Below are 55,330 nucleotides of genomic sequence, written 5' to 3' on the forward strand. Positions count from 1 at the left end.
CTGCGGGCTCGTGACTTGCGGGTTCGCGGCAGCCATTGATCGTCTTACTGACTACCAACGGTCTTGGAGATAGGCGCGCCGATTAGCTGGAAGACCTTTCTCTGGGTTTCGGTGGCGTTCGTGAGTAGCTGAAGGCTGCCGCCGCCGCTGATGCGGATCTCGTCGCGGGTCAGGGTGGCCAGGTGCGCGAGGAGGCCCTGGAAGCTGTAAAGAGGCGTTCCGTCGGGCTGTTCCTTGCGTGTGGATTTCCGGTTGGCGGCCTCGGAACGGAGAGCGGGCGCGACCGGGTCGGTGCGGCCTGGCGGCTCCTCGTCCGTGAAGGTGAGGGGGGCGAGCCGTTTCCTCAGGTGCCAGGTGATGTAGGCAGCGAGGGAGCAGATCAAGAGATGTGCGCGGACCCGGTTTTCCAGGTAGTGGTAGATCGGTCGCACCTGAAGGTCGGTCGTCTTGATCGTACGGAAGACTCGTTCGACCTGGGAGAGGTTCTTGTACGCGGTGACGATCTCGTCTCCGCGCATTCCGCTCGCGTGTTTCTCCTCGGCGCGGACGACGTAGATGCCGTCGAGCGCCGCCTCGGCGGCGATGCTCTCCTCCCGCCGGGCGATGGTGACATCGGCGTCCGTGATCGTGATCTCGAGGTGCTTCGCCATCTTCCGCCTGTGGACAATCTTCCCGATCTTCATGCCGATGTCCGCGGCGCCGACGATCCGGCCTTCCGTGACGGCGGCGACGACTGGGGCGAGCGCCTTTTCGGTGGCATCGAGCAGTTCGTCACGCTTGCGGGCACGCTCGGCTGCCAGGAAAGGGTTCCGGCAGGCGATCAGCCGCTCTCCGGGAAATTTCGGGTGGCGGATCTCGGCGAGGTTGGTCTCGTCGAACAGGGTCGGCTGCAGCGGGCCGTCCACGGCCGCGAGCTGGGCGATCTGGGGCGCGCGCAGGGCGGTGATCCATCCCAGGTCGTCGGACTCGCGGAGCGCCCTGATACGCGCCGACGTGATCATCCCTCGATCGCCGACCATGATCACACTCTTCAGGTGGAACGTTTTCTGGACGGCGTGCACGGCTTCGATGAACGCGGACGGGTCGCCGGTGTTACCGGGGAAGACGCGTATCGCGACAGGCCGGCCGTCGGCGTCCGTGAGGACTCCGTACTCGATCTGCTCGAGCCCGCGACGGCCGTCACGGGAATAGCCATGGGACGCCAGCGGGCAGCAGTGCCCTTCCATCCAGGACGACGACAGGTCGAAAAGAACCTGGCCGCCGTCGACGAGATGCCGGCCCACGAGTTGCCTTTCGATGTCGTCCTGCCGGTGTAGCAGCCAGTCCATGGCGGCATAGATCTCGTCGGTCGACGCCGTGTCTATCCCCAGGTCCGCGCCGAGCGTGTTGTCGGACCACCAGGATCTGGTGGCGAGCTTCGAACCGGGCTGGATAATCCGGGCGACAATCAGCGCTAGGGCGATATCCCGCTGTCGCCCAGCCGGCCCCAGCAGTGCCGGCAGGCCGAGCTGCCGGGCGACCGTCATGACCGCGGCGACATTGCCGTGCTGAAGAGACCGAGCGATCTCGACATCTTTCTCGACATCGACCAGCGTCCGGCCCGCGAGCGCTTTCCTGAGCACGTCGATGGCCGCCGGCGGAAGGTGCGAGACGTTCGCAATGGTCTCGTTCTTGACCTTTCCGTCTTCCCGGAAGGTACGCCGCACCAGATGCGACACGTACTCCCGCGGCTCGCCGGCCGCGTTCGTCTGCCGACTGACAATCCGGTCCACGTGCATAGCACCCGTTTGCCTCGCCACGAGTCGATGATCCCATCCAGCAAGATCCCGATCAAGCAACCTACTGACTACACTTCGGACAACACAGGCCAAAGTGCCAGGCTGTGCGCGTAGCGATCTTCGAGCACTCGCAAGTTCGGGCTAAACGCCGCGCCAGGGCAGCCCGCCGGGTCAATGGAGCTGTGCGGGCCGCCACGCGAGATGTTCACGCCGACGTTCGCCGCCGCGCGGGCCGTCGGCTGGAGCGCGAACATCCTCGAACAGGCGATGGACGGCAAGATAATCCGCCCCGCGGCGCGCTACGTGGGGCCGCCACCACCGCGGCCCGTGCCCGCCGGCTGACGCTTGTGGGCCGGTGCTGAGGTGGAAGCCGGCGTGGACGCCGATGGTCGCCGGGTTCTCGTGCCCGGGTCGCCCACGTCGGCGGGCGGCATGGCGCCAGGTATCTGGTCCATGGGGCAGGGTGAGCCGTAGAGGGAGCCGCTGCCGAGCTGGCAGCCGGCGGCGGCCAGTTCACGTGCCTGGGCCGGGTTGTCGAGGCTGGTGGCGATCACGGTGAGGTCGAGCCGGGCCGCGGCGGCGAGGACGGCGTCGCGGACCAGGTCGGCCCGCTCGTGACCGACCCGCTCACGGCCAGACGCGTCGCCGACGCGGGTGAGACAGCGGTCGAGCCTGATGATCTGGACGGGCAGGACGTGCCAGGCGGCGAGCGTGCTCGTGTCACCGCCGACTCCGTCGAGAGCCAGCCGGACGCCGCGGGCGGCGAGGTGCCGCAGGACGGGGGCCGCGCCGGCCGGGTCCGGGAAGCCGCAGGTGCCGGTGAGCGTCAGGATGATCGCCCGCGGGGGCAGGTCGAGGTCGACGAGAAGGTCCGCGATGCCGGCGACGGATGTCTGTTCCAGGTCGCGGTTCATCGGGATGGTGACGAAGGTCGGCGCCCAGTAACGTCGCGGTCCCCGCGCCGCCAGGTCCTGGCAGGCCTGTCGCAGGACGAGGTCGAGCAGGGGCATGGTCAGCCCGGCCTCGTCCGCGAGCCGGTGCACCTGCTCGGACACGAGCTCCCCCGTCCGCGGGCGGCTCCAGCACGGCGTGGCCTCGAGGGCGGCCGTCCGCCAGGTACGGAGATCGACCACCGGCCGGTAGCGGACATCGAGGACGCTGTCGGGATCGTCGCCGCGCAGCGCCTGGTCCAGGTGGGCGCGGATCTGCGGGGCCGATTCGGGCGTGGACAGGTCCGGGTGGTAGACGACCAGACCACCCTTGCCCTGGCGCTTCGCCGCGTACATGGCCAGGTCCGCGTCCCGAAGCAGGGAGTCGGCCACCGGATGACGAGCCGGGTCGGCCAGGACGAGGCCGAGGCTGGCACCGACCGGCCGGGAACGGCCCGCCAGCAGGCAGGGAGCCCGGATCGTCGCGGCCAGCCGGCGGCACACCGTCTCCGGGTCGTCGTGGCCGCCCTCGAGGAGCAGGGCGAACTCGTCACCGCCAAGTCGGGCGACCGTGTCGCTGGACCGGACAGTGTCGCGAAGCCGTCCAGCGGTGATCCGGAGCAGTTCGTCGCCGACGGCGTGGCCGAGTGTGTCGTTGACCCGTTTGAAGTCGTCCAGATCGCAGAACACGAGCGCGAACGGCCGGCCGTCCCGGAACGCGAGCGCGTGCGCCAGCTCGTCGGCGAACAGCGCCCGGTTGGCCAGCCCGGTGAGAGGATCGTGGAAAGCCTGGTGGTGCAGCTCCTGCCGGCTCGCCCGAACCGACACCAGCAGCCGGGTGTTCTCGCCCAGCATCATCATCTGCCGGACCAGGACCACCAACAACAGGCCGAGCAGGCCAAATGTCTCGACATGGCCGACGGCGCCGCCGGCGATCAGCTGGCTGACCGAGAGCCCGCCGACCACGCCGAGCGCCAGATAGGGCAACGCGGCCTGCACCCACAGGGTCCGCGGACCCCGGCGCCGGGTGGGCGCCGCGGAACTCGGCATCGGGACCAGGCAGGCCAGGAGGATCGACAACCAGCCCGCGACAGCGAGGACCTCCAGGATCGGCGAGATGCCGCGGACACGCTCGACGATCGCGATCAGATAGACCGCCGTATACGACAGCATCGCGCTCAGACCGGCGCCCAGCAGCGCGAGCGCGAGCCCCGACCGAGGCCGCCGGAACGTCGCCAGGAGCAGGATGCCAGCCACCAGGATCAAGAAACTCGCGGCCGACCCGACGGCGGACAGCAACCAAACGGTATCGACGTGTCGCGCCCGGACCATTGGCTCCAACAAGATCGACCACACGAGCAGGACGACGGAGCCGACGACCACCACGCAGTCCAGCGTGGTGATCGCATACCAGCGATGTCCGGCTCGGCCGGCGCCGACGCGACGATCCGCGGCGTCGAGCGGGTCGGTGGGAAAGGTCAGCACACCCGCCAAGGCCAGCGCGACGATCAGCAGGAAAGCCTGAGCCGACCCGGACATGCGCGTCGCGAGCGCCGATCCGTGCCCAAAGGCCCAGCCGACGTGCCAGACCAGCGCGACGGCCAACGGGACCATCGCCAGTTCGATGAGCAGCCGCCAGCGCCGGTCAGGCCCGCGGGCACGCCGCGCGGTCCACGCCAGGCAGACCACCGTCGCCAGGCTTACGGCGGCGGTCGCACAGCTGCCGACCGCCGCTCCTGGACGCGACGGAAGAACTATCGTGCATACAGCCACGACAACCAGGTAGGCCAAACCCACCGACGCCACGTAGCGTGGCGCCGAGCGACTGCCGGTCGTCATGGCGTGCTTCGCCTGCACATGTAGCACCCCCCAGCCGACCGCGTCAGAGTGCTCACGTTCCGATACAGCCGGCTCACGCGGAGTCTGCCCATGCGGAGTCCGCTGAAATCGGCTCAACCGCGTGACCAGCGCGGACGCCCAGCCGGCGGGGTTCCGGCCGGCCGCCCGGCCGGCGCGCCGTCAGTCCCCTCGGCGGCGCGCGATGTCCACCGGCTCCTTCCCGGCGACCAGCCACCCGCCGACCGCGGCCGCCAAAGGCACCCCGATCAGGAACAGCAGCGGGTAGATCGTCGGTATGCGGCCGAACACCGCGAGGTCGTGCCGGTACACCGCCAGCAGGCCGAGCCCGGCGCCGGCCGTTCCCAGCAGCACCCCGAGCAGGGCGAGGCCGCCGGCCGTCGCCGCCGTCAGGGTGCGCCGGATCCCGGCGGTCGCGCCGGTGGCCGTCAGGGTCCGCAGGTCGGCGGCGCCCTCGCCCCGGATGAGGCCGACAGCCATCGCCAGCACGGTGAGCGCGACGAGCAGCCCGCCGGCCGTGGAACCGGCCCGGACCGTCCCGACAGCCCCCTGCCCGTCCCGGGCCTCGATGGTCAGCCCGGCCTCGGCGGCGATGCGACGGGCCGCGGCGAGCTGGTCCGCTGCGAAAGGCTGGGCGGACTCGACCAGCCAGCCGGCGCGCACGGGCGTGAGTCCCCACCGGCGCACCGCGCCGGCGGTGAGCAGCGTGTCCGGGAGCGAGGTGTAGCCGCTGCCACGGATCCGCGTGATGGACGGATCTGTCTGGGTGCGGTCGGCCGCCTTGAACAGGACCAGGTGGCCGGCGCGGCTGGTGACCACCTCGGTGGACGCCGGGATCCTTGCCGGGTCGGCGCCGAGCAGCCGCAGCAGCTCCGGCGTGGCGACATAGACCACCACTGCCTCGGAGACGTTCTCGCTCCTCGGGATGCCGAACTCCTGGGCGTGCCGGACGGGCTCGCCGCTCGCCACCCCGGCCTCGGCCGGCGCGGCGGGGTCGTACGCCATGTCCAGCGGGAGGACGGTCGGGCCTGGCAGCCCGGTCGTCATCCGGCCGACCGCCGTCGACAGGTCCCGCAGTTGTTGCTCGGTCCGGATGGGGATGAGCGAGGGCGGGTCACCGGGCCGGGCGATACGGACGATCAGCTGACGGTCACTCAGGTTGCCGGTCGTCGGGGTCGCCTGGATGTCCGTCGCCACGATGACGATGGCCACGGGGACGCCGAGCGCCAGGCTGATCGCGGCCAGGGCCGCCCCGGCGCGCGCCTGGTGGCGTGCCAGGTCGCGCAGGGCCAGCCGGACCGCGATAGGGGCGCGGGCGCCGAGCCACCCGAGCAGCCTGATCGCGAACGGCGCCGCGAACGGAATCGCCAGCGCCGTGGCCAGCGTGCCCCCGACCGTCAGCGCCGGGCTGTCCTTCTCCCCCGCGGCGAGGCAGCCGAGCCCCACGGCGAGGAGGACCGCGGCGAGCGCCGCCGGTCGCCGGGTGGACCGCGGCGCGGGCGGGCGGCCCGCGAGCGCGAGCGTGACCGGGAGCCGGGACACCGTCCGGGCCGGCCACCACGCCGCCGCGGCCGACATCGCCACCGCCAGCACCGCGACGGCACCGACCAGGAACCACGGGATGTTGAGCCGGTCCACCCGGTGTCCTGTGGCCGACGTCAGCCAGCCCGTCGCCAGCGGCCAGAGAGCGAGCCCGGCGACGGTGCCGGCGACCGCTCCGACCAGGCCGATCAGCAGACCGGTGGCGATCATCACCAGTCGGATGTGCCGGGCCGTCGCGCCGACGGCGGCGAGCATGCCGAGCTGGCGCAGCCGGCGGTGGGCAAGGGCGCCGAACCCGGCGGCGGCAACGAACGCGACCAGGAGCAGCAGGATCGTCGCCCCGGCGAGGATCAGCGTGACGATCACGAGACGCTGGTTGTCGGGCCCCTGGCCGAGGCGCTGCGTCGACGTCGAGAGGCGCTGGTCGTCGGTGTGGCGCACATCGGCCCCGACGAACACCGACGCCGTGCTCGGCGGCGGGCCGGTCGAGGGTGCCACCAGAACGAAGGCGTCCTTCAGGTCGCTGGGGTTCTCGACGATGCCGACGATCGTCCGCGGGTGCCCGTCCAGCCCGACGCTGCCACCGAGCCGCAGGTCGAGCAGTTCGGCCATCCCCGCGGTGATGGCCGCCTCGCCGGGCCCGGACGGGTAGCGGCCACGGACGAGGCCGAGGAGCTGAGCGGTATACGTGCCGCGCGGCACCTGCGCGCGGTAGTCGACCGGGAGCGCGAGTCCCGGAGCGGTCCGTGCGGTGTGACCGACGACGTCGACCACCCCGAACCGGGCACGCAGGGTGGCGATGTCCGCGGCGACCGCCTGGGGATTGTTCCGCGCGCTCAGGACGTACACGCTGTCGGCCGTGCCCAGGACCGGGTCGGACGACGGCGGGGCGTTGTAGAGGGCGGTGCCTCCGAACACGGCGACGGACACCGTGAGCAGGAGCAGGAGCGTCACCAGCACCTGGGAGCGCCACTCGCGGCGCAGCATCCGCCACGCCCACCGCACCATCGCCCGCCGGGCCGGGAACCCTCCTCCGGCCGGGCCACGCCTGGCCGGGCCGTCCGGTGCTGGACCGGGGCCGGGAGCAGGGGCCGGGGCGGGCGGGCGCGGTGGCGCCTGCACGCTCATCGGGGTGCGTCCGCGGTGAGCAGCGACTCCGGGCCGGCCGCCGGCCCGGACTCGTCCACCATCACGCCGTCGCGGACGAACACGACCCGGTCGGCCCACGCGGCGAGCTGGGCGTCGTGGGTGGCCAGCACCGCGGCCACTCCCGCCTTGCACGCCCTGCGCAGCAGCCGCATGACGGCCTCGCCGGTCTGGGTGTCCAGCGCGCCGCTGGGCTCGTCCGCCAGCAGCAGCCGGCGCTCGCCGACGAGCGCGCGGGCGATCGCGACCCGCTGGCGCTGCCCGCCCGACAGCTCGTCGGGGAAGCTGCCGGCCCGGTCGGCGAGATCCAGGTCGGTCAGGACCCGCCGCGCGGCCGCGGACGCCTTCCTGGCCCGCACCCCGTCCAGCTCCAGCGGCAGCGCGATGTTCTCCGTGGCGGTGAGCCCGGGGAGCAGGTTGTAGTCCTGGAAGACGTAGCCGATGTGGCGGCGTCGCATCCGGGCCCGGTCGCCCGCCGGCATGCCGGCAATCGAGGTGCCCTCGACCAGGACCTCGCCGCTGGTCGGCTGCTCCAGGCTTCCCGCGATGGTGAGCAGGGTGGACTTGCCGGAACCGCTCGGCCCCATCACGGCGACCATCTCGCCGGCCCGGACGGTCAGGTCGATGTCGGTCAGCGCGTGCACCTCGGTCGCGCCCGAGCCGTACACCTTCGTCACGCCGCGCAGCTCGAGGATGGTGGTCGTCATCGGGCCGCCCTCGCGCCCGTGCCGCGCCGCGCCGGCGCGGCCGACGCGGCGGTGTGGTTCGCGGCCGTCGAAGGGACGGCCGGGGGAACGGCCACCGGTGTGTGGTGGCGCAGGCGCGCGTCCGCGGAGTCCAGCCACCGGACGAAGGCCTCCAGCCGGAAGATCTCGGCGTCCGCGACGAGGAGCAGGCCGAGGTCGTCCTCGGCGGCGTCCTGCTTCAACCGGGTGAACCGGCTCATCGTCTCGACCAGGTGGCGCCGGTGCGCCTGGATGATCTGGGCGACGTCGACGCCGGGCAGCCGCGCCGCCACTAGGATCTTGATGACCAGCTCGTCGCGGGGCGGAGCCTCGGCGGCGGGCGGTGTCCGCAGCCAGGCGGCCAGCTCCTCGCCGCCCTCCGGCGTGATCCGGTAGGCCTTCTGCGGCCCCGGCTCCTCGCCGTCGTCGGACGCGACCAGGCCGTCCCGATCGAGGCGTGCCACGGTCGTATAGACCTGGCCGACGTTGAGCGGCCAGATCTCACCGGTGCGCGCCTCGAACTCCTGGCGCAGCTGGAGCCCGTACTTCGGCCCCTCGCTCAGCAGGGCCAGCAGGGCATGTCGCACGCTCATGGGCACCATCCCTTCGGGGTATACCCGGTATCATACCCGGTATATGGCGACCGTCCGCAACCCCCGACCAGTGCCGTGACCGATGAGCGCGGGGCGGCGGCCAGGCATCGAGATCGCCGCACCCGCCCGCGCACCAGCCCGCGCACCAGCCAGCCAGCTGGCATCGGATGGCCGACACCGAGGGCGTGGCCCGGTCGGCGTCCGGCGCGTCGCGGAACTGCCCACGAAACTGGGGCCGACAAGGCTGGCCGCGGAAAACGAGGGCGGAACGCGAGGGCCGAAAAATGCTGGTAAGTAATGCCCAGGTATTGAGTTACGATGATATTCGGCCATATAAGTACGACACGAAGAACAAGGGATTCCCCGTATATCGGGGTCTGGAACGGCGCCTGGCCGGGCTCACGTGCGACGACCAGCCGGACGACGTGGTCCGCCATGTTCTGGCGGTCTGTTCCGGGTACGCGTACGGGGAGGTCGAGTCCACCCAGCGCGACCCCGACGAGCTGCGGGGCATCAACGCGCTGTCCGCCATGCTGGTGCGGATGGGCCTGCCCCGCAACAGGTGCCGCATCATCACCGAGCGAAACGACGCCATGCTCATCCGCTCGACGGTCTTCGTCGTGCAGAGCGAGAAAAGGGACGTCGTCATCCTCGTGTACCGCGGCACCGACCCGTCGAGCCTGATGAACTGGCTCACCGACATGGAGATCCACTCGCGCGAGCCCAGCCTGGTCGATCTCGGTGGTCACCGCGCCTACCCCGTGCACGGCGGCTTCTACCGGAACCTGCGGTCGACCAGGTCCGAGGTCCTGCGGACACTTCAGTTCGCGATGGCGAGGCGGCCCCTGGAAGACGCAGGCAAGGCTTCACCCCGGCCGGCGCGGCTCCCCGCCCGCGAAAGGCCGGCGCTCTACGTCACGGGCCACAGCCTCGGCGGGGCCATGGCCGCGATCATGGGCCTGATGCTCATGACCGACCCCGCGTACCAGGACGAGCTCGGCACGGCGCTGCGGGCCGTCTACACCTTCGGCCAGCCCATGATCGGCCCGGCCGGGATCGACGAGGGCTACGAAGCCGTGCCGCCCCAGTACCGGGCGCCGGTGCTCCGCTACATCTACCGGCAGGATCCGGTACCCCGGGTGCCGGCCGCCGATCTCGGCCCCTTCGCCCATTTCGGCGCCGAGTACCGCTACAACGGCAAGTGGACGGAAAGCGCCCGGCCAATCCGCCCGATGGCCAGCATTCTTGGCCTCGGCGGGGCCTTCCTCGCGTTCCCCATGGAACAGATCCCCATTTTCAACGGGCTGCTGCCCTATACGATCTCCGATCACTTCCCGCAGAACTACATCGAAGCCTGCGCCAACCATCGCAGCGAGTATGGCGACGACCGGATGGAAAACATCTCCGATCTTTCTCGAGGACACCTTCCGACAGTTGTCCCGCTGCCGTCGATGAGGCACCTGCCGCTGTCGAGGGCCTGGCCGCTCGCCGCCCGTCTCCCGATCCCCGTCCTCGGTTCCCTGCGGCTCCTGCGGGACCTCACCCGACGATGACGAGCCCGCAAGCCCCATCCGTCACGCCGAGGCCGAGGCCGGGGCGGCAGCTGCCGACGCGTCTGCCGCCCCGGCCGCGGCCGGATGCTCATCCGCCGACGAGGGGGGTCAGGGGCCGGCGATGTCGAACAGGTTGCCCTCCGGGTCGGCCAGGGTCGTCCAGCCGTCGTGGTCGGCGACCCGCTTCGCGCCGAGGCCGACCGCCCGGTCGACCTCGACGGCCGGGTCGGTGGCCGCCAGGTCGACGTGCAGCACGTTCTTACCGGGGTTCTTGTCCGGGACGAGCGCGAAGGATAGCGGGGGCGTGCTCGTGACGGTCGCCCAGTCGGCGGTGGCGCCGTCGGCGATCGGCGCGCCGAGCAGGTCGGACCAGAACCGCGCGAGCGCGAGCGTGTCGGTGCTGTCGACGACCACGCTGGCCATGGCGAGAGACATCGGAGGTTCCTTTCGGTTGGGTCGGTCAGATCGGTGGGTCGGTCAGGCGGGCGCCTCGGCCTTGTTCCAGAGGGGCGCGACCAGGCGAAGCCGTTCTCAGGCGGTGGCCCGGACGGGCCAGTAGACGTCGGTACGAGCGACGGAAGGGTCGTCGCCGTCCGGCCCGACGCGGTAGACCTCGCGGATCGCGTCCGGGAGGCCGGCCGCGTGGCGGACGACATGGCTGCCGAGCGCGCCGTACGTGCGGTCGAAGTCGTCGAACCCGCCGAGGTGCTCGGCGACAGCGAACCGTCCGCCGGCCAGTTCGATGCTCTCGACGCCCGCGGCGACATCCCGCGCGCGAGGCGCCGCACCGCGCGGGACCGGCACGAACGCGACGACCTCGCCGCGCTCGTCCTCGAAGTACTCGTGGGCCCAGGTCGCCCCATGTGGCCCGGCCGCGCGCGCGTCGACGTGGGCGAGCGCGGAGTCCAGCAGCAGCCGCGCGTCCGCGTACCAGCCACCAGCGTCGAGGGCCGCCACGGTCGCACGCACGGCGAAGACCGGCTGGACCGGCACGTCCAGGAACGTCACAGCCAGCGGCGCGGACGGCGCGGACGAGAGCAGCTCGCGCAGCGAGGCGACGACGCCCCGTGTTCTGGCGAGCTCCGCCTCCATCCGCTCCAGGTGGGACCGGATGGTCGCGTCGCGCGCAACGTCGTCGGGCGCCCGCAGAACCGCGCGCACCTCCGGCACCGGCATGTCCAGATCCCGCAGCCGGCGGATCAGATGCGCCCGCGGGACCTGGTCCAGCGAGTAGCGCCGGTAGCCGGTCGACGGGTCGATCGCGGCTGGCTCCAGCAGGCCGACGTCGTGATAATGCCGCAGCGTCTTGACGCTCAGGTAGGTGAGCCGGGAGAACTCACCGATCGACACGACGGGGTCCGGTTCGAACATGGGTCGAGCTTCGACCCTCCGGCAACGGGAGAGTCAACACCACCCGGGCGGACGGCAGGGAACGCCGGTGTTCGCCGACCTCTCCGGGCTGCCGCCCCTGCTGGTGCAGGTGGGGGCACATGAGATCCTGCTCGACGACGCGGTGCGCCTCGCCGGTCAGGCCGGCGCCCACGACGTCGACGTCACGCTGGAGATCTGGCCGGGCGTACCGCACGTGTTCCAGAACTTCGCGGGGGCGCTGGAGGAGGCCGACGAGGCACTCGACCGGGCCGGCCAGTTCCTGTCACGGTGCCTCGCGGCATCACCAGCGTCCTGACGATCACCAGCGTCCCGACGCCGCGGCCCGGCTGCCGCCGAGGGCATCGCCCGGCATCGAGGACAGCCGCGGCTACGGCTTGCGGCCGATTCCGCCAGCCATGAGACGCTGCCCCACTGTCAGCGGGGGGCTCACCGGCTCGTCCGGCCGCCATTCGGGCAGGTAGACGACGCCTGGATCCAGCAGTTCCAGCCCGCTGAAGTACCCAGCTATTTCATCCAGGGTGCGGAACCGCCCGGTGCCGAGATCCCGGAGCATGGCGTCCTCAAGCGCCACGGCGTCCGGGCTCGACGCGCAGAAATGGGTCAGGAAGAGATAGCTGCCCGACGGAATGGCGTCCAGGTAGGCGGCCACGATCCCGTTGGGGTCCTCGTCGTCGCCAAGATGGTGGATGACGCCGATGAGGAGCACACCCACCGGCTGGGACAGGTCGATGTGCTTGGAAATCTCGGGGCGGGCGAGAACGTCGGCCGGATCGCGCAGGTCGGCGGTGACCACGCTCGTGTTGTCGTTCTCGGCCAGCAGAGCACGCCCGTGCGCGAGCACGATCGGGTCGTTGTCGACGTACACGACCTGGGCGCCCGGTGTCTGGCGCTGGGCCACCTGATGCGTGTTCTCGACGGTCGGCAGGCCCGAGCCGAGGTCGATGAACTGGCGGATCCCGGCTTCCCTGGTCAGGAAGGTGACGCCCCGGCGGAGGACCGCCCGGTTGTACCGGCCGACGTCACCGATCTCCGGCACGATCCGCAGCGCCTCGTCGGCGATGGCCCGGTCGACCTCGAAGTTGTCCTTGCCGCCGAGGACGGCGTCATACACCCGGGCGATGCTCGGCCTGGTCACGTCGATCTCGGCTGGCTCCGCCTGCGTAGCGGCGGCCCCGGGCTCCTGCTGCTGGTTGGACATCCACGTCCCTCCTCGTCGAGTCCCGGCCGCCGAGCGACCCACAGTGTGATCAAGCACCCATGGTCAATGGATCAGCACAATTCCTACACCATCGGCATTTCGCCCTGACACGGACCCACCCCGTTGAGCGACCATCGGAGCCAGGGACGCCCTCGCATCCCGGGTATGCCGCCGGGTCATGGTTACTACCAGTAATCGAGCGCCCGAGGCCCTCAGCCTCCCGCCGCAAGGCCTCCGATCGGTGCTGGACACCACCCGAACCCGCGACGGCGGCAGGTCTCGCGGCACCCGCTTCCGTAGCGGCGAGGTGCTCTGTCGACATCAGTGTTTCCGGCAACATGGAAACGCGCGGGCACCGGATCCGTGGACAGAATCGGGCTGATGGCGGTGTTGAGCGTCGCGGGCACAACGAGTGCCGATATTCATGGGTCCGCCCGGATGAGTAGGCGGCACGAGCATGGGTAACGCCGCGAATCCGGTCCTGCTCACCGCGACGCGGTCGGGGACCGTCGAGTCCTGGCATCGGGGCTCGCTGGTCCTCCTCGACGCCGGCGGCGCGGTCGAGGTCTCCTTCGGCATGCCAGACCGCCCCATCTTCGCCCGCTCGTGTCTCAAGCCTCTGCAGGCGGCCGCCATGGTCGACGTCGGATTTCCGGGACGGCGCGAACAGTTGGCCCTCGCCGCCGCCAGCCATGACGGCGAGCCCGTGCACCGTCAGACGGTCCGAGCGATCCTGGCGTCCGCGGGCCTCGACGAGGAGGCGCTGCGCTGCCCGCCGGCATGGCCCGGCAGTGAGGAGGCACGCCTCCAGTGGATCAGGGAGCGCGGCGAGCCGGCGCGGATCTGCCACAACTGCTCGGGCAAGCACGCGGCGATGCTCGCGACGTGTCGCGCGGCCGGATGGGACACGAGCACCTACCGGCTGCCGACGCATCCCCTGCAGGTTCTCATCCGAGAGGCGGTCGCGCGGTACGCCGGTCAGCCGGTCGCCGCGACCGCGGTCGACGGATGTGGCGCGCCCGCGCACGCGATCAGTCTCATCGGGCTGGCAAGCTCCTTCGCTGGCCTGAGTCGGGCCGTGGACGGATCCGCCGCGCTCGTGTCCTCGGCGATGAAGGAACACCCCACACACATCGGGGGAACTCGCCGGCCCATCACGCACCTCGTCGCCGACGTGCCGGGTCTGCTCGCCAAGGACGGTGCTGAGGCAGTAATCGCCGCTTCGCTGCCTGACGGTCGGTCGTTCGCCGCCAAGCTCGACGACGGCGCGGCACGCGGGCTGGGGCCACTGCTCAGCGCCGCGCTGAGTTACTGGCGTAGCCAAGGCCAGGCCGTCGCGCGATGGCGCGCGGTCCCGGTCACCGGCGGCGGCGAACAGGTCGGCGAGCTCGGCTGGTCGGCGGACCTCCGCGCCGCGGTCGATGCACCCATCTCCCGTCGGTAGACCACAGACCGTTGGTGAACAGGGTTGGCCTCGGCCGGCCCCGCGAGACGACAGAAGAACGCGCGCCACGGGACGGGTTGGTGTCAGCGCGTGATCTGGTGGAGTTGTGGACGACAGAACCCCGGACATCCCACCAGATCATGGGGAGACCCGTGACCTGGCGGAATCTTCGGCGCCTACGCGACGGTCATCGGGTTCGCCCTCGAGGTTTTTCATTTGGCCAGCAGCAAGAAACGCCAGCAGTGCATCCACTGTCGTTGGACCGGCCCAGTCAGGCGCCGGCGACGTTGTTCACGAGGCGGTCGAGCTGCCGCTCGAGGTCGACGATCTCCTGGTCGGCGAAGCCGTCGCGGAGACGGCGGTCGAAGTCGACGACGATCTTGCGTAGCCGCAGAAATGCCTCCTCCCCCGCCGCGGTGAGCTCGACATTCTGAATCCGCCGATTCGCCGGGTCGCGCCGCCGGACGATCAGGCCCTGACCCTCGATGGCATTGAGGTGGTGGGTGAGCGTCGCCTCCCGGATGCCCACGGCCCGGGCCAGCTCGCGCTGGTTGGCCAGGGCGCCGCCCGTCTTGAGGTTGAGCAGCACCAGCCAGACTGGCATGGACCCGCCGCCAGCCGCCAGCGCCTCGTCGAACGCGCGGCTGACCACCCGTGCCGTCCGTGCCAGGTGGAGGCCGATCGGAGAGCGGGTGGGAGGCACGCGGACAGCATACTCATACTTCGATGCCTAATGCTTTGACATCGAAACATTCGATGTCTACGGTTGTCGTCATGAGCACACACCCCGCCGACACGTCCCGCCGCTACCTGAAGCCGCCGTGGTTCGCCCGCGTCGTGGGCAACCGGATGGCGGCCCGTTTCCGCCCCGACGTCGTCTGGCAGCTTTCGGTGGTCGGCCGGCAGAGCGGCCGCACGCGACGGGTCCCCGTCGCCGTCCTGCACCACGACGGCGAGCGCTACCTCATCGCCGCCCGCGGTCAGACCGACTGGTCGCTGAACCTGGCTGCCACTGGTCACGGCCGGCTCGACCACGAGGGCCGAACCGAGGACATCGAGGTCACCGACGTCCCCGTGTCGGCCCGGCCGCCACTGATCGACGCCTACCTCGCGAGCTACGGCCGGATGCCCACCGTTGGCGCTTCGTTCCGTGCCCTGCCCGATCCGGCGGACCACCCGACCTTCCGTATCACCCGCTCCACACCCCGAGCCTGACCGCGGGGAAGCCAAGGCCGGTCCAGCCGCACCACCGCGTCACCGCGCTACGAGCTTGACCGGCGGATCTGTACCCATGTCACACATGGTGCAGTCTTCCGGTCGGTCCAGGTCGGGCCGTAGGTTTGATCCCATGGCGCACCGCCGGTCACGGTATGTCGCCTACCTGCGTCGGTCGATCGACCAGACCGGGGAGGCCCTAGGCGTCGAGGCCCAGCGGGAACTGATCTTACTGTGGGCGGCGACCCACGGCGTGACGATCGCGGAGTGGTATTGCGACAACGGGATCACGGCGAGCCGTGACGATGTGGTCCGCCCGGACTATGAGCGGATGATCGCCGACATCCGCGACAGCGCGGACGTGCCGATGGTGCTGGTGGTGGAAGCGTCCCGGTTGAACCGGGAGGAGACCGCCGTGGCCGCGTTCTCGAAGTTGATGCGGCAGGCGGGCGGGTCGGTGGTGGCGATCGACGTGTCGGGCGGGTCCACCGCCTACGACCTGTCGACCACGGCGGGGCGGGTGGCCTACCGCGACAAGGCCACCGACGCCGTCAACGAGTCCGAGCAGATCAGTGACCGGATGTACCGGTGGCACGCCCGCAAGCGCGGCGCGCACGAGTGGTCGGGCGGGGGGCCGCCGTATGGGTGGCGCCGGACGGTGGACCTGTCCCCGAACGGCCGCAAGATCGTGGTCACGTGGGTGGTCGACGACGACCGGGCCAGGATCGTGCGCGAGATCGCGCGCCGCCTGGCCGCTGGCGAGGCCACCGGGAAGATCTGCGCCGATCTCAACAGCCGTGGGATTCCCGGCCCCGGTAAGACGCATCACGACCATGCGCCGTCGCTGTGGTCGATGACGTCGGTTCGGATGATGTTGCGGAATCCGCGGCTGGCTGGCTGGTACGCCGAGCAGGGCCCGGATGGGGCGAGGGACCTTCGGTGCTCACCGTCTCGGCGGCCACCTGCCCCGCCAGGTCCGCGCCGCCGGCCGCGTCGTCGTGGTCGTCGAAGGGCAGCGCGATCTCCCCGGTCAACGGCCCCGACCCGCGCCGCCGCGTCACGGCCCCGCCCCCGACGAGTCCGCCACCGCAGCCGGATCACGACCCCGACCGACATAGCGCCACTGCCCGACGACCACCGTGTCCGGGTCCCCGTCCGGACGGCCGAACTCATCGAGCACGACCGGGCCGCCGTCGCCGTCCAGGCCCAGGGGGCGGCCGGACAGGGCCGCCGCCAGCAGCCGGGACCAGCGCCGCCGCACCCCGCGCAACTCCCGAAACGTCGTGCTGTACCGGCGCGATTTCGTCAGCCAGTGGCCTGCAAAGCCATAGGCGTGGGACCAGCGGATAAGCCCGACCGTCCGCCCCGGGACACGGCCCGCCGCCACATCGAGCGCTTCCGCGAAGGCTCGGTCGTTGCCGAGGCGCCAGCAGGTCTGCTCCATCGCCGTCATGCGCTCCGCCGTCGTTATCTTGAGCTTTCTTTGGGCCCGTCAGCCCGCCACGCCACGGGGGCCCCGCCTCGCTTCGCTCGGCACCCCCGGACGTGTCGGGCTGCCACCCGCCCGCGCGCGTCGGAGCGGCGGCCCGTCGCCAAGGCGAAATGAGCCGCCACGCTGGCCGTACGGCGTTGCGTGCTTCGGCGGGGCGCGCGGTCGGGTTCTCTGGCCGGCAGCGGCGAGAGCTCGTCGCCGAGTTCCTCTTCGAACGGCTCGCCGAGCAAGCCGCCTGTTCGCGCTGCTCTGCCTGCGCGAACCAGTGGCCCGCCTGGGTACTGGGCGCTGTCGGCTCGGTCTCGCCGGCGCGCGCCGGGTCGGCTTAGCTGCGGCTCGGGTAGCCCTTGCCCTCGACACTGATCGTGGCCCGCCGTCCCCGGACGTGGACGAACGCCGGGCCGCCTCCGAAGCGGAGACGAGCAGCCTCGGATGGGATGCTGCCATCGACCTCGTCACAACGCTGGACCGGTCTTGTCTCGATCTGTAAGATAATCTCCCTCTTAGTATCTGGGAGTTGCTTCGGATGTATCAGCTGATGACGACTGTCAGCATCCTGATCGACGACATTCACGCTGGCGTCGAGACATTGCGCCGCGCGATCGGCATCCCCGAGCCGCGCCCGAGGTCGTATCGCAGCGGCCCTGGCATCGACGCTGTGTTCTGCCGCGTCCACCCGAAGTACGCCGTTGCCCCGACCTTCCTGGAATTGGTAGCGCCCGGCACCATTGAGGGTCTTCCGGGCGGCGCCCCCGTCTTTCCCGCCCGCGAGGTCTCAGAACACCAAGGCGACCGGGCAATCAAGTGGCACGCCACCGAACTCGCCATGACCGACGAGCAGATGGCCGAACTCGCCGACCATCTTGAGGGCATCGGCGTCGCCGTCGGGTACCACCCACCCGACGCCCGCGACCGGTTCTACCTTGGCGGCCACCCCGCCTCGCGGACCTACGATCCAACCGCGGACGCCGGCCTGTTCATAGAGGCAACCAAGAGCGGCCACCTCGGCCTCCCCGACGACACCTTCCAGGCGCCGGCCGACATCCCACCGGGCGTCCAGCCCGAAACCATGGTGCGGATGGTGGCTCGGGAGTACCTGGTGAAGAACCTGGACACGACCCTCGCCGCGCTCGATCGCAACCTACGCTGGACACCCAGCTCAGTCGCCAATGAGGACGGTCACCGTCGCGCCGTAATGCCGTTCAGTACTCCGCGCAGCACCCGCCTCGAACTCGTCGAACCGACCGGACCGGGCCGGGTCGGCGACGCCTACGAGCAGCTCGGCCCCGGTGCCTGGACCATCCGCATCGCTGTGGTCGACGTCGACGCGAAGGCCAAGGACCTCAACGAACGCGGCACGCCCCACACCCTCGACCACGGGGTCCTGCGCCCCGACCCGGCATCCACCTTGCAGGTGCCCTTCGAGTTCATCACCGCCTGACACGCCTCGCCGAAACGGAAGGAGTGTCCGACCGCCCCATTCGGCGCGTTCCACTACGGCCGACCCGTCGATGGCCTCTACGAATGGAGCAACGTACTCGTCGCGTTGCCGCTCGCCATCGCCGCTGCAGCTACTCCAGCGGGCGAGGCTCCGCTGATATTCAGCGACACTCCGGTGAGTACTACTACGGCGGGCACGACACGGGCGGGGGCGTCCATCCCTCCGCCCCCGCCCAAACTTCCGCCCCCGGCGACGCGGCTCACCCGGCACACGGACCCTGACGTCACGGGTTGACGGCCTGGCCCCCGTCGTCCGAGACCGCACCGCGGACTCCGTCAGCACCAACGCGACCGGCCACGGCCAGCGGGAGTGCCGTCGCGTCGCGCGGCGGGTGGCAGTGGGTTGCCCATTCCCCGGCTGTGCCGATGATCTAACGGCCTGGTGACGGCATCAAGGGCGGGCTACGCCCGTCGGCTTCGCCGACCACCCTTCGGGCGACCCTTGACACCGCCACCATGCCGCTACGTGCGGCACCTGCGGGGGATGGGGGAGGAAAAATGGGAGGGCCGAAGACAACGCCCCCAGACATTTACACGGGCGACGCCGGAAATACGCGGGCCGCTATTAGCGCGTGAAGAAAGAAACACCGCGCGGCCAGGTAACCCTATGTCGCACGGCACGGAAAGCGTCGCCAGAGAACGGGGGAAATGTTTCATGTGAAACCAGGAGAGCGCATGCATGCCGATATTCGCCCGGCCGGTAAATGCTCGCTTCTTGGCCGCTCGAATTCGCCGAATTGGCCGCGCCGCGCGGTCTGGTGAAGTATTATGAGAGGTGAAAGATAAATCAATAAAGCGGCCCGGGAAGGTGCTGGTAACACCAATCCCGGGCCTTGATCCCAATCCTTTCACAGAAGGAGCGGAACCCAATGGCGAGTATGTCAGATGGGGTACGGGCAGTGTGCTTCGCCCGTCGCGGCGTCGGAGCGGCTTCGCTGACGGACCAGCGGCAGGCGTTCGAGAACGAGTGCGCGGCGCGCGGCTGGACAGCGGGCCCAGTGGTCTGCCAGCTCGGCCGAGGCGGTGGCGACGGCCGGGCATGGGCCGCAGTGCGCCGGCTGGTCAGGGCACGCCGGGCGGACGTGGTCGTCGTCGACACGTTGGAGACGATCGGCGCGACCGAGCGGGACATCGCCCGGGAACTGGTGTTGCTGCGGCATGCCGGCGTACGGCTGCTGATCACCGAGTTCGGCCGGGACACCGCCGACGTCGCGTCGTTCGGCCCCCTGGTCGCCGAATTCGGCACAAGCGTCGCCCTGGCCGGGACGGGGGTCGCGGCATGAGTGGCTGGCCGCTGGCCCGCGTCGTGGCCCTGCCAGGCAACGGCTACGGCCTGGAGATCCTCGCGGGAGCGACCCCAGCCGAGATCGCCACCGTAGTAGCGGGACTACCCCCGGCGGCGTTCGTCGATCACACGTCCCTGGACGGCGGGACAACGCTACTGTTCCGCCGATTTCCGCGCGGCGTGCCAGACCCCTCCGCACCGGACACCGGGCACGACGGCGACCCGGACGCGGCGACCGTGGCCGACGGCTGGATACCCGACGTGACCGGCATGCCCGACCGGGGCCTGACCCCGTTCCAGGTCGCGGTAGGAACACTGCTGACCGCCACCGACGACCCGGCAACCGGCGCCCGGATCTTCGGCCTGATACAACGCGAAGACCCCGCCGCCGTCGTCGCGCTAGCCAGCGTCGTGCGCCCCCGAGGCTGCAACTGCCAACCCCAGTAGACCGATCATCACACCAGGTCAGTTGTCCTACATGAAAGATGGGTACTCGAATCCGAACCGGCAGGGGCTCGGAGTTCGGATCCGGATACAGTCCCGGCGACCTTCGATATCCGGACCGGGCGGACGTTGCCGCGGACGGCATGTGGACCGCGTCGGTCCCGGTCCCGGTCCGGGACTGATGGTGGGCCGTCGCGTAGGGTCGCAGCGCGGCACCGGCGCTCGACACCGCGGGGCATGACATCGCGCGGCAGGGCAGGGCCGGCCGGGCACGGTCAGCACGCGCGGTCAGGTCGACAGTCGACAAAGGAGTCTGATGATCTTCATCACCGTCAAGTTCCGCGTCCGACCCGAGGACGCGGAACAGTGGCCGGCCATTGTCGAGGAATTCACCCGGGCGACCCGGAATGAACCAGGCTGCCTGTGGTTCGACTGGTCGCGCAGCATCGAGGACCCCGCGGAATACGTTCTCGTCGAGGCATTCCGGGACGACGACGCGGGCGCCGCGCACGTCCAGTCCGCGCACTTCCGGGCCGCGCAGCAGACACTGCCCCAGCACCTTGCCGAAACCCCGCGCATCCTCAACGTGACCGTTCCACAGGATAACTGGTCCCTGCTCGGCGAGATGGCCGTTCCCGCGCGGGACTGACCGCCCGACGCGTGCCCGGACCTGGCGGACCGCCCACGCCACCCTCCACCTTGGCAAAAGCCAGGAGCTGGCGCCGTCCACGGCAACGTTCGCCCAGTCCGCGGCTCGAAGCTCGTGGCGGGGCGGCGGGGCCAACTGTGGCCGAGGCGGCGCTAGTAGTGCTTTGTTAGGTGACTCCGAGGATCTGTAGGGATCGTTGCTGTGAGGGGTCGTAGGGGCGGTGGCAGGTGCGGCAGGCGCCGGTCCAGACGTTGAGCAGGCTCTGGAGCATGCGGAGGACTCCGTAGAGGGTCAGGCCGGCGCAGGGACTTTTGGGTTGCGGCGTAGCTGGGTGCACAGGGCCTGGGCGATCGAGACGAGGGTGACGTGGCGGTGCCAGCCGTGGAAGGAGCGGCCCTCGTAGTGGTCCAGGCCCAGGCCGTCCTTGAGCTCGCGGTAGTCGTGTTCGATCCGCCATCGGATCTTCGCGAGCCGTACCAGCTGGCGCAGGGGGATGTCGGCGGGCAGGGTGGACAGCCAGTAGTCGGTGGGTTCGGCCTGGCCGACCGGCCATTCGGTCAGCAGCCAGCATTCCGGCAGGCTGCGGTCGTCGGCCCGGGTGACCGACCGGCCGGCGGGGCGGACCCGCAGCGCCAGGAACCGCGACCGCATCGCCGCGGTCGGGTTGTCGGGGGTCCGGTGGCTGCCGTGCCGCCAGGTCACGGTGCGCAGCGCGGCCCGCCCGGCGGCCAGGGCCAGGGCCTTCAACGTGGACGGCGGGTCCGGGTAGGCCGGGATGGGTCGGCGTCCGTTCCCGGAGTAGGGCGGGGTGACCGGTGCGGCCGGGGCGGGGTGGGCGGTGGCGGTGGGGGTCACGCCGAGCACGTAGACCAGCTGCCGGTCGGTCAGCCCCTGGCGGAACTCGGCGGCGTCGCCGTAGCCGGCGTCGGCGACGACCGGCCGGGGCGGCACGTCCCAGCCGGCGAGCTCGTCGAGCATGTCGAGGGCCAGGCGCCACTTCTGTCGGTGCCGGGCGTCGGCGGGGATCCCGGCCCGTGCCCGGCGGGTACGGACCGCCGCGGCCTGGGCCGGCTCGACGCAGGCCCGGTCGTCCCAGCCGGCGGGCAGGAACAGCCGCCAGTCCAGCGCCGCCGACGCCCAGTCCGTCACCGCATGCACGGACACCCCGACCTGGCAGTTACCGACCTTGCCCAACGTGCCGGAGTACATCCGGGCCACCCCCGGCGAGGCGGTCCCGTCCTTGGGGAAGCCGGTGTCGTCGACGACCAGCGCCTCCGGGTCCACGAACCCGACCGCCCAACCGGCCAGCCGGCGGCGGACCTCGTCGTAGTCCCAGGTCGAGTCCCGCAGGAACTGCTGCAGCCCCTGGTGGCCGACCCCGAGCCGCCCGGCCATGGGCTGAAGGCTCTTGCGTCTGCCGTCCAGCAGCAGCCCCCGCAGGTACAGCTCACCCTTGGCCCGCTGGTCCGACCGCGGCAGGTCCGCCAGCATCCGGGCGGCGAACTCCTCCATGACTGGGCGGACTTGTTCCATCTCCTCCGGTGTCATCACCACCAGCATGCCAAACGATCAAGAGACCTGACAAAGCCCTACTAGGAGCCCGCCACCCCACTGAACGCGTTTGGGTCGCGTTGTCGATCTCCCACCCAGCTTGTTGGGTTCAGGCGAATACAGTGCCTGCCTGCCCACTTCCTGGGCAGTTTGTGCGATGGGGGATCGCTCATGGCAAATCGTCCTGTTCCGCCACCATGGCCACCTTTCGGCCCAAATCCACCTCAACCACCTCGCCCGCGGGATCGGGTCGGACAGTTAGCCGGCTGGGCGCGTCGGCACCGCGTTCTCGCGGGTCTCTCCGCAGCGGGGCTCTTCCTCTTCTTTCTTGTCGTGGCGAGTTGCACCGCGGGTCTCGCCACCGGCGCCGGTTCGTCGACATCGGGCGTGTCCGCCGACAGCCCGTCGCCGAGCATCGCGCCAGCGCTCGCGGCCGTCTCAAGCTCGTCGCCGACGACGGCCACAGCCTCGGCGACCTCGATCGCCTCGATCCCGGCGACCAGCCAGGCCCCGCCACCGAGCGGCCAGCCGACCATGATTCGGCAGACACCGCAACCGGCCGCGCCGGTGCCGGCAGCGGCGACGACGACGCAGGCGCCCAGGCCGGCCGCCCCCCCGCCCGCCCCGGCGCCGACCCCGGCCCCCCCCCCCCCCGCGCCCGCCCCTCCGGCGACCACCCAGCAACCGGCACAGAGCGATTTCGTCCACCCCGGCGCGTTCTGCGCCCCAGCGGGCGCCACCGGCATCACCGACAAGGGCACGCCGATGGTGTGCGGCACCACGGCCAACAGCCCGGACCGCGCCCGCTGGCACGCCGCCTGACGACCGCGGAGCGTCCCTGACGACCGCGGAAACGTCGCCCAGCCACGTCCGCCCGTCCGGGAAATGGCGCGGGGGCATGGCCAGAGCGAACCGGCACTAGGTCGATGACCCGCCGGCTCGGTACTAGTCAGGCACCCCGCGCCGCGCGGCTGCGGAACAGCCGTGGCGGTCAACCCATGCAGGGACGGGCTGACCGCCGCCGCCGGAGCCGGCATCGGAGCAGACAGCCTCCGACGAGCGGCCGTCACGAGATGTGCGCCATCCGGCACGGTTCCCGCGTCGTATCCGGTAAAGAATCGGTAGCGTTTGACGTCGGGCACAGCGTTTGTTCAGGTACGGCTAAGGTATGGCCCGCACTGTCGCGGTATGGCGCGTTGGTCCGGCCCTCGGGCGGTATTGGGGCCGCGCAGCACCCTCGGCGTGCTGGCCGCCTGCGGTGTCCTCGTCGTCGCGCTGGTCGTCGCCGTCGTGGCGCTCGCGCTGCGGCCCGGCGACCGCTCGGAGGCGCTCCCCAGCCCGGCCGTATCGGCGAGCCCCACCGCGGGCAAGACTCCCAGCGTCGCGGACATCTACCAGCGGATCGGGCCGTCGGTAGTCGTCGTGCGGATGGCCGACGGGTCGCTCGGCTCGGGCGTGATCGCCGCCGATGACGGCATGGTCCTCACCGCGAACCACGTCATCGCCGACGGCGGCGCCATCAGCCTTGTCTTCGCCGATGGCACCACCTCCGCCGCTACGGTGGCGTCGGCGGACCCGAAGACCGACATCGCGACGCTCACCCCGGCGACCCTGCCGCAGACCGTGGTGCCGGCGACGCTCGGCGGCCGAGTCGAGGTCGGCGGGGAGGTCGTCGCGGTCGGCAACCCGTTGGGGCTGACCTACAGCGTCTCGTCCGGCGTCATCTCGGGTGTGGGCCGCACCGCCCCGACGGACAGCGGCACGTTCACCGGCCTCATCCAGTTCGACGCCTCGGTGAATCCGGGCAGCTCCGGCGGCCCGCTCCTCGACGCGAACGGCCTGGTCGTCGGAATCGTCGTCTCCATCGCCGACCCGGGCCATGACGACGCGTTCGCCGGCATCGGCTTCGCCGTGCCCATCGGCAGCGCGCTCGGCGGCGGCAACGGGCCTGGCGATGGCCGCGGACCCCAGATCTGACATCACGGAAGGTATCGAAAAGATAACGATGTCGAACCAAGGCGAGGCCGAGCGACGATACCTGACCCTGATGGGGCCCAAGGGCGGCGGCGCCCAGCAGCCGGCCAGCGGGAACGCCACGACCGCGGCGAGCGCCACGGCGGCGAGCGGCACAAGCGCCACAGCGAGCAGCGCGACCGCCGCGCCTCCCGCCGCCAGCCCGCTCGAGCAGGTGCTGTTCGAGGTCAAACGCACGATCGTCGGGCAGGACGTGCTACTGGAGCGGATGGCTGTCGGCCTGCTCTCCGGCGGCCACCTGCTCGTCGAGGGCGTGCCCGGGCTGGCCAAGACGCTGGCCGTGAAGTCCCTGGCCGGGGCGATCGGCGGGCAGTTCCAACGCATCCAGTTCACGCCGGACCTCCTGCCCGCCGACCTGGTGGGCACCCGGGTCTACCGGCAGCACACCGGCGAGTTCGAGACCTCGCTCGGCCCGGTCTTCACCAACCTGCTGCTGGCCGACGAGATCAACCGGGCCCCGGCGAAGGTGCAGAGCGCGCTGCTGGAGGTGATGCAGGAGCGTCAGGTGACCATCGGGCGCGAGACCTTCCACGTCCCCGACCCGTTCCTGGTCATGGCGACCCAGAACCCGATCGAGTCCGAGGGCACCTATCCGCTGCCGGAGGCCCAGGTCGACCGTTTCATGATGAAGGTCGTCGTGCGCTACCCGACGGCGGTGGAGGAGAACGCCATCGTCGACCGGGCCCTGCGGCCGCCCGAGGCGCCCCAGGCGATCCTCTCCCCCGAGGACCTGGTACGGATGCGGGCGCGCGTGCAGGACGTGTACGTCGACCCGGCCATCGTCGACTACGCGGTGCGGCTGGTCACGGCCACCCGCTCGCCGGGGACGGTGGGGCTCGGCCAGCTGGAGCGCTACGTCACCTACGGCGCCAGCCCGCGCGCGTCGATCGCGCTGGTGCTGGGCGCCAGGGCGCTGGCATACCTGCGGGGCAGGGACTACGTGGTGCCGCACGACCTGCGCGAGCTCGCCCCCGACGTGCTGCGCCACCGCGTCGTGCTGTCGTACGAGGCGCTGGCCGACGACGTCGATCCCGACACGGTCATCGCCGGCGTGCTGAAGGCCGTGCCGATGCCCGAGGTCCCGCTGCGGGACCGGTGAGCCGTGAGCCGCATCCCCCTGGCACCCGATGTCCCCCTGGCACCCGATGTCCTCGTGGCGCCCGATGTCCTCGTGGCACCCGATGTCCCCCGCTCACCCCGCATCCCTCCCGAGCCCTGCCGGCAAGGCCCCGCCGGGCCCGCGCCCGCCGCGGAGACGGCGCCATGACGAGCGCGCCCGACCGGCTGCTGCTGCGCCTGGAGTGGCGGGTGATCCGCCGCCTCGACGGGCGGGTGCTGGGCTCCTACCGGACGGCGTACCGCGGCGCGGGCCTCGACTTCGCCGGCCTGCGCGGCTACGTCGAGGAGGACGACGCCCGCCGCATCGACTGGAACGCGACCGCCCGGCTCGACGAGCCGCAGGTACGCCAGTTCACCGAGGACCGCGAGCTCACCCTGTGGCTCGTCCTCGACCGGTCGGCGTCGATGACGGTGGGCACCCCAGGTCGCGGGAAGCACGACGTGCTGGCCGACCTCGCGCTGACCCTGGCCAGGCTGTTCGGCCGGGGCGGCAACCGGGTCGGCGCGCTGCTGCACGACGGCGTCGCCACGCGGGTCGTGCCGCCGGGCACCGGGCGCGCCCACGTGCTGCGCATCGGCCACGAGCTGGACCGCACGGCCACCGCGCCTCCCACCGCGGGCCCCACCGACTTCGCCGCGATGCTGGCGACCGCCGCGTCGCTGGCCCGGCGCCGGTCGCTGATCATCGTCGTCTCCGACTTCATCGGCACCGGCGAGTGGGAGCGGCCGCTGCTGCGCCTCGCGCACCGGCACGACGTCGTGGCGCTGCGCGTCGTCGACGCGGCCGACGACGACCTGCCGGAGGCAGGGCTCGTCCTCGTCGAGGACGCGGAGACCGGCGAGCAGGTGCTCGTCGACTCCAGCGACCCGCTGTTCCGGGCCCGATTCCGCGACGCCGTGGCGGAGCGCGAGGCCGAGATGGCCGGCCGCATGCGCCGGGCGGGGGTCCCGCTGCACCGGATCGACACCGACCGTGACCTGATCTCATCCCTGGTCGCGGTCGTCGCCAGCACCCAGTGGAGGCGTGCGTGAGCCTCGCCGTTCCCTGGCTGCTCGTCCTCGGCGTGCTCGTCGTGGTGGCGCTCGCCGTCGCCACCGTGAAGGCGTCCCGCCGGCGGCGGGCGGCGCTCGCGGCGGCGGGAGTGGCCGCCGCCGCGGGACGGCGCGCTCCCCAGCTCGGCCTCTGGCTGAGCCTCGCGGGCATCGCGGTGCTCTCGGTCGCGGCGGCGGGGCCGGCGGCGTCCGTCCCGGTCTCCCGCGCCGCGGGAACGGTGATCGTCGCCATGGACGTGTCGAACAGCATGTCCGCGACCGACGTCGAGCCCACCCGGCTGGACGCGGCGAAGAAGGCCGCGACCGCGTTCGTCGACGCCCAGCCCGGCAGCGTCAACGTCGGTATCGTCGCCTTCCAGAACGGCGGGATCACCACTCACCTCCCCGGCGCCGACCACGCGGAGGCCGAGGCCGCGATCGACCGCCTGAGCGTCACCGGCGGCACGTCGCTCGCCGACGCGCTCCTCACCTCGCTCTCGGCGATCACGGGCAGGACCGTCCGGCTGGGGCCGGACGGCACCGTGCCCGACCTCGGCTACTGGAGCTCGGCGACCATCGTGCTGTTCTCCGACGGTGAGGACGGGGGCAACGCCGACGCCACCGAGGCGGCCGCCGATGCCGCCCAGGCCGCCGGCGTGCACGTCGAGACGGTCGGCGTCGGCACCGCGGCCGGCGGGGTCGTCACCGTCGACGGCTACCGGCTGCACACCGCGCTGGACGAGGACACGTTGAAGGCCATCGCCCAGACGACCGGCGGCTCCTACCACCCCGCGTCGGACACACCCGAGCTCGACGGCGTCGCGTCGACCATCGACCTGCGGCTGACCACCCACAACGAGGACCTTCCGCTGGCCGGGGCGTTCACCGCGTTCGCGGTCCTGCTGCTGGCCGCCGGCGGGGTCCTCACCGTCCTGCGCACGGGAAGGGTCGTCTGATGTCCCTCACCTGGCCATGGGCGCTGCTGACGCTGCTGGTCATACCGCTGCTGCCGGCCGTCGCCTGGTGGGCGCGGCGGCGGCGCCGGCGCGCCGCGGTGCGCGTCACGTCGGTCGCGCTGGTACGCGTCGCGCTGCCGGGCCGGACGCTGTGGCGGCGACGCGTCCCCGTCGCCCTGCTGCTCGTCGGGCTGGCCGCGCTCGGCCTCGGCGCGGCCCGCCCGCAGGCGACCGTGCCGGTCACGTCCAACTCGACGACGATCCTGCTGGCACTGGACGTCTCGGGCTCGATGTGCTCCACCGACGTGTCCCCGAACCGCCTCACCGCCGCTGAGAAGGCGGCCGCCGACTTCATCAGGGCGCAGCCGGGTGGCTCCCGCATCGGCCTGGTCACCTTCGCGGGCGTCGCGGGCCTGCTCGTCCCGCCGACCGACGACACCGACAAGCTGCTGGCGGCGCTGAAGGGCCTGACGACGTCGCGCGGCACCGCCATCGGCCAGGGAATCCTCACGTCCATCGACGCGATCGCCGACGTCGACCCGACGGTCGCGCCAACCGGGGTGAACCTCGACGGCGGCGACGCCGGGGCGGCGTACGCGGCCGACGTCATCGTCGTGCTCACCGACGGCGCGAACACCCAGGGCGTGGACCCGCAGACCGCGGCGAAGGAGGCCGCGGCGCGCCGCCTGCGGGTCTACACGATCGGTTTCGGCACGACGACGCCGGCGCCGCTGGTGTGCAGCAGCTCGCAGGTCGGTGACAGCCCGTTCGGTTTCGGCGGCGGTTTCGGGGGTGGTGGCGGCTTCGGCGGCGGGGGCGGGGGCGGCCGGTTCGGCGACCGCAACCCGCGGATCATCGACGAGGACGCGCTGCGGCAGGTCGCGGGCGCCACCGGCGGCACCTACTACCGGGCGCAGAACGCGGGCCAGCTTCAGGACGCGCTGTCCGCCCTCCCCCGCAACATCACCGTGACCCACCGACACAAGGACATCGCCGCCGTGTTCGCCGGCATCGGCGGCCTGCTCGTCGCCGTGGCCGTCGCGCTGTCCCTGTGGTGGAACCGGGTACGCCGCCCACCAGCCACCTGATGAACGAGGAACCCAGCGGGATTCCGGGTCGGTGCCCCAGGCATTGATGGCCCACAGCGAGGCCGCGGTGGCCGCTCCAGACCTCCTCGACGAGGCCTTTCCACCGCGCGGGTTACCGTGTCGCTCGTGACAGCGTCATGGTCGGGTTCGATGGCGCGCCTGGGCCGGTTCTGCGCGCGGCACGGGTGGTGGGTTCTCGCCGTCTGGATCGCGCTCCTCGTCGCCGCGACGCTCGGTCATCGCGCCACGGGCGGGGATTACTCGGACGACTTCCAGCTGCCCGCATCGTCGGCGCAGCAGGGTGCCGACCTGCTCAGGGCGCACGAGCCGAAGGCGGGCGGCCTGAGCGGGCAGCTCGTGTTCACCGCCCGGGGCACCACGCTGCGGCCGTACTCGTCCCAGCTCGCGACGGCGGCGGGCAACGTCGCGAGGCTGCCGCACGTCCTGTTCGTCGGCGACCCGCTGGCAGCGGCGACCACGTCGAAGGACGGCCGTACCGCCTACGCGACGGTGCGCTTCGACGTCAACCCCAAGACCCTCGGGCCGTCCTACGTCGCCTCCGTCGACCAGGCGGTCACCGGGGCGCGGGCGGCCGGTGTCAACGTCGACTACGGCGGTGTCCTGGGCCAGGCCGCACGGCCGAAGGCCAACGAGGCACTGTCGGAGGTCATCGGCGTCGGCGTCGCGATCGTGGTGCTGCTGGTCGGGTTCGGCAGCGTCTACGCGGCCGGGCTGCCGATCCTCACCGCGCTGGTCGGCGTCGGGACCGGCATCGGGGTGCTCGGCATCGTCGCGTCGACCACCACCTTCGCCTCCGTGGCACCCACGCTCGGCATCATGATCGGGCTGGGGGTCGGGATCGACTACGCCCTGTTCCTGGCCACCCGGCACCGCCAGCTCGTCATGGACGGAGTCGAGCCGGCCGAGGCCGCCGCCCGCGCCGTCTCCACCAGCGGCCAGTCCGTGCTCGTCGCGGCCGCCACGGTGGTCATCGCCATGCTCGGGCTGTTCGCCTCCGGCATCGGGTTCATCGGCAAGCTCGGCCTGGCGGCGGCGATCACCGTCGCCGTGTCCGCACTGGCGGCCACGACGCTGGTACCGGCGCTGCTGGGACTGGCCGGGCGGCGCATCGACCGGCTGCGGGTGCGCCGCCCGGTGGCCGAAGGCGGGGCGGACGGTGACCTGGGCGACACGGGCTGGCATCGGTACGCGGCCCGGGTGAGTCGCCACCCCTGGCGCTTCCTCGGCGCCGGGGTCGCCGTGCTCGCGATACTGGCGTTCCCGATGCTGTCGATGACGCTTGGCCACGTCGATGCCGGGGCCAACCCGACCTCCTACACGGATCGCCGCGCCTACGACGCCATCAGCAACGGGTTCGGACCAGGCGCGAACCGCCCGTTCACCGTCGTCGTCCAGCTCGCCGACGGCGCGTCGAGGCCCGCGCTGGCGTCCGGCCTCGACCGCGCGCTGGCCGGCACCCCGGGCGTCGCCGCTGCCACCCCGGCGAGGACCACCACGGACGGGTCGCTGCTCGTCGCCACCGTCGTACCCACCACGCGCCCGCAGGACGCGGCCACGGACCAGCTCCTCGCCCGGCTCAACGACCAGACGCTGCCCGATGTGCTCGCCGGGACTGGTAGTCATGGCTACATCACGGGAAACCTCGCCGCGAGCCTCGACTTTCGCGACCAGGTCTCGGCGCGGCTCCCGGTCATCATCGCCGTCGTCATCGCCGCCGCGTTCCTGCTGCTGCTCGCCAGTTTCCGCAGTCCCTTCCTCGCTCTCAAGGCCGCGGTGCTCAACCTGTTCTCGATCGGCGCCGCCTACGGCGTCGTCGTCGCCGTCTTCCAGTGGGGCTGGGGCGGCTCGCTGCTGGGCGTCGGCGAGAAGGTGCCGGTCGAGTCCTACGTGCCCATGATGATGTTCGCCATCGTGTTCGGGCTCTCCATGGACTACGAGGTCTTCCTGCTGTCCCGAGTCCGCGAGCGGTGGCTCGCCACCGGCGACAACGGCCGCAGCGTCGCCGACGGCCTCGCCGCGACCGCCCGCGTCATCACCTGCGCGGCCCTCATCATGACCAGCGTCTTTCTCGCGTTCCTGCTCTCCAGCAACGTCGTCATCAAGATGCTCGCCCTCGGTCTGGGCGTCAGCGTTCTGATCGACGCCTCCCTCATCCGGCTGCTCGTCGTCCCGGCGACCATGTTCCTGCTCGGCCACGCCAACTGGTGGCTACCGCGCTGGCTCGACCGTCTCCTCCCCAGACTTGAACCCGAGCCCGAACCTCAGCCAGCACCCGAGCCCGAACCTCAGCCAAGGGCCGAGCTCGGCGTCGGCGCCGGGCGAGCGGCAGGCTCCGTGCCCGCGGCGACGTGACTCGCCGGCTCTTTTTGCGGCAAATGCCGACCAATATGCCGGACCCGTTCCGGATAAATCCCGCCGGAACACCCGACCGGCGGACCGGTTCACCGTGAGGCGAAGCGGGAACATGTATTCGGGTGGCTGCATCATGTATTGAGCTGCCGGGAGAGCCTGCCCTCGGGCCGTGGCCGCCAGGCGGATACGGTGGTGACGATCGATGCGTATCGCGGCGACGGACAAAGGGGGCGGAGACCAGGCTGGGACCCGTGTCGATGAAACCAGCTCGCCATGACCGGCAGCCGGCAACGCCCGCACGGCCAGCAGCGGTCAGCCATCGGGCCTTCCGCCGAATGGTGATCGCCGCCGTCGTCTTCTTCGTGGCCGCCCTGATGGTCGACCTCACCGCGCCGAGGTCAATAGTGATCCTGGTCGAGCCCATCGAGGGGGTTGCCGCGACCGCGGTCGCGGCGGTGTGCTGTGGGGTCGAGGGCTGGCGGCACCAGGGAGTCGAACGGCGGTGGCGATGGCTGACCGGGGCGGCCGCGGTCGTGGCGACGGCCGGGGTGGTCACGTCCGTTTGGACGTCCCCCGCCGCCGGAACCAATCTGCCGACGCTGCACCCGCCCGATCTTGGCTATCTCGTCTGCTACGCGCTCGCGCTGGCGGGGCTGCTCACGATACCGACGGACCCGCTGGACCGCGGCCCCGACGACCACGTTCCGCTCGGATCGAACCCAGGCGATCGTCCTCCACATCCGCCGTTACCCAGCCGGCGATGGCTGGCGGTGACCGTGTTGGACAGCCTGCTCGTGGTCGGCGCGCTGGCGCTGCTCGCGTGGGAGCTGGTGCTGAAGGACGTGCTGCTGCAAGGTGAGTACAGCCCGGGCTCCGTCCTGACGATGTTGGGTCTTGCTCTGGGTGCGTTGACCCTGTCGGTAACGGTGTTCCTGCTCGGCACGTTCCGGCGGCCACGCCTCTGGCCCGCGTTCGGTCTGCTCGCGGCCGGCGTGGTCGTGCTCGCGATCGTGGCGGTCAGCTATGTCGCGGCCGATCTTCGCCGCTGGACGGTCGCGCCGCCGCCTTTCTCAACCGGGTTTCCCGCGGCAATGCTGCTGATCGGGCTGGCGGCGGTCGCCCCGGCGCGACCAGCGGCGCCGCCCGTGGCCGAGCCGGATGACCACCGGACAAACGATCGACCGGGCCTGCTGCAGATACTGCACCTGGCGTTGCCGTATGTGCCGCTGGGCGCGGTCGGTCTGCTCACCCTGGTGCGGCTGGTGACGTCGGCCCCGATTCCGCGCGCGGAGATGTTCGCGCTGCTCAGCCTGCTGGTACTGGCGTTGGCACGACAGATCGTGACGTTGTGGGACAACGCGAGGCTGCTGGCCCGCTACCGGGCCAGCCAGAATCAGCTGTTGTACCAGGCGTTTCACGACCCGCTCACCGGGCTGGCGAACCGGGCGCTGTTCAACGACCGGCTGCGGCACGCGGTCGACCGGCGAAACCGCGACCCCGACCCACAGCCGTTGATCCTGCTGTTCTGCGACCTGGACAACTTCAAGAACGTCAACGACGAACTCGGGCACGCGGCTGGCGACGAGCTGCTGCGGCTGATCGCGGCCCGGCTCCTGCGCGCGGTCCGGCGGGCGGACACCGTCGCCCGGCTCGGTGGTGACGAGTTCGCGATCCTGTTCGAGGGCGGCACCGAGGAGCCGTGGCAGCTCGGCCATCGGATCGCCGAGGCCGTCGCGGCTCCCTGCGAGCTCGCTGGAGCGTCGCGCTCGGTGCACGGAAGCGTCGGACTGGCAGTCGCTGAGCCTGGCACGACCACCGAGTCGGAGACGCTGCTGCACCAAGCGGATCTGGCCATGTACAAGGCGAAGCGAGATTACGGCACCGTGACTGTCCACCGTGCTGGGCTGTCTGGGCAAGGAACCCAGTCCGGGCCGCGCAGGCCGGGGGCCAAGGCGCCGCGGTGCCAGCCCGGACGGTGACATCGAGCGGTGCGCGCCGTGTGTGGAGTTCGCCGGTGTGACCAGTCTCCACGGACAGTAGGCGCCCGCCGGGTGGGCGGCGCTCCCGGCTGTCGTGAGGAGCGCCGCCCACGGCGCCGTCAGACGGTGGATCTCTCGGCCATCTCGGCGAGGGAGATGCCCTCGTGCTTGATCTCGAAGCGGCCCTTGTCGTAGGAGCGGGTCGCGATGTCGCGGCCGGCGACCTCGGCACGCAGCGCCCCGACGGTGGACTGCTCCTTCGAGCGGTGGGCGAACGGGTCGAACGAGTACCAGCGGCACGCGTTCTCATACGACATCTTGTTGATGTCCTCGTCCGGCACGCCGACCGCGGACTTCAGCAGCTCCTCGCCCGGCCACGGCCAGCTCGAGTCCGAGTGCGGGTAGTCGCACTCCCACGCGATGTTGTCAATACCGATCTTGTGGCGCAGCTCGACACCGACCGGGTCCTCGATGAAGCAGGTGAGGAAGTGCTCCCGGAAGACCTCGCTCGGCAGCTTGTCGCCGAAGTTCTGGCCGGTCCACAGGTGGTGCATGTCGTAGGTCCGGTCGATCCGCTCCAGGAAGTACGGGATCCACCCGGTCCCACCCTCCGACAGGGCGATCCTGATGTCCGGGAAGTCCTTGATGACCCGCGACCACAGCAGGTCGGCCGCGGCCTGGCAGATGTTCATCGGCTGCAGGGTGATCAGGACGTCCATCGGGGCGTCCGGCGCGGTCAGGGTGAGCTTCCCGGACGAGCCGAGGTGGATCGACATCACCGTGTCGGTGTCGACCAGCGCGTTCCACAGCGGGTCCCAGTGACCGTCATGGAAGCTGGGGTAGCCCAGCGCGGCCGGGTTCTCGGTGAACGTCAACGAGTGGCAGCCCTTGGCCGCGACCCGGCGGACCTCGGCCGCGGCCAGCTCCGGGTCCCACAGCACCGGCAGCGCCATCGGGATGAACCGGCCAGGATAGGCACCGCACCACTCGTCGATGTGCCAGTCGTTGTACGCCCGCACGACCGCCAGCGCGAGGTCCTTGTCGTCGGCGGCCGCGAACAGCCGGGCAGCGAAACCCGGGAACGACGGGAAGCACATCGAGCCCAGCACCCCGGCCGCGGACATGTCCTTGACGCGCTCGTGGATGTCGTAACAGCCCGGGCGCATCTCGTCGAACGCGGTCGGCTCGACGCCGTACTCCTCCTTCGGCCGGCCGGCCACCGCGTTCAGCCCGACGTTCGGGATGATCGAACCGTTGAACGTCCACACATCGGAGCCGTCCTCGCGGTGGAGGACCTTCGGCGCCGCGTCGGCGAACCTCGCCGGCAGGCGCCCCTGGAACATGTCCGGCGGTTCGACAAGATGGTCGTCGACGCTGATCAGGATGAGGTCTTCCGCGTTCATACCGAGCCTCCGCTCACAGACAGGAATGCCACAGCCACGAGCTCGTCCCGCCGCGGGCGTGACGGAACCGGTGGGTTGGTGGGTTTGACCGGAATGACCGGCCGGGCATCGAGCCCGCCGAACAGTTCGCGCAGCGGCTGCGGCGACGGCCGACTGTGGTCTACGGGTCGGCGAGAATCCTGCGCATCGCCGCGTGCGATTCGGGGGATCCGTCCAGCACGCGGTTGTAGCGCTCCGTGATTCGCCAACCGTCGGCGGTACGTGCCAGCTCCCAGTGGTTGATGGCGGCTCGCCAGAGGTACCAGCGGTCGTCCTCCTTGCGGATCACGAGGGAGTAGCCGACCGCGCCCGCCGTGTCGCCATGGAGGGTGATGTGCGGTGTGGCCGTCAGGTGAGCCACGCCCGTGGCGACCAGGTCTGTATGCACGTCGCTCTGGTACAGGGCGGCCAGTCCCCGCGGTGCCTCGACGCGGGTGCCGTCGCCGGTCACGCCGGTGAAGTCATAGCCGCCACCGGTGATCCACAGGTCGGCCGCTTCAGCCGCCGATCCGCTGTCGACCAGCGGGCCGTAGCGGTTGAGCAGGCGGAGGATGTCCAGCTGATCCTCCGCCGCACGCAGCCGGGCTTCCAGATCCTCGAGCCTCTGTCCCACGTCCCGGCGCGCTCGTCTCTTGGCGCGCCAGGTTCGACCTCGGTTCACCACCGCCGGGCAGCCCTCCTCGACGCTTCCTACGGCTCGATCACGACCCGGATGGCGCCCGATTTCTTGTCGCCCGCGACCCGGAACGCCTCATCGGCGTCCTCGAGAGGAAAGCGGTGGGTGATAAGCGCCCGGGTGATCTCGGGGTCGTCCGCGAGCATCGCCGCGGCGTCCTCCATCTCGCGTCCGGTGCCATGGCCGCAGTAGCCGAGGGAGGGGATGATCCGCCCCTCGCGGAAGAAGAGGGTGGGCCAGTCGACCTCGATCTTGTCCATGTAGACACCGACGACGACGACCGTGCCGCCGGGGGCGACGAGGTCGATCGCGCGTGCGAGGGCGGCCGGGTTCCCGGCCGCCTCGACCACCACGTCGTAGAGGCCGTCGGGGCCGGCCTTCGCGTCGAAGCGCTCCGCCGCCTCGATCTGGTGCGGGTAGCGCGCCTCGATGGCGACGTCCTCGGCTCCCTGCCGGTGGGCGCCCGCGACGGCGAGCAGGCCGAGCGCGCCGGCGCCGACGACCGCGACCCGGGTGTCCGGTCCGGCGCCGGCCAGCCGTAAGGCGTGCCAGGAGACCGACGCCGGTTCGACGATGGAGGCGTCGCGCACGTCGAGGCCCGCCGGCAGCGGGACCAGCCGGGCGGCAGGGGCGCGGAACTGCTCGGCCATGCCGCCGTCGATGCTGAAACCGAGTGCGCGCTCTCCGTGCGTCGGACAGCGGTTGTAGAGGCCACGCTGGCACTGGTCGCATTCCATGCAGCCGTAGAGGGCCTCGACGATGAAGGCGTTGCCGCCCTCGTCGACGCCGGCTAGCTCGTGGCCGAGGATGTAGCGGCAGCCGTAGGAGATGTACAGCAGGTCGGAGCTGCAGATGCTCGCCGATCGCATCTGAAGGAGCTCGCCGGTACCGGGCGGCTCGGGGAGATCGACGACCTGGACGCCGCCTTCCGCGGCACGTACGGCTTTCATGGCTGCTCCTTCGTGGTCTGCTGGGTGGCGGGGCTAGGTCGGGGCGTGGCGGTTCTGAACGGAACCCGGTGACATGACCGGCTGTGCGCGGACTGCGGACCGCGGAATCCGGGCGGTTCCCAGGCCCGGACCCCGGGGACTAACGACGGGGACCGGTCACCGGCTGAGCCGCGCGACCGCCGGCGTCGGCGTCGGCGGTACTGGTCTCGACCACGGGGGCGGCGTCCTCGACCGCCGGCCGCTCGGGGGGACCGGTCGGGACCTCGCTGATGCCGAGGTACGACTGGACCAGCAGGTCCGAGTCGACCTGGGCGGTCCGCCGTTCCCAGGCGACCCGCCCGACGGCCATGAAGGCGATGCTGTCGGCGAACGCGACCACGTCATGCGCCTTCTCCTCGACCAGCAGGATCGCGGTGCCGGCCGCGCGCAGTTCCCGCAGCGCCGCATAGACCTCGGCGACGACGAGCGGCGCCAGGCCGAGTGACGGCTCGTCGACGATCAGCAGGGCCGGCGGCTTCACCAGGGCCGGCGCCAGCGCCAGCATCTGCTGCTCGCCGCCGGACAGCGATCCGGCGAGCTGGCCGCGGCGTTCGCCCAGCACCGGGAACCGGCGGTAGGCGGAATCCCGGTCCTGTTCGGCCGGCAGCCACAGCGAAAGGTTCTCGTCCACGGTCAGGGCGGGGAAGATGCCCCGGCCCTCGGGGATGAGGAAGGCGCCGTGGCGGACCCGCCGGTGCGGCGGCAGGCCCGTCACGTCGGCGCCGCCGAGCCGGACCGTTCCCCGCGTCGCCGGCACACCGCCGGCGACGACCGCGCACAACGTCGACTTGCCGGCGCCGTTCGCGCCGATGAGGGCGAGCACCTCGCCGGCGCGCAGGGCCAGGTCGACCCCGTGCAGCACCTCCACGGCGCCGTATCCCGCGCGCACGCCGGTGACTTCGAGCACGAGTGGCTTGTCGGAGACGCCCGCGGCGGGCGCGGCGCCCAGCGTCGCGGCGGGCGGGGTGTCGACCAGCGGGGCCGCGGCGGGCACGTCGACCGGGGTCGCGACCGCCGGCGCCGCGACGGCCTCCTTGCGCAGCGCGCGTTCCTCCCGCCTGCGCCGGCGTTCGAACCGCTGCTGGGCGGTGAGAGCGAGGATCCCGTCCGGGTTCTGCGCGAGGTTGATCGCGGCCAGGCCGGAGAGCACCTGCGGCAGGTACGAGGTCTGTGCGACGTGGCTGAGCAGCTCGGGGCTGAGTGCCGCGCCGAAGCCCGCGATCACCGCGGCACCCGGCCGGCGCACGCCGAACAGGACCACCGTGGCCAGCCAGAACAGACCGGTCTCGACCGGGTAGTCGAGGTGGGTGACGCGGCCGGACGACGCGGCGAGCAGGACGCCGCCGAAGCCGGCGATCGCCGCCGACAGGGCGAACACCGCGGTCTTCGTGCGGGCGGCGGAGACGCCGATGGTCACCGTCCCCGGCTCGGTGGCCCGCAGCGCCGCCATGGCCCGGCCCGAGCTCGACCGGATCAGGTTCCGTACCAGCAGGACGACGATACCGAGCACGATCGCCAGGAAGATGATCATAGACCGGGAGTCGGCAAGATCCACCGGCCCCAGCGCCGGCGGCCGCAGCACCCATCCGCCGACGTCGTTGCGGCTCACCCCGCGCAGCTGGAAGAACAGGTTCTGGCAGATGTAGGCCAGCGCCAGCGTCGCCAACGCCAGCGGCAGCCCGCCCAGCCGCCGCGCGGGCAGCGACACCACCACGCCCATCGCGGTGGCGACCAGCGTGCCCAGCACCAGCGCGACGGCAAACGGCCAGTGGTGGCTGACCACCCAGCCGGCCGTGATGCCGGAGGCGGTGACGAACGCCGCCTGCGCGAGGCTGACCATGCCCCCTACGCCGGTCACCACGGTGAAGGAGAGCAGCACCACGGACAGCGCAAGCCCCCGAATGATCAGCGACTGCCAGTAGTCGTCCGCGACGAACAGCGCGTAGGCCAGGACGATGACCGACCATGCCGACCACACGATCGTCTTTCGCCGCCTCGACTCCTCGCCGTAGGAGGGCGCGGGCGGGTCGTCGTCGGTCTGGGTGCCGGCCCGGCGGCTACGGTCCACGGCGAACACGAACAGCAGGAGAAACAGCAGGATGAACGGCACCGACGTCGAGAACCCGGTGATGTTCTCCGCGAAATGGGCGTAGCCGACGATGAGGTTCTGCACGACCCCGATCAACAGACCGCCGGCCAGCGCCAGCGGGATCGAGCGGAAACGCGCGAACACGACGGCGGGCGTGGAGATGAGCACCACGGTCGTGAACACCGGCGTGTTCAGCGTGAAGATCGGAGCGAGCAGCACCCCGGCCAGCCCGGCGAGGAAGCTGCCGAGCATCCAGGAGATCGCGGACGTCCGGTCGGGGTCGATGCCGCGCAGCGCGGCCAGGCCGCGCCGGTCCACCACCGCCCGCATGTGCAGGCCCAGCCGGGTGTGCCGCAGCAGCACCCACAGGCCCGCCGCCGTCAGGACGGCGGCGCCGAAGACGGCTACCTGGTTGCTGTCCAGCAGGACGGTGCCGACCGTCCACACCTTCTTCGGAGTCGGCCCGAGCCCCGGAATCAGGAACAGCTCCTCGATCCCGGCGATGTGCCAGTCGAACCACAGGTTGAAACGGTCCGAGACGAACAGGCAGATCCCGGGCACCGCGATCAGCAGGCCGACCGGCACCACTATCTTCACCGCCACCGAGGACTGCGTGAGCCGCCGGTAGATCAGCCGGTCCAGCACGAATCCCAGCAACGGCGCGAAGACCAGGACGGCGATGACCGCCGCCGGGATGATCGGGATCCCGGCGGTAACGTTCAGCTGCACGAACAGGTACGCGGTGGCGAACGCGACCGCGCCGTGCGCGAAGTTGAAGATGCCCGACGTCTGATAGGTCAGGACGACGCCGGCTGCCAGGATGGCGTAGAGACCGCCGGCGACGATGCCGCCGACGACCAGGTTGAGGAACTCCTCCACTGCTTCGCCCTTCGATGGAGATCCGGTCGGCCGGTCAGTCGGTGAGTCGGTCGGTGAGTCGGTTGCCCGGTCAGCCCAGGTAGGCCGCTCGGACGTCGGGGTGCGCCTGGATCTCGTCCGGTGTCCCCTCCGCGAGCACGGCGCCGAGGTCCAGCACCACCACCCGGTCCGACTGGCCCATGACGAAGCCCACGTCGTGCTCGACGAGGAGAATCGCCACCCCGTCGGAGCGCAGCCGCTGGATCTGCTCGCCGAAACGCACCGTCTCCTGCGCCGACAGCCCCGACGTCGGCTCGTCCAGCAGCAGCAGCCGGGGTCGGTCGGCGATCGCCCGCGCCAGCTCCACCAGCCGCGCCTGGCCGATCGGCAGCGAGCCGGCCGGCCTGTGTCGCAGGTCAGCCAGCCCGCACGCCTCGAGCACCTCGGTCGCCCGCTCCCGCCGCTCGGCCTCCCGCCGCCGGCGGCTGGGGGCGGCGAACAGGTCGGCCACGAGACCCCCGCCGCCACCGCGCCACTCCATCGACGCCAGCACGTTGTCTTCCACCGACAGCCGGCCGTACAGCTGGGTGCGCTGGAACGTGCGGCGCACCCCGGAACGCGCCCTCCGTTCCGGCAACTGGCGGGTCACGTCGGACCCGTCCAGGTGCACAGTGCCTGACGTGGGCGCCGTCAGGCCCGAGATGATGTCGAACAGGGTGGTCTTGCCGGCGCCGTTCGGGCCGATCAGGCCACGGACCTCGCCCGCCTTCACCCGCAGCGAGACCTCCCGAATGGCGGTCAGCCCGCCGAAACGCTTGGTGACACCGCGAACCTCCAGGGCCGGGCCCGCGCCGGCCGCGACGACGTCGGGCTCAGGGCTGGTCGCAACCACGCCCGCTCCTTCTCCGGCCCGTTCAGGCCTGGCACGGTCGAGGGGTGTCGTCAGGTCTTCCCCAACCCGACGTTCCCGCCGACACAGGTTTCGCCCGCGAGCGGGAGAGATCTCCGCTCTCCCGCCCGCTTGGCGCACGGGACGGACTAGTCGGCGTAGGGGTCGTTGCAGACGAGCGGGACGGCCAGCGAGTACTTTCCGTCCTTCAGCTTGGTGGCGGTGGCGCACGGCGCCCCGTAGAAGTGGTTCTCGGGCCAGGTGTTCCGCCCGATGAAGATGCCGTCACCGTAGTGGAAGTTCGGGCTGTTCAGCGTGCTCAGGAACTTGTCGACGGTGAGATCCTTGCCGGTCGCCTTGAGGCCCGCGATCAGCATGTCGGCCGAGATCCACCCCATCGCCGTGGTGATCGACAGACCGGCGCCCTTGCCGTATTTGGTGACGTCGTCCGTCATCTGCCGGACCGTCGCGTTGTCCGTCGTCTGGAAAGGCAGCCACTGCAGATAGGTGTTGGTGTCGTCGAGGGCCTTCAGACCGGCCAGCCGGGGGTCGTAGCCCACCGCGCTGATCTGGATGCCCTGGTAGCCTGCGGCGGTCATCGTCTGGATGAGCGCGGTGACGTTCACGAAGTCGGTGACATGGTAGATCATCGCCGGCGGCTTGCCGTTGTTGGCTGTCATGATCTGCCGGACCAACGAGGACGGATCCGCGGGCGGCTGCCCCAGCTGCAGCGCGTTGCTGGTCATGACGACCTTCAGCCCGGCCCGTTCCAGGGAGCGCTTCGTGTCCGCGACCCCCTGCCTGGCCGAGGCGTTGTCGACGCCCAGCAGCACGACGCTCTTGTCGGCCTTGCCAGCCAACAGCTCGACGTACGGGCCAACCTGGATCGAGTTGTACTTGTCCGGGAGCAGGCAGCCGGTGATGCCGAAGGTGTTCGCCCGGTTGCAGAGGCCGTTGTTGAACGCCCAGCCGAACGCCGGCACCTCGTTCGCGCACAGCGAGTCCGCGTAGGCCCCGATCGACGTGGCCACCGGGGCCACCGCGAAGACCTTCTCGTTCTCCGCGAGCTTCTTGCCGGCGTCGGCGTTCTGCTGCGCGCTCAGGCCGTCATCGGACATGCCGATGTAATCGATCTTGCGGCCGAAGACACCGCCGGCGGCGTTCTCCCGGGCGAACCGCGCCTGCGCGCCCAGGTCCGTCTCCTGGTAGGTGGACGTACCGGAATTGCTGAGCGTCCCGAGGCCACCGATCTTGATGCTGGTGTCGGTGATACCCCGGGTCGGGTCGGCCGCCTTGTCGGAGCACGGCAGGGTGCCCGGAACCGGTATCGACTTCCAGGTGGCGGGGCTGCTGGCGGTGGAGCGCGACAGCGCGACCGTCGTCCCGGCGCTCGAACCCGCCGAGGCCGCACCGGCGGCTCCGCTGGTGCCGCCACTGCCGCTGCCGCCACAGGCTGCCGCCATGACGAGCGTTGTGGCCAGTACGGGTAACAGACCGTTCCGAAATCTCATCCTCGGATGACCTTTCCCTTAGTAGTCACGGGGGTCGTCACCTTGCCGACGACCCGGCCGCGGCAGTCCACACCGTGATCTCGGCGATGTGGTTCCAGGCCGAGACCGCGGCACGCCGCGCGAAATTCGTGGAATGAGAGGTCGCAAAATCAGCCCGAGCGCCATCACATTGGCGCGGGAAGTTTCCGCGACGGGGCAGCGAAGCGCGTCAAAGGCGCGCTTCGCTCAGGGGGAGCAGAGAATCCGGTCATTCACCCGAAAGCAGCTGACAGCCGGGCGGCCGCGACGGCCCAGAGCAGCCAGGTTCGCAACCGTTCTATCGCCAGCATGCGTCGGTCGGCGACGTTGTCTGGCCGGGCGAGCACGCCCACTCGACCTGATCGGCCAGAACGTGAGGGACGTTCACACCTCTCGATGTCAAAGTCAAGGCCCCGATCGTCAATCACTTTCCGCCCACCTTCGGTTACGTATGCGCATCGAGCCAGGGCGAGGCGCGCACTCGCCCAACCCGCAACGCGCCAGAGCCGACGGCCTGCGCACCCACGGCCGTTCAGCTCGACCGCGGCCACGGCGGCCGGCTACGGCAGCCGCCGACACCGCGCGGAGAGGGCCCGCCGCCACCGCGAAGTGTCGCGACCGACCGCCAAGCGCGTCCGTCGGCGAGGCGGTTGTCGCTCTCTTCGAGCCGAAGAACGGCTCGCGATGGGACGCGCGGGTCCCCGACCGGGCCCGATGGGTCCTGGCCGGTCAGAAGACGCTTGCCGTCCGGTCGAAGACCGTCTACATTTGCGTCAACTTTTCCAGACATGATCGTCAAACTTTTTTCACGATCATGTCAACTTCATCAGGCTGCGGCCTCGGAACCTCGGGCCCGCCGCGGGAGCCGCCTGACGACTGCCAGGCGGCGGCAGCACCTGGGCGCAAAGAGCGGGTGAGCGGTGATGGAGACATCGAAGGTCGGACGCGAGCGGCAGGTGCCGCTCGATGTCCGGCTGACCGAGGCGGCTCCGGGCGAGAGGTCCTACACCGTCGACGCCGCCACCGGGAAGGTCGCCGGCAGGGGGTCGCCGCGCCCGGCACCGCGGTGCCACGCGCCGCCGATGCCGCTCGCCGGGTAGTCCGTCGGACCGGGCCGGCCGGCAGGCGGCGCGCCTCGCGGATCTGGGATCGTCGCGCGTCTGGCATCGTCCGGTCCGAAGAGGTGTTTCGCGGCCGAGCGTGCACAGCGACGCAAGGAGGTGCTCGTGGCTCGGCCGCCCCCGCGGTCGACCCACGGTCATCGGGTCGCCGGGCCACTCCCCGCGTGTGCTCTCCTCCGACCGAGCCGATCGCCGCGTCCGAACACCTGACGAACCAGCCCGCCATACGGAACCACCGCCGCGTCCTCGCCCGGCGGCCCTGAAGGAGCAGCAGATGGAGCCTCTCCCCCAGCCGAGCCCGGCGACGGCATCGCCCTCGATCTCCGGCGCCGACAGCCGGCTGCGCGCGCAGCGCTGGGACGACGACGGCCCGCGCTCGCGCCGAGGGGCCGAGACGAGGGCACGCCTGGTCGAGGCCGCGAAGGCGGTCTTCGAGGAGAAGGGCTTCCACGAGGCCCGGATCTCGGACGTCGCCGAACGGGCCGGCCTGACCCACAGCGCCTTCTACCACTACTTCGACTCGAAGGAGGACATCCTGCGCGAGGTGGCGGCGGTCCTGGATCACACGCTGAACGCCGGCGTGGACATCATCCTGGACCCGACTTCCACCGCCACGCCGCACGAGCGCCTCGCCTCGGCCATGCGGACCCGCCTCGAGGCCCACCGCAAGGAAGCGCGGATCATGGGCGTGATCGAGCAGGTGGCACGCCACAACGAGCAGATCCGGGCGCTCTGGACCCAGTTCTACAAGCAACACGTCAAGGAGATGGCCAACTCGATCGCACAGCTCCAGCGACGCGGTCTCGCGGACCCAGCCCTCGACCCCGTCATCGTGACCGACGCCCTGGCCGTGATGACCATACGGTTCGCCGAGCAGTCCCTCCTGCAGGACGACTCGGGGTACGACTTCGACACCGCCGTCGAACAGATCACCAGAATCTACATCAACGCGCTGCAACTGCGTGAACCCAAGAAGCCACGCCGCCGACGCGACGACACCGGCTAGTACCGCTCCGGTCGAGCAGCACCGCCGAGGCCAGCGCCTAGGCGCTCCCCACGCAACAACCCACCCCATTCCCACCGAGAACTCGACAACGGGACGCGCGCGTCCCGGACCCGGTCTCGACGCGCGCGCCGGCAACGAGCCCGAACACCGACACCAAGCCGAGCGGAGGCAGGGAGAACAGTGCCTGAAACCCGGAAGATCGGCTCCGAAACGAGGATGCTTGTCGACGGAGAGCTCGTCGAGGCGGACTCGGGCAAGACGTTCGACAACATCAACCCGGCCACCGAGGAGACATTAGGCCAGGTCGCCGACGCGTCGAGCGCCCAGATGCAGCGGGCCATCTCGGCGGCCCGGCGCGCGTTCGACGAGACGGACTGGCCGACCAACCGAGCGCTGCGCAAGCGCTGTCTCGAGCAGTTGCAGGATGCGCTGGAGGCCGAGCGGGAGGAACTCCGGGAGGAGCTCATCCTCGAGGTCGGCTGTCCGCGGATGGTGACGAACGGCCCGCAGCTCGACGATCCGCTGGAAAGCGCGCTTCGCTACCCGGCGAAACTGATCGAGGAGTTCCGTTGGGAGACCGAGCTCCCCGACGCCCCCGCCATGGGCATGCTCACCGAGCGGCGCGTCCGGAAGGAGCCGGTCGGCGTGGTCGGCGCGATCGTGCCGTGGAACTTCCCGTTCGAGGTGACGCTGAACAAGCTCGGCCAGGCGCTCGCCACCGGGAACACGGTGGTGCTCAAGCCCGCTCCGGACACCCCATGGAACGCCACCAGGATCGGCCGCCTCGTCGCCGAGCGCACGGACATTCCGCCCGGCGTCGTCAACGTGGTCACCTCCTCGGACCACCTGGTCGGCGAGGAGTTGACCCTGTCGCCACAGGTCGACCTCATCTCCTTCACCGGATCGACCACGGTGGGCCAGCGGATCATGGAGAAGGGCGCCGCCACGCTCAAGCGGGTCTTTCTCGAGCTCGGCGGCAAGTCGGCGACGATCGTGCTGGACGACGCCGACCTGCCGACGGCGGTCACGACCGGCCTGGGGGTGTGCTACCACGCCGGTCAGGGCTGCGCCATCCAGACTCGGATGCTGCTTCCCCGGTCGCGCTACGACGAGGGCGTCGAAATCCTGAAGGCCGCCCTGGCGGCGGCGCCGTACGGCGACCCGCAGCGCCCCGACGTGATGATGGGCCCGTTGATCTCGGCGAAGCAGCGCGACCGCGTGCTCGGCTACATCGAGCGGGGCGTCCGGGAAGGCGCGACGCTCGCTCTCGGCGGCGGGCGCCCCCAGCACCTCCCGAAGGGCTGGTACGTCGAGCCCACCCTGTTCACCGACGTGGACAACTCGATGACGATCGCCCAGGAGGAGATCTTCGGACCGGTTCTCGTCGTGATCCCCTTCGAGGACGACGACGACGCCGTCCGGATCGCCAACGACAGCCGCTACGGGCTCTCGGGCGCCGTGTTCTCCGGCTCCCTCGAGCGGTCGCTGGCCGTGGCCCGCCGCGTCCGCACCGGCGGCCTGGGCATCAACGGCGGCATTCCGTACGGCGCTGACCTGCCCTTCGGCGGCTACAAGCACAGCGGCATAGGCCGGCAGAACGGCGCCGAGGGGTTCGAGCAGTACCTGGAGACCAAGGCGCTCGCCTGGCCAAAGGCCTGAGCGCCGGGCCACCGGGCCACCGGGCCACCGGGCCACCGGGCCACCGCGCGACGCCGCGGTCGCCGCGTGGCCGGTGCGGGCCGTGGCCGTGACGCCCTGAGCTGACCGACAGGGCCCCGGACCGGCGCCCGGCAACCGAGGTGCACATGTCACTCCCGGGTAACGATGATTTCGCCGTCGACTGTCGCCGCCGTGAGCGCGCTACCACCAAGTAGGCACCCCATTCACCAGAGACAAGGAGCCTCGCTGTGCCACTGACGACCAGCGGCAGTGACCTCTACTACGACCCGTATGACTTCCAGATCGACGCGGATCCGTATCAGGTATGGCGGCGGATGCGTCACGAGGCGCCGCTCTACTACAACGACAGGCACGACTTCTACGCGCTAAGTCGTTTCGAGGATGTCGAGCCCTGCCTGAGTAACTGGCAGACCTACCGGTCCGGACGGGGCACCGTCCTCGAGATCATCAAGGCGAATGCCCCGATTCCCCCCGGGTCGATCCTGTTCGAGGACCCTCCCGTCCACCAAGTCCACCGCGGCGTCATGGCCCGGGTGTTCACGCCCAGGAAGATGAACGCACTCGAACCGCAGGTCCGCGACTTCTGCCGACGCTCCCTCGACCCCTTCGTCGGATCGGGCGGGTTCGACTTCGTCGCCAACCTGGCCGCGGCGATGCCCATGCGCGTCATCGGCTATCTGCTGGGCATCCCCGAAGAAGACCAGGAAGCGATCCGGGACCTCTTCGACGACAACCTCCGCCTCGAGGATGGCGACGACCTCGCGCCCCCGGACATGAGCGGCGCCGAAAAGTTTGCCGACTATGTCGAGTGGCGGGCCAAACATCCCTCCGACGATCTCATGACAGAACTCCTCAATGCGGAGTTCGAGGACGAGACCGGCACCACCCGCACCCTGACCCGGGAAGAGGTCCTCAACTACATCTACCTGCTCGCCGGCGCCGGCAACGAAACGACAGCAAGGCTCATCGGCTGGACCGGGAAGGTACTCGCCGAACACCCGGACCAGCGCCGTGAGCTCGTCGAGGACCGATCCCTGATCCCCAACGCGATCGAGGAGCTCCTTCGCTACGAGTCCCCCTCGCCCGTGCAGGCCAGATACGTCCTCCACGACGTGGAGCACCACGGTCGGACCGTTCCCGCGGGCAGCGCCATTCTGCTCCTCAACGGCTCCGCCAACCGGGACGAGCACCGGTTCCCGGACCCCGACCGTTTCGACATCCACCGCGACGTCGGCCGCCACCTCTCTTTCGGCTACGGCATCCACCACTGCCTCGGCGCCGCGCTGGTTCGCCTCGAGGGACGGGTGGCGCTCGACGAGGTCCTCAACCGATTCCCCACCTGGGAGGTCGACTGGGACAACGCTGTCCAGGCCCGCACGTCAACCGTGCGCGGCTGGGAGAAGCTACCGGTCCACGTCCCCTGACCGCACCGGCCGCGCCGGGCCAGGCCGGGCCGGCCGCACCATCCAGTTACCGGTCCCGGCAGACCTCACCGCCGTGGCCCACGGGTCGAGAGCGAGGCCGGCGAACGGACGACCGCCCGCCGTCGTGTCGGCGGCCAGGGCACAGGCAATTGCTTCGGCACCACCCGCCGTGGCCGCGGTCACGGACCAGCCAACCGCAGGAGGCATTGATGCGCCCATACCCCGACTCAGCTGTCGCGCCGGCCGTTCTTCCGGGAGTCGTGCGCCAGATCGGCTACATCGTCCGCGACCTCGATCAGGCCCTGACAAGCTGGCTCGAGCTGGGGGTCGGGCCCTGGTACGTCCTGCGTGGACAGTCGCAGAGCGGAACCTACCGGGGCCGGCCCTGCACGGTCCCCCTGTCGATCGCCTTCGGCAACACGGGCGATTTACAGGTCGAACTCATCTGCCAGGAGGACGACACGCCCAGCATTTACACCGAGTTTCTCGAGTCCGGGCGGGAGGGATTTCATCAGCTGGCCTGGTGGACCACCGACTTCGACGCCACCATGCGATCAGTCGAGGCCGCCGGATGGCCCGTGGTGTGGTCCGGTGACGGGGGTGGCGCGACCCGCTACGCCTACGTCGAGCCGCCCGCCGGACCGGCGACGATCGTCGAGATCATGGAAGTCACGGCCGCGACGGATGGCATCGCGATCCTCGTCCGCCAGTCCGCGGCCGACTGGGACGGCAGTGCGCCGATTCGTGCCTTCGAGGTCGGGCCATGACCACGGTAGGCATCGCGACCGGCGCCGGCCGCGGCATGGGACTGGCCTGCGCGCAGCGGCTCGCCGGCGCGGTCGACGCTCTGCTGCTGGTCGACCGGGACGAGTCGGTGACAGCGGTCGCCAAGGAGCTGGCAGCCGGCGACGGTGGAACCTTCGTCGAGCCGTTCGTTCTCGATGTCACCGACGGTGATGGCCTGTCGCGACTCGCATCCCGGGTCGGCGACCTCGGGACGCTTCGTGCCGTCGCACACGCCGCGGGGATCTCACCGACGATGGCCGACTGGCGTCGCATCTTCACCGTGGATCTCATAGGGACCGCGATGCTCGCCGAGGCGCTGCGCCCGCTGACCACGGCCGGGACCGCGATGGTCTGCTTCGCGTCGATGGCCCCGATCCTGATGATCACCGATCCGCACCCGGCCGCCGACGCCGTGCTCGACGACCCGCTCGACGAGGACTTCCTCGACCGCATCCACGACGTCCTCGGACCGGCCGTCGAGGACTCTGGACTGGCCTACTCATGGGCCAAACGCGGCGTGCAGCGTTTCGCCCAGCGGGAGGCGGTGCGGGTAGGGCCCCTCGGCGGGCGCGTCTGCTCCCTCTCTCCGGGAATCATCGACACGCCGCAGGGCCGGCAGGAGGCGGAGACCCAGAGCGTCATGCGGACGCTCGTGGAACAGACGCCGCTCGGCCGGGTCGGGCAGGCGGACGACGTCGCCGACGTGGTCGCCTTCCTCCTGTCGGACCAGGCCCGTTTTCTCACCGGCACCGACATCCTGGTCGACGGCGGCATCTGCGCCGCGGTGCGCGGACCCGGGGCCACATCGTGAGGATTCCCGGCGGTCAGCACGCCGAGATGGACGTCCGTCATGTTCCGGCGGCCGGCTGCCCGGCTCGCTGACGGACCGGGCGGCTAGCCTTCTGGCCGCCGCCCGAACCCCGCGCACATTGCCGGCCGGAATCCGACCTCCCGGTGTCGGCGATCCGACATCTGGGTGCCAAGCCGGAAGACAGACCATGGCGGCGGCGGGTTGGCGGACGCGGTGCAGTACCGTCAACTCTCTGGCAGGGCGGGGCAACGCCGTCCGGCCGGTCCCGGCGCGTCGGCCCGCCAGTGACGGATAACACACCTCGCGGCTGGCGTCGTTTCCGACTGGGTCGATGAGTCGCGGCCGGCTTGTCGGTCTCCCTTGCTAGTATTCGCCCGCTTGACGTGATCTTCCAAGGCAGGGGAGTTTCGTGCGCCGGATCGCAGAGTTCGTACTTCACCATCGCAGACTTGTATTGGTCGGCTGGCTTCTCATCGTGGTCGCGGGCGTCGCGCTGACCGGCCCGGCCAACGATCGCCTGGTCATTGACTTCTCGCTGCCGGGACAACCAGGCACCGAGACCGCGAACAAGATTGACTCCGAGTTCACATCCGGCGGCAAGACCTCGCCTTACGTGGTCAGCGTCACCATGCCGGCGGGCCAGGTTGTCACTGGCCGGGAGGACTCCATCGGGCAGGCGTTCGCCGCGGTGCAGGAGAACGTGCCGCAGACCCGGGTGATCGACGAGGCGAACACCGGCGACAAGGCCTTCCGCACCAAGGATGACCGCACCTCCTACGCCCTGGTCTTCTACCGGTTCCTGCACGACCCGACGGCGACGTTTCCGACGGACGCCATCAGGACGGCGCTGACGGACGCGGCTCCCACGGGCGCGACGGTCGGCGTGACTGGCGAGGACGCCCTGGCCGTCGGCGACTCGGACGGTGGCGGGGCCGGCGTGTTCGCCGAGGTCCTCCTCGGCGCCGTCGGCGCGCTGGCAGTGCTCGCCTTCGTCTTCGCGTCGTTCCTGGCGTTCCTGCCGCTGGTCGTGGCGGCCGCCTCGATCCTGACCACGTTCATCCTGCTGCTGCCGTTGACCTACCTCACCGATGTCTCGTTCATCGTCGAGTTCCTGGTCGCCCTCATCGGTCTCGGCGTCGCGATCGACTACTCGCTCATCCTGGTCACCCGCTGGCGTGAGGAGCGGGACCGCGGCCGCGACAACCACGACGCGGTTGTGGTCGCCATGCAGACGGCCGGTCACGCGGTGATGTTCAGCGGCATTACGGTGGCGATCGGGCTGCTGGCACTGGTGGTGCTCCCCGTACCGTTCATGCGCAGCATCGGGCTCGGTGGCGCGCTGATCCCCCTGGCCAGCGTGTTCACGACCCTGACGCTGACGCCGGCGATTCTCGGCGGGATCGGCCCCAAGGTCGACTGGCCCAAGATCCGGCACGAGAACCGAGCCGGGCGGGCCTGGACCAGGTGGGCCAAGGCCGTGGTGCGGCGTCGGATCATCGCGGCGGGGGCGGCCCTGCTGGCCCTCGGCCTGCTCATCGCCGCGTTCGCCGGCATCAAGATCGGCCTTGCCTCGTCCGAGTCCCTGGCCAAGAACGGCCCGGCCTACACGGCTCTCCAGACGCTGAAGGACGGCGGCGTGCCGACCGGTGTCCTCACGCCGATGGAGGTGCTGGTCGACACGTCACAGGCGCAGTCCGTCGCCAAGGCCGTGGGCGATGTGCCCGGCGTCGATCGGGCTGTGGTGGCGACCGGTGCCGGACAGACCGCCGCCGGGCACAGCATCGTGGTCGTGATCCCGGAGGCGGAGACCGTCAACTCGTCGTCGATCGGACCGGTGCGCAAGGTCAAGACGGCCGTCGCCGATCTGCCGGGCGTCGTCGGCGTCGCCGGGATCGGCGCGGACCAGATCGACTTCCTGAAGGCCGTCTACGGCAACTTCCCACTGATGATCACGATCATCGCGCTGCTGACGTTCGTGCTCCTCGCCCGCGCCTTCCGATCGATCCTGCTCCCGATCAAGGCGGTTCTCCTCAACCTGATCACCCTCGGCGCGACCCTCGGCTTCATGGTGCTGTTCTGGCAGAACGGGTACGGATCCGACGCGATATTCGGCGTGCACGCCACCGGAGCCGTGACCTTCTGGATCCCGCTGATGGTCTTCGCGTTCCTGTTCGGGCTGTCGATGGACTATGAGGTGTTCATCCTGGCCCGCGTCCGGGAGGAGTACGACCGGACGGGAGACACGGACGGCGCCGTCGTCGAGGGGATCGGGCGCACCGGTCGGCTGGTCACCAGTGCCGCGCTGATCCTGTTCCTGGCGTTCATCGCGCTCGCGACCGGGCCGGGCACCGACCTGAAGACGTTCGCGACGGCGCTGGGCTTCGGCATCCTGCTCGACGCGACCATCGTCCGGTCGGTGCTGGTGCCCGCGCTCGTGTCGTTGTTCGGCCAGTGGAACTGGTGGCTGCCCGACTGGGCGGCCAAGGTGCTTCGCGTACCGCCCTCGCGCCCGGTCATACCGGCCGGCGTGGGCGCTGGCGACGCCGTGGCGGTGCCCGAGCCGCGGGGTTCGGCCAGCCCGTCCGAGGTATCCGAGTAGCCCTTCCGCACCTCGCAGTCCGCACCTCGCAGTCCGCACCGGGTCGTCTACCGGTGCGGACTGCGCGTTTCACGGGCGACGCGGACGCTGGATCCGCGGTGCGTGGTTCCAGTGGCCGGCGTCGACGACGACGGTGAGTTCGGTGACCCGCGGCGCTCGACGCCGCGCGCCAACGCCAACACCGACGTCCGCGCGATCCACCGGTCCGCTTCCGCGCACACCTTTACTAAACGTGCCCCTCCGCGAAATAAACGCAGATCTGTCGCGAACCGGACAGCATTCAGCGGCGGGGTCATTGTCGGCCGGGGCAGGACCGCCCGAAGAAGTAAAGGAGGAGTAAGGGAGAAGTAAAGAAACAAGGATCTGTCGCGATCTGGACAGTGGTCGGCGGTGGCGTCACTTATCTTGGGCGAAGCTTGAATATCTCGAATCAACCTTCCAGTCGGCGGCCCGTCGACGGCCGATGAGAGGCTCCACAGTTGTCCAGTCCGCGGTCACGGGGTCTGATCGAAAGAGGATTCGTAGCAGCAATCAATGGGATTTTCTCCAGGCGACGGACTTCTCGGTCCGGCGGGGCTGGTACGCCGGCCGGGCATGTTGGACCGTGAGGAGTCAGCGCGGCGCTGTCGCGCCAGGCCGGCCAGGGGTGTCGCGGGGGCGGGCTGGTCGCCTGGTCAGAGGGCCAGAGCAGGCTCGGTGAACGCCAGCAGGTCCCGGCCGGCGCGGGTCGAAAGACCACCGCCGCCACCGCTGGGCGGCTGATCACAGGACAGCGGCCACGGTACTGGACCGGCGGGCCACCGGCCAGGTTGGGCGACCGGACCGCCTCCACCGTTTTTCTCCGGCAAAGGGACCGCTGGGCGTCGGGTTCCGCCTGGTCTCCACAACACCGCTACGGCCACCGACCTTTCCCATCGCACCTGAGAGCCGAGGCTCCGGAACTCGCCAACGGACGACGGCAAGGGTACTCACGCGGCTCTTTTCAGGAAACCGCGGCCGCGGCCGCGCCGTGCCCGGGAAGTCCTGTTTTCGTACGCCCTCGAACGCCAATCAGCCACTGACCGCCCGCGCCGCCGCCCTCAAGGCCCCGTGCGCGTGGTACCGGTCCCCCAGCGAGCCGGAAAGGCTCGCGAATTTTTCACCCGCCGCGGCCCCGCGCGGGGAAACAGCAGAAAGGGAACCCATGTTCAGACGATCCCGCCTCTCGGCCCGCCTGTCATCCGTCACGGTCGGCCTGGCCGCCGCGCTGGCGTTGACGCTCGCCGCGTGCGGCGGCGGCGGTGGGGACTCCGGGCCCGCGGCCGTCGGCGCCGCCACGCCGGCCGGCGGCTACAAATTGACCCAGGCCACGGACTTCCCGGCGAGCCCGACGCTGGACAAGATCCGCCAGCGCGGAGAGATCATCGTCGGCACCAAGTTCGACCAGCCGCTGTTCGGGCTACAGAACCCGACGAACGACAAGATCGAGGGATTCGACACCGAGATCGCGAGGCTGCTGTCGATCCGGATCTTCGGCAGCCCCGACAAGATCCAGTTCCTGCAGACCGTCTCGAAGAACCGCGAACCGTTCATCCAGCAGGGCAAGGTCGACATCGTCATCGCCACCTACACGATCAACGACGCACGCAAGAAGCTCGTCGACTTCGCCGGGCCCTACTACACCGCCGGCCAGGACATCATGGTCAAGTCGGACAACACCGCGATCCGCGGCGTCGCCGACCTGAACGGCAAGAAGGTCTGCACCGTCGAGGGCTCCACCTCGGAGAAGAACCTGCGAGAGAAGGCCCCCACCGCCGACGTCGTCCTCGTCGACACCTACAGCTCCTGCGCCGAACAGCTCATCGACGGCCGAGTCGAAGCGGTCACCACCGACAACGTCGTCCTGCTCGGACTGATCTCACAACACAAGGACGACCTCAAGCTCGTCGGCACGACGTTCACCACGGAACCGTACGGAATCGGCCTGACCAAGGGCGACGACGCGTTCCGCACCTTCGTCAACGACACCCTCGAGGAGGCCTACCAGAACGGCGACTGGGCGAAGGCCTTCCAGTCGACCGTCGGCAAGGTGGCACCCACCGTCCCCACCACACCCACCATCGACCGCTACACCGCCTGACAGCCATAGGCCCGGCCCGCTGACCGCCGCACCACCAGCTTTCGTTCGGAGCCCATCGTGAACGTCGTCCTCGACAACCTCGACGTGTTCGGGTCGGGGCTGTGGACCACCCTCAAGCTCACCGCGCTGTCGTTTCTGCTCGCGCTGGGTGTGGGTGTGGTAGTCGCGACGGCGCGGGTCTGCCCGGCCGCCCCCCTCCGGGCGGCCGGGCTGGCCTACGTCGAAACGGTCCGCAACACGCCCCCCCTCGTCCTGCTCTTCCTGTTCGTCTACGGACTGCCGAAGACCGGCGTCCGCTACTCGCTGTTCGTCTCGGCCGTCCTGGTGCTGGGCGGCTATACCGGCGCCTTCGTCGCCGAGGCGCTGCGGTCCGGCATCAATGCGGTGCCCATCGGCCAGGCGGAGGCGGCCCGCTCGCTCGGCCTGACCTTCACCAAGACGCTGCGGTATGTCGTGCTTCCGCAGGCGTTCCGCACGGTGGTGCCGCCGCTGGGCGCGTTGCTGTCCGCCCTGGTCCGTAACACCTCGCTGGCCGCCCCGATCGGACTGCTGGAGCTCACCGCGCGGGCTGGGCAGCTCAACACCTCCGACCCCAACCCCATCTGGATCTACCTCGCGGCCGCCGTGGCCTACATGGTCGTGACCTTGCCGCTCGGCGCGGTCACCCGCCTCGTCGAACGCCGCGTGGCGGTGGCCCGGTGACCGCCGCCGGCTGGCTCTCGCCACGCGGCGAGCGGCCGCGGCGCCCGGCCCGCCCGGGAACCGCCACCGCCGGGACGACCCGCGCCAGGAAAGGACGCCACTGTGAGCGCCACTGTTCTCTATGACGAGCCTGGGCCGCGGGCACGAATCTGGATCGCGGCGGCCACCGTCGTCGGCGTCGGGCTCGTCGGCCTCGCGGTCGCCGTCGCGGTCGTGCGGCTGGCCGGGCACCACCAGCTCGACCGCGCCCGCTGGACCTTCGTCACCGACCCCGCCATCCTGCGGTTCCTCGCGTTCGGGCTGCTCAACACCCTGAAGGTGGCCGCCGTCGCCGGTGCGCTCTCGCTGGCGATCGGTTGCCTGCTGGCGATCTGCCGGCTGGCCCCGGTGGCGGCGCTGCGGGGCGCCGCGGCGACGTACACGCACTTCTGGCTGGCGATCCCGGTCCTGCTGCTGATCTACTTCATCGGGTTCGGGCTGCCGACGCTGGGCGTGGACCTGCCGGTCTTCTGGTTCCTCGTCCTGGGTCTGACCCTGTACAACAGCGCCGTCTTCGCGGAGATCTTCCGGACCGGCATCGTCTCGCTGCACAGCGGCCAGCGCGAGGCCGCGGAGGCGCTCGGCCTCGGCTTCTGGCAGACGATGCAGCTGGTCCTGCTGCCGCAGGCGGTCCGCCGGATGGTGCCGTCCCTGGTCAGCCAGTTTGTGGTGCTGCTCAAGGACAGCTCGCTCGGCTTCGTCCTGCCCTACGAGGAGCTGCTGCACCGCGGGCAGATAACCGGGCAGTACGCGCAGTCCGTCCTGCAGGCCTACGTCGTCGTCGCGGTGGTCTACGTCGCGGTGAACGCCAGCCTGTCCTACCTGGCGCGACGGCTCGAGGCCAGGCAGCGCCGGCCAGGCGCGCGGGTGGCCGCCGAGGCGCCGACCGCGCTGAACCCGCTGATCGTCGGCGCCGGGCTCGCCGGCGCCGCCGTGATCGGGGTTGGGACGGACGCGCCAGCGGGCTGACAGACGGCGGATCCCGCTCCCCGGCCCTGGCCATTACCCCTGCCCTGCCCTGCCCCGGCCGGGCAGGGGCGGCCGCGAACGGCGAGCCCATCGCCGCCGGCGCGCCCTCGTCCGCGCGAGGCGGCACGGAACTGGGGAATACCCCCCGCGGCGGCGGAGTCGCCGTCGATCTCGTGTTTTCTCCCAGTGCTACGTTCTGCCCGACAGGGATTTTTCATGAATCGCGCGACGGGGGTACGGGGAAGCTCGGGCGGCGCCGACTGGCGGAGGCAGCGATGCTGTTACTGGTAGTGGAGGACGACGACCGGGTGGCGGGCGCGCTGGCCGGCAGTCTTCGCCGGCACGGGTTCGACGTGGCCCGCGCCCGAACGGGCACCCTCGCGCTGGACATGCTGAACAGCGCCCAGCCGGATCTCGTGCTGCTCGACCTGGGTCTTCCGGACCGCGACGGCTTCGACATCTGCACCCGCATCCGACTGATATCCACGGTACCGATCATCATGGTGACCGCCCGCGCGGAGCAGGCCGACCGGCTGCGCGGCCTCTACACCGGGGCCGACGACTACGTCGTCAAGCCTTTCGACGTCCTCGAACTCATCGCGCGCATTCACGTGGTGACCAGACGTTCCCACCAGCGCGGCGACGCGTCCGGTTCCCGCCCCGAGCCGGGCCCCCGCGGGCCCAGGCCCCCCAGGGGCCCCCCCGGGCCACCCCCCGCACCGGGGCCC

General features: G+C 70.7%; 45 protein-coding genes and 1 pseudogene. 29 read left to right on the top strand and 17 right to left on the bottom strand.

Annotated elements, in window-relative coordinates; translation table 11 throughout:
- Window positions 1-44: 44 nt before the first annotated feature.
- Window positions 45-1,772: an IS1634 family transposase gene (locus QOZ89_RS13365; protein ID WP_312623741.1), complete on the bottom strand. Its 1,728-nt coding sequence runs from the start codon at window positions 1,770-1,772 to the stop codon at window positions 45-47.
- A gap of 180 nt (window positions 1,773-1,952) precedes the next feature.
- On the opposite strand from QOZ89_RS13365, the gene QOZ89_RS13370 reads away from it, so the two are divergent.
- On the top strand, window positions 1,953-2,120 hold the full coding sequence (locus QOZ89_RS13370; RefSeq protein ID WP_491677130.1) for a citrate/2-methylcitrate synthase: 168 nt from the start codon (window positions 1,953-1,955) through the stop codon (window positions 2,118-2,120).
- On the opposite strand, the gene QOZ89_RS13375 is transcribed toward QOZ89_RS13370, so the two are convergent.
- From QOZ89_RS13375 to QOZ89_RS13390, 4 genes are all read right to left on the bottom strand, one after another.
- Entirely contained in the window at window positions 2,078-4,396 is a 2,319-nt protein-coding gene (locus tag QOZ89_RS13375; RefSeq protein WP_312623927.1) for a putative bifunctional diguanylate cyclase/phosphodiesterase, read from the bottom strand. The genes QOZ89_RS13370 and QOZ89_RS13375 overlap by 43 nt on opposite strands.
- 330 nt (window positions 4,397-4,726) lie before the next feature.
- Complete coding sequence (locus QOZ89_RS13380; RefSeq protein ID WP_312623928.1) at window positions 4,727-7,234, bottom strand: FtsX-like permease family protein; 2,508 nt, start codon at window positions 7,232-7,234, stop codon at window positions 4,727-4,729.
- A complete protein-coding gene (locus QOZ89_RS13385) occupies window positions 7,231-7,959 on the bottom strand; it encodes an ABC transporter ATP-binding protein (protein WP_071048247.1) in 729 nt (242 codons plus the stop codon). Before QOZ89_RS13385 ends, QOZ89_RS13380 begins: the two co-directional genes overlap by 4 nt.
- The gene (locus QOZ89_RS13390) at window positions 7,956-8,570 is read right to left on the bottom strand and encodes a PadR family transcriptional regulator (RefSeq protein WP_071048248.1); all 615 of its coding nucleotides are present in this window, start codon (window positions 8,568-8,570) and stop codon (window positions 7,956-7,958) included. Before QOZ89_RS13390 ends, QOZ89_RS13385 begins: the two co-directional genes overlap by 4 nt.
- Before the next feature lie 308 nt (window positions 8,571-8,878).
- On the opposite strand from QOZ89_RS13390, the gene QOZ89_RS13395 reads away from it, so the two are divergent.
- Window positions 8,879-10,123 (top strand): lipase family protein, encoded by a 1,245-nt coding sequence (locus QOZ89_RS13395; protein WP_312623929.1) that lies wholly within the window; start codon window positions 8,879-8,881, stop codon window positions 10,121-10,123.
- A 108-nt stretch (window positions 10,124-10,231) separates the two neighbouring features.
- Here QOZ89_RS13395 and QOZ89_RS13400 read toward each other — a convergent pair whose 3' ends face one another.
- Window positions 10,232-10,558: a VOC family protein gene (locus QOZ89_RS13400; RefSeq protein ID WP_071048250.1), complete on the bottom strand. Its 327-nt coding sequence runs from the start codon at window positions 10,556-10,558 to the stop codon at window positions 10,232-10,234.
- 96 nt (window positions 10,559-10,654) lie between these two features.
- Window positions 10,655-11,494, bottom strand: coding sequence for a MerR family transcriptional regulator (locus tag QOZ89_RS13405; protein ID WP_071048251.1), 840 nt, complete (start codon window positions 11,492-11,494; stop codon window positions 10,655-10,657).
- Between QOZ89_RS13405 and QOZ89_RS13410 the strand changes: the two genes are divergently transcribed.
- On the top strand, window positions 11,493-11,810 hold the full coding sequence (locus QOZ89_RS13410; RefSeq protein WP_349308009.1) for an alpha/beta hydrolase: 318 nt from the start codon (window positions 11,493-11,495) through the stop codon (window positions 11,808-11,810). The two genes, QOZ89_RS13405 and QOZ89_RS13410, sit on opposite strands and share 2 nt — an antisense overlap.
- Before the next feature lie 72 nt (window positions 11,811-11,882).
- Here QOZ89_RS13410 and QOZ89_RS13415 read toward each other — a convergent pair whose 3' ends face one another.
- On the bottom strand, window positions 11,883-12,713 hold the full coding sequence (locus QOZ89_RS13415) for an SAM-dependent methyltransferase (RefSeq protein WP_071048253.1): 831 nt from the start codon (window positions 12,711-12,713) through the stop codon (window positions 11,883-11,885).
- A 457-nt stretch (window positions 12,714-13,170) separates the two neighbouring features.
- Here QOZ89_RS13415 and QOZ89_RS13420 point away from each other — a divergent pair, with 457 nt between their 5' ends.
- Complete coding sequence (locus QOZ89_RS13420) at window positions 13,171-14,157, top strand: asparaginase (RefSeq protein WP_071048254.1); 987 nt, start codon at window positions 13,171-13,173, stop codon at window positions 14,155-14,157.
- Between the two features lie 271 nt (window positions 14,158-14,428).
- Here QOZ89_RS13420 and QOZ89_RS13425 read toward each other — a convergent pair whose 3' ends face one another.
- The gene (locus QOZ89_RS13425; protein WP_083418462.1) at window positions 14,429-14,809 is read right to left on the bottom strand and encodes a MarR family winged helix-turn-helix transcriptional regulator; all 381 of its coding nucleotides are present in this window, start codon (window positions 14,807-14,809) and stop codon (window positions 14,429-14,431) included.
- A 122-nt stretch (window positions 14,810-14,931) separates the two neighbouring features.
- Between QOZ89_RS13425 and QOZ89_RS13430 the strand changes: the two genes are divergently transcribed.
- Window positions 14,932-15,372 carry a nitroreductase/quinone reductase family protein gene (locus QOZ89_RS13430; protein WP_071048256.1) on the top strand — a complete coding sequence of 147 codons (441 nt, stop codon included), beginning with the start codon at window positions 14,932-14,934 and terminating at the stop codon, window positions 15,370-15,372.
- Window positions 15,373-15,505: 133 nt separating this feature from the next.
- Window positions 15,506-16,267 (top strand): annotated as a pseudogene (locus QOZ89_RS47325) (recombinase family protein); the annotation flags it as partial.
- Window positions 16,268-16,429: 162 nt separating this feature from the next.
- On the opposite strand, the gene QOZ89_RS13440 reads toward QOZ89_RS47325, so the two are convergent.
- A complete protein-coding gene (locus tag QOZ89_RS13440) occupies window positions 16,430-16,825 on the bottom strand; it encodes a replication initiator (RefSeq protein ID WP_071048258.1) in 396 nt (131 codons plus the stop codon).
- Window positions 16,826-17,402: 577 nt separating this feature from the next.
- Here QOZ89_RS13440 and QOZ89_RS13445 point away from each other — a divergent pair.
- From QOZ89_RS13445 to QOZ89_RS13460, 4 genes are all read left to right on the top strand, one after another.
- A complete protein-coding gene (locus QOZ89_RS13445; RefSeq protein WP_131803902.1) occupies window positions 17,403-18,305 on the top strand; it encodes a hypothetical protein in 903 nt (300 codons plus the stop codon).
- A gap of 928 nt (window positions 18,306-19,233) precedes the next feature.
- On the top strand, window positions 19,234-19,647 hold the full coding sequence (locus QOZ89_RS13450; protein WP_071048260.1) for a resolvase: 414 nt from the start codon (window positions 19,234-19,236) through the stop codon (window positions 19,645-19,647).
- On the top strand, window positions 19,644-20,096 hold the full coding sequence (locus QOZ89_RS13455; protein WP_083418463.1) for a hypothetical protein: 453 nt from the start codon (window positions 19,644-19,646) through the stop codon (window positions 20,094-20,096). Before QOZ89_RS13450 ends, QOZ89_RS13455 begins: the two co-directional genes overlap by 4 nt.
- 313 nt (window positions 20,097-20,409) lie before the next feature.
- Entirely contained in the window at window positions 20,410-20,742 is a 333-nt protein-coding gene (locus tag QOZ89_RS13460; RefSeq protein ID WP_071048261.1) for a putative quinol monooxygenase, read from the top strand.
- 291 nt (window positions 20,743-21,033) lie between these two features.
- Here the strand turns inward: QOZ89_RS13460 and QOZ89_RS13465 are convergent, their stop codons facing one another.
- Window positions 21,034-22,290: an IS701 family transposase gene (locus tag QOZ89_RS13465; protein ID WP_312623932.1), complete on the bottom strand. Its 1,257-nt coding sequence runs from the start codon at window positions 22,288-22,290 to the stop codon at window positions 21,034-21,036.
- Between the two features lie 390 nt (window positions 22,291-22,680).
- On the opposite strand from QOZ89_RS13465, the gene QOZ89_RS13470 reads away from it, so the two are divergent.
- The 8 genes from QOZ89_RS13470 (at window position 22,681) to QOZ89_RS13505 (ending at window position 32,874) form a co-directional block, all read left to right on the top strand.
- Window positions 22,681-23,115: a hypothetical protein gene (locus QOZ89_RS13470; protein ID WP_312623933.1), complete on the top strand. Its 435-nt coding sequence runs from the start codon at window positions 22,681-22,683 to the stop codon at window positions 23,113-23,115.
- Window positions 23,116-23,481: 366 nt separating this feature from the next.
- Window positions 23,482-24,270, top strand: a complete 789-nt coding sequence (locus QOZ89_RS13475) for a S1C family serine protease (RefSeq protein ID WP_312623934.1) — start codon at window positions 23,482-23,484, stop codon at window positions 24,268-24,270.
- A gap of 28 nt (window positions 24,271-24,298) precedes the next feature.
- Entirely contained in the window at window positions 24,299-25,426 is a 1,128-nt protein-coding gene (locus QOZ89_RS13480; RefSeq protein WP_198543199.1) for an AAA family ATPase, read from the top strand.
- A gap of 164 nt (window positions 25,427-25,590) precedes the next feature.
- Window positions 25,591-26,478 carry a DUF58 domain-containing protein gene (locus QOZ89_RS13485; RefSeq protein WP_071048264.1) on the top strand — a complete coding sequence of 296 codons (888 nt, stop codon included), beginning with the start codon at window positions 25,591-25,593 and terminating at the stop codon, window positions 26,476-26,478.
- On the top strand, window positions 26,475-27,434 hold the full coding sequence (locus QOZ89_RS13490; protein ID WP_071048265.1) for a VWA domain-containing protein: 960 nt from the start codon (window positions 26,475-26,477) through the stop codon (window positions 27,432-27,434). Before QOZ89_RS13485 ends, QOZ89_RS13490 begins: the two co-directional genes overlap by 4 nt.
- Entirely contained in the window at window positions 27,434-28,522 is a 1,089-nt protein-coding gene (locus QOZ89_RS13495) for a vWA domain-containing protein (protein ID WP_071048266.1), read from the top strand. Before QOZ89_RS13490 ends, QOZ89_RS13495 begins: the two co-directional genes overlap by 1 nt.
- A gap of 150 nt (window positions 28,523-28,672) precedes the next feature.
- Window positions 28,673-30,895 carry an MMPL family transporter gene (locus QOZ89_RS13500; protein WP_312623935.1) on the top strand — a complete coding sequence of 741 codons (2,223 nt, stop codon included), beginning with the start codon at window positions 28,673-28,675 and terminating at the stop codon, window positions 30,893-30,895.
- Window positions 30,896-31,230: 335 nt separating this feature from the next.
- Complete coding sequence (locus QOZ89_RS13505) at window positions 31,231-32,874, top strand: GGDEF domain-containing protein (protein WP_071048268.1); 1,644 nt, start codon at window positions 31,231-31,233, stop codon at window positions 32,872-32,874.
- Window positions 32,875-32,993: 119 nt separating this feature from the next.
- Here the strand turns inward: QOZ89_RS13505 and QOZ89_RS13510 are convergent, their stop codons facing one another.
- The 6 genes from QOZ89_RS13510 to QOZ89_RS13535 all read right to left on the bottom strand — a co-directional run bounded on the left by QOZ89_RS13510 (window position 32,994) and on the right by QOZ89_RS13535 (window position 41,328).
- A complete protein-coding gene (locus QOZ89_RS13510; RefSeq protein WP_071048269.1) occupies window positions 32,994-34,277 on the bottom strand; it encodes an amidohydrolase family protein in 1,284 nt (427 codons plus the stop codon).
- A 160-nt stretch (window positions 34,278-34,437) separates the two neighbouring features.
- On the bottom strand, window positions 34,438-34,929 hold the full coding sequence (locus QOZ89_RS13515) for a nuclear transport factor 2 family protein (protein WP_071048270.1): 492 nt from the start codon (window positions 34,927-34,929) through the stop codon (window positions 34,438-34,440).
- A 77-nt stretch (window positions 34,930-35,006) separates the two neighbouring features.
- A complete protein-coding gene (locus QOZ89_RS13520) occupies window positions 35,007-35,942 on the bottom strand; it encodes a zinc-dependent alcohol dehydrogenase (RefSeq protein WP_071048271.1) in 936 nt (311 codons plus the stop codon).
- A 139-nt stretch (window positions 35,943-36,081) separates the two neighbouring features.
- A complete protein-coding gene (locus tag QOZ89_RS13525; protein ID WP_312623936.1) occupies window positions 36,082-38,949 on the bottom strand; it encodes an ABC transporter permease subunit in 2,868 nt (955 codons plus the stop codon).
- A gap of 70 nt (window positions 38,950-39,019) precedes the next feature.
- A complete protein-coding gene (locus QOZ89_RS13530) occupies window positions 39,020-39,820 on the bottom strand; it encodes an ABC transporter ATP-binding protein (RefSeq protein WP_071048272.1) in 801 nt (266 codons plus the stop codon).
- 146 nt (window positions 39,821-39,966) lie between these two features.
- A complete protein-coding gene (locus tag QOZ89_RS13535; RefSeq protein ID WP_312623937.1) occupies window positions 39,967-41,328 on the bottom strand; it encodes an ABC transporter substrate-binding protein in 1,362 nt (453 codons plus the stop codon).
- A 938-nt stretch (window positions 41,329-42,266) separates the two neighbouring features.
- On the opposite strand from QOZ89_RS13535, the gene QOZ89_RS13540 reads away from it, so the two are divergent.
- From QOZ89_RS13540 to QOZ89_RS13590, 11 genes are all read left to right on the top strand, one after another.
- Window positions 42,267-42,446, top strand: coding sequence for a hypothetical protein (locus tag QOZ89_RS13540; protein WP_312623938.1), 180 nt, complete (start codon window positions 42,267-42,269; stop codon window positions 42,444-42,446).
- 295 nt (window positions 42,447-42,741) lie between these two features.
- Window positions 42,742-43,473 carry a TetR/AcrR family transcriptional regulator gene (locus tag QOZ89_RS13545; RefSeq protein ID WP_071048274.1) on the top strand — a complete coding sequence of 244 codons (732 nt, stop codon included), beginning with the start codon at window positions 42,742-42,744 and terminating at the stop codon, window positions 43,471-43,473.
- Between the two features lie 216 nt (window positions 43,474-43,689).
- A complete protein-coding gene (locus tag QOZ89_RS13550) occupies window positions 43,690-45,132 on the top strand; it encodes an aldehyde dehydrogenase family protein (protein WP_071048275.1) in 1,443 nt (480 codons plus the stop codon).
- A gap of 248 nt (window positions 45,133-45,380) precedes the next feature.
- The gene (locus QOZ89_RS13555; protein ID WP_071048276.1) at window positions 45,381-46,577 is read left to right on the top strand and encodes a cytochrome P450; all 1,197 of its coding nucleotides are present in this window, start codon (window positions 45,381-45,383) and stop codon (window positions 46,575-46,577) included.
- 209 nt (window positions 46,578-46,786) lie between these two features.
- Window positions 46,787-47,344 carry a VOC family protein gene (locus QOZ89_RS13560; protein WP_071048277.1) on the top strand — a complete coding sequence of 186 codons (558 nt, stop codon included), beginning with the start codon at window positions 46,787-46,789 and terminating at the stop codon, window positions 47,342-47,344.
- Complete coding sequence (locus tag QOZ89_RS13565) at window positions 47,341-48,174, top strand: SDR family oxidoreductase (RefSeq protein ID WP_071048278.1); 834 nt, start codon at window positions 47,341-47,343, stop codon at window positions 48,172-48,174. Before QOZ89_RS13560 ends, QOZ89_RS13565 begins: the two co-directional genes overlap by 4 nt.
- Window positions 48,175-48,583: 409 nt before the next feature.
- Window positions 48,584-50,773 (top strand): MMPL family transporter, encoded by a 2,190-nt coding sequence (locus QOZ89_RS13570; protein ID WP_071048279.1) that lies wholly within the window; start codon window positions 48,584-48,586, stop codon window positions 50,771-50,773.
- A 1,183-nt stretch (window positions 50,774-51,956) separates the two neighbouring features.
- Window positions 51,957-52,892 carry a glutamate ABC transporter substrate-binding protein gene (locus tag QOZ89_RS13575; RefSeq protein ID WP_312623939.1) on the top strand — a complete coding sequence of 312 codons (936 nt, stop codon included), beginning with the start codon at window positions 51,957-51,959 and terminating at the stop codon, window positions 52,890-52,892.
- A gap of 57 nt (window positions 52,893-52,949) precedes the next feature.
- The gene (locus QOZ89_RS13580; RefSeq protein ID WP_071048491.1) at window positions 52,950-53,594 is read left to right on the top strand and encodes an amino acid ABC transporter permease; all 645 of its coding nucleotides are present in this window, start codon (window positions 52,950-52,952) and stop codon (window positions 53,592-53,594) included.
- Window positions 53,595-53,696: 102 nt separating this feature from the next.
- A complete protein-coding gene (locus QOZ89_RS13585; protein ID WP_083418526.1) occupies window positions 53,697-54,602 on the top strand; it encodes an amino acid ABC transporter permease in 906 nt (301 codons plus the stop codon).
- A 275-nt stretch (window positions 54,603-54,877) separates the two neighbouring features.
- Window positions 54,878-55,330: response regulator transcription factor (locus tag QOZ89_RS13590; RefSeq protein ID WP_312623940.1), on the top strand; the 453-nt coding region annotated here is incomplete at its 3' end.

Origin of the sequence: Pseudofrankia coriaricola (genome assembly GCF_032027725.1) — a bacterium.
Lineage (GTDB): Bacteria > Actinomycetota > Actinomycetes > Frankiales > Frankiaceae > Pseudofrankia.

Excerpts from the sequence above, each read along its gene's own strand:
- QOZ89_RS13370 (WP_491677130.1), top strand. The coding sequence starts at position 1,953 with ATGGAGCTGTGCGGGCCGCCACGCGAGATGTTCACGCCGACGTTCGCC.
- QOZ89_RS13380 (WP_312623928.1), bottom strand. The coding sequence starts at position 7,234 with ATGAGCGTGCAGGCGCCACCGCGCCCGCCCGCCCCGGCCCCTGCTCCC.
- QOZ89_RS13385 (WP_071048247.1), bottom strand. The coding sequence starts at position 7,959 with ATGACGACCACCATCCTCGAGCTGCGCGGCGTGACGAAGGTGTACGGC.
- QOZ89_RS13390 (WP_071048248.1), bottom strand. The coding sequence starts at position 8,570 with ATGAGCGTGCGACATGCCCTGCTGGCCCTGCTGAGCGAGGGGCCGAAG.
- QOZ89_RS13400 (WP_071048250.1), bottom strand. The coding sequence starts at position 10,558 with ATGTCTCTCGCCATGGCCAGCGTGGTCGTCGACAGCACCGACACGCTC.
- QOZ89_RS13410 (WP_349308009.1), top strand. The coding sequence starts at position 11,493 with ATGGGTCGAGCTTCGACCCTCCGGCAACGGGAGAGTCAACACCACCCG.
- QOZ89_RS13405 (WP_071048251.1), bottom strand. The coding sequence starts at position 11,494 with ATGTTCGAACCGGACCCCGTCGTGTCGATCGGTGAGTTCTCCCGGCTC.
- QOZ89_RS13415 (WP_071048253.1), bottom strand. The coding sequence starts at position 12,713 with ATGTCCAACCAGCAGCAGGAGCCCGGGGCCGCCGCTACGCAGGCGGAG.
- QOZ89_RS13420 (WP_071048254.1), top strand. The coding sequence starts at position 13,171 with ATGGGTAACGCCGCGAATCCGGTCCTGCTCACCGCGACGCGGTCGGGG.
- QOZ89_RS13430 (WP_071048256.1), top strand. The coding sequence starts at position 14,932 with ATGAGCACACACCCCGCCGACACGTCCCGCCGCTACCTGAAGCCGCCG.
- QOZ89_RS13440 (WP_071048258.1), bottom strand. The coding sequence starts at position 16,825 with ATGACGGCGATGGAGCAGACCTGCTGGCGCCTCGGCAACGACCGAGCC.
- QOZ89_RS13445 (WP_131803902.1), top strand. The coding sequence starts at position 17,403 with ATGACGACTGTCAGCATCCTGATCGACGACATTCACGCTGGCGTCGAG.
- QOZ89_RS13450 (WP_071048260.1), top strand. The coding sequence starts at position 19,234 with ATGGCGAGTATGTCAGATGGGGTACGGGCAGTGTGCTTCGCCCGTCGC.
- QOZ89_RS13455 (WP_083418463.1), top strand. The coding sequence starts at position 19,644 with ATGAGTGGCTGGCCGCTGGCCCGCGTCGTGGCCCTGCCAGGCAACGGC.
- QOZ89_RS13460 (WP_071048261.1), top strand. The coding sequence starts at position 20,410 with ATGATCTTCATCACCGTCAAGTTCCGCGTCCGACCCGAGGACGCGGAA.
- QOZ89_RS13465 (WP_312623932.1), bottom strand. The coding sequence starts at position 22,290 with ATGACACCGGAGGAGATGGAACAAGTCCGCCCAGTCATGGAGGAGTTC.
- QOZ89_RS13475 (WP_312623934.1), top strand. The coding sequence starts at position 23,482 with ATGGCGCGTTGGTCCGGCCCTCGGGCGGTATTGGGGCCGCGCAGCACC.
- QOZ89_RS13480 (WP_198543199.1), top strand. The coding sequence starts at position 24,299 with ATGTCGAACCAAGGCGAGGCCGAGCGACGATACCTGACCCTGATGGGG.
- QOZ89_RS13485 (WP_071048264.1), top strand. The coding sequence starts at position 25,591 with ATGACGAGCGCGCCCGACCGGCTGCTGCTGCGCCTGGAGTGGCGGGTG.
- QOZ89_RS13495 (WP_071048266.1), top strand. The coding sequence starts at position 27,434 with ATGTCCCTCACCTGGCCATGGGCGCTGCTGACGCTGCTGGTCATACCG.
- QOZ89_RS13500 (WP_312623935.1), top strand. The coding sequence starts at position 28,673 with ATGGCGCGCCTGGGCCGGTTCTGCGCGCGGCACGGGTGGTGGGTTCTC.
- QOZ89_RS13505 (WP_071048268.1), top strand. The coding sequence starts at position 31,231 with ATGGTGATCGCCGCCGTCGTCTTCTTCGTGGCCGCCCTGATGGTCGAC.
- QOZ89_RS13510 (WP_071048269.1), bottom strand. The coding sequence starts at position 34,277 with ATGAACGCGGAAGACCTCATCCTGATCAGCGTCGACGACCATCTTGTC.
- QOZ89_RS13520 (WP_071048271.1), bottom strand. The coding sequence starts at position 35,942 with ATGAAAGCCGTACGTGCCGCGGAAGGCGGCGTCCAGGTCGTCGATCTC.
- QOZ89_RS13535 (WP_312623937.1), bottom strand. The coding sequence starts at position 41,328 with ATGAGATTTCGGAACGGTCTGTTACCCGTACTGGCCACAACGCTCGTC.
- QOZ89_RS13545 (WP_071048274.1), top strand. The coding sequence starts at position 42,742 with ATGGAGCCTCTCCCCCAGCCGAGCCCGGCGACGGCATCGCCCTCGATC.
- QOZ89_RS13550 (WP_071048275.1), top strand. The coding sequence starts at position 43,690 with ATGCTTGTCGACGGAGAGCTCGTCGAGGCGGACTCGGGCAAGACGTTC.
- QOZ89_RS13560 (WP_071048277.1), top strand. The coding sequence starts at position 46,787 with ATGCGCCCATACCCCGACTCAGCTGTCGCGCCGGCCGTTCTTCCGGGA.
- QOZ89_RS13565 (WP_071048278.1), top strand. The coding sequence starts at position 47,341 with ATGACCACGGTAGGCATCGCGACCGGCGCCGGCCGCGGCATGGGACTG.
- QOZ89_RS13575 (WP_312623939.1), top strand. The coding sequence starts at position 51,957 with ATGTTCAGACGATCCCGCCTCTCGGCCCGCCTGTCATCCGTCACGGTC.